Below are 53,462 nucleotides of genomic sequence, written 5' to 3'. Positions count from 1 at the left end.
CTTCTGGTACCCACTCTTTTCTGATGTTTTCATATACACCCGGTTTTTGTGTATCGCTATTTTAGGACGGGACAACTCTATAAAACGAAAAAACCACGATGTTACATCGTGGTTTTTTTATGCTTTATTTATGTCGGGGTAAAGCTTCATTGAAGGCAGCCATTTTAGCGATGGAAGTAAAAAAAATATTAAAACATTACACCTTATTTTTTACATTAAACTAACAATCACTAAACCAAAAACTCCGTCCACCAGTTAGTTATACATCGGTCTAGTTTCTATATTCTAAAAGCTACGCGATCTAACATCTTTTTCTTCGGAAACAACTAATTATAAATTAAGAAGATTTAATGTATTTCTGCGCTAATTCCCGCATCCAAAAGCTGGCTACATCGGGGTTTTAAATCATCATAATCGCCGGTTTTTACCGCACATTTTCCTTTATAATGAATGAGCATGGTACATTGTTCGGCTTGTAAAGGATCGTGATCACAAGCTGCAATGAGCATATCTATTACGTGATCGAACGTATTTACCTCATCATTAAAAACAACAATTTCATTCTGCTGATTTACTTCTTCTTTAATCTCTACTTCTTCTAAAACTTCTTCTTGTACACTCATCATATTCAAATTTTCTACTTTACAAAAATAAAGCTATTTGGCTACTTCATCAATTATTTAACAAATTTTGCTGCGGTCCAATTGTCACGCACAAAATGATTATCAAAATTTAAACCTAGGTTTTTACATTTTTTCGTGATAATTTCTAAATCTTCTTCGTAAAATCCGCTTAGATAAATTTCGCCATTTTCCGTTAAGCAATCGGCGTAAATGGGAAGGTCATTCAGTAAGATATTGCGGTTAATGTTAGCGATAATAATGTCGTAACTTCTCCCAGCAAGTAATGCTGCATCTCCTTCTTCTACTTTAATGTCTGCACAATTGTTACGCTCAATATTCTCCAAAGTATTTAGGTAACACCAATTATCGATATCAATCGCTTCTACGGGCTTCGCGCCTTTCATCGCAGCGAGAATCGCTAGAACTCCAGTTCCGCAGCCCATATCCAATACGCTTTTTTGACGCATATCATCTTTTAAAATATGCTGAATCATCATATGCGTCGTGGCATGATGTCCTGTTCCAAAAGACATTTTAGGTTCAATTACAATATCATATTCGGTTTCTTTCTTAGGGTGAAAAGGCGCCCGAACTTGGCAAATGTCATCCACTATAATGGGAGAGAAATTCTTTTCCCACTCTTCATTCCAGTTCACTTGGTCAAATTCTTTTATGGTATAGCTAATCTTAAAGTTCTCATTTTTTAAAAAATCAATCTCTTTTACCAAAGCTTCTTGATGCTTATCTTTAATGATGTAGGCTTCAAAGCCTTCTTCGGTCTCTAGAAAACTATCAAAACCGATTTCCCCCAACTCTGCGATCAATATATCTGAAGCCGGTTGAAGCGGCTCTACCTTAAAAAAATAACCAATATATACAGGTGTCATACTTAGAATGAATTAATGATTTGTGTAAAATCTTTCGCTTTTAATGCTGCTCCGCCAATAAGTCCGCCGTCCACATCTTTCATAGCGAAAATTTCTTGTGCATTATTGGGTTTTACGCTTCCACCATATAAGATGGAGATCTTTTCCGCTACAGCGGAAGAATACGTATCTGCAATCATTTTTCTAATCTCGGCGTGCATATCTTGCGCTTGCTGCGGACTAGCAGTTTCTCCCGTTCCTATCGCCCAAACCGGTTCGTAGGCAAGGATAATATTTTCCCATTCGCTGGCAGACAATCCAAAAACGCTATCGGTTAATTGTTTTTTAACCACTTCTACCTGCTTCTCACTCTTTCTAGCTTCCAACTCCTCCCCTATGCAAAAAATGATATGGAGTCCGTTCGCTAAAGCAGATTTTACTTTCGCTGCCAACAACTCATGGCTTTCTTTATAAATACTTCTACGTTCACTATGTCCTAGAATTACGGTTTTTAAACCTAAGCTCGTCAACATTTTTGCTGAAACTTCTCCGGTAAAAGCACCGCTTTCTGCTTCGTGCATATTTTGAGCTGCCACTTCAATGCGGCTGTCTTCTAATAGTTCTTTCGCAGGATAAAGATTGGTATACGATGGCGCTACCATAACTTTCACCTCTTCTTTAAAGTCTTGCTTTTTTAAATCGCTTAACAAGGTTTTCATCTCTTGCACATCACAATTCATTTTCCAGTTTCCTGCAACAATTTGATCTCTCATAATTTTTATTTTAAGTGTTGGCGATTTTTGGATCTAACCAACCATAAATAATATCTACAAAAATATTAATAAGTATAAACATAAGCGCAATAATTAATACCGCTCCCATAATTACAGGCAAGTCTAAAGTATTAAGCGCATTTACAATTTCTTTTCCTAGGCCATTCCAGCCAAAAATATATTCTACAAAAACAGCCCCTGCCAACATGGAAGCAAACCAGCCCGAAATAGCGGTAATCACAGGATTTAATGCATTCTTTAAAGCGTGTCTTCTAATGATATTAGGCATAGACAATCCTTTGGCCTTCGCCGTTCTTATGTAGTCTTGTTGTAAAACTTCTAAGAGCGAATTTCTCATCAGCTGAATCATGACTGCCAACGGACGAATCCCCAAAACAATGGCTGGGAGAATTAAATTTTTAAGCACGAGATGATTTTTTTCTCCAAAATCGTCTAACTCATATAAGCTTCCGGTGGTGTTTAAATGGGTATATTCTCCCAATACGTAAGCAAAAAACCAAGCGAAAAGTATCGCGCTAAAAAAGGAAGGTACACTCATCCCAACGGTACTTAGAATCTGAATGCCTTTATCGAGCCATGTATCTTTTTGAAGGGCTGAAATAATTCCGAAGAAAATTCCGATAAGTAAAGCAATCGTAATCGCAGAAAATGCCAACACAAAGGTATTGGGCAAAGTTTCGGCAATTACCGAAGATACTTTCTTTCCGTTTTTCTGAAATGATTCTCTTAAATAAGGCGTTTTTAAAGCTACCGAGGTTTCCCCAAGTGTAAATAAAGTGGCCGCATTATATTTATTTTCGTCCAAATAGGTATAATCTTCTTGCTTTACGGAATGAAAAGAAAGCGGAGATAAATCATTTAAGTAATACACGTACTGAATGTGAATAGGCTGATCAAATCCATACTTGGCGCGTACTGCTTGCAATTGTTCTTCACTCTCGTTTTGCCCCAACATCATTTGCGCAGGATCACCCGGTAATACGGTAAAAAGAAAAAAGATGATGCTCACCACGCCAAACAGCGTGAGTAAAGCATAGCCTATTTTATAAACAATATATTTTAACAATCTAGTTTAAAATTAAATCTTCGGCATCGTTCCAATGTAATTTTTGCATAATCGTTCCTTTCTCTAAGGTTACCAAACCAGGATTGGAACGTACAATAGTCTTAATCGCAGTTTCATCAGCGAAATAGAAGTCGATTTCTATTCCGTAAATATCTTTAATCTCTGCAATTTCATTAGGTCCAGAAGCCGATAAACCAATCACGTGATAGCCTTTTTTATGAGCCGCATCTACTTGGTCTTTAATAGCGCTCCAACCTGCTTTTTCACTTTTAGATAAATTATAGGCAGAAACCATCAAGACTTTTGGTTCGTTTAGAATTTCTTCCGTAAAGTCTTCCCCATCTTGCTGCAAGGAGAAATCATGAATTGGCGGCACATAACCTTCCTCTACTACTTCTGTATTCACTTCAATAAATTCTCCGTCAACCGATGGATAACTCCCTTGTGTCGTAATTATTTTTTCTTCTCCATCTACCATAAATTTCCAGTTATAATCATAAACCGCTTGTTTTGCATCGTCTGGCATTTTCATTCCTTCAGAAATATTTACACCTACTTTATAGGCTCTAAAGTCTATGGCTGGTAAATGCATTAATACGTAGTATCCAAAACCTAAACAACCAATAAACGCCAAAAAGAAGATCCATTTATGGGAGCTAGGGTTAAATAGCGGCGTAATGTATTTTTGATTAAAGAAAATGATTAAAATCAAGATGGTTAAAACCACATCTTTAGAAAAAGATTCCCAAGGTGTTAACGGCAACGCATCTCCGAAGCATCCACAATCTGTTACTTTATTAAAATACGCCGAGTAAAAAGTTAGGAACGTAAAAAATAGAATCATTAAGAGTAAACTCCATCGCGTTAGGTTTTTTAAATAGCCTAAAATAAGGGTAAGTCCCAGCAGTAATTCTACAATAACTAAAAATACGGCCAAGGCCAAAGCGAAAGGAACCAAAAATGGAATATCTAACACTCCCGGACTAAAATATTCTTGTAATTTATAAGAGAAACCAACAGGATCGTTGAGTTTTACAAAGCCGCTAATGATAAATAAGATGCCGACAAAAATTCTGGCAAAGCCTACAATTACTTTCATAGTACTATAATTTAAGATTCGTGGAAGTTAAGAAGAATAAGCGCGAAAATGGCATAATTCACCATGTCTTGATAGTTGGCATCAATGCCTTCGCTTACCTTCGTTTTTCCTTGGTTATTTTCTATTTGTTTAACGCGTAAAAGTTTTTGCAAAATCAAATCGGTTAGGGAACTTACACGCATTTCACGCCAAGCTTCCCCGTAGTCATGATTTTTATTTTCCATCAACTCCTTGGTGATTTTCACATGCTTATCATAATGCTTCAAAGCTTTCTCTGCAGAAAAATCGGGTTGCTCTGCCACGCCATTTTCTTGCTGAATCAAGGCCATAATGCAATAATTGATGATGCCTATAAATTCAGGAATTTCGCCCTCCTCTACTTTCTGTTCGGCATTTTGCTGCAGCCCTCTTATGCGTTGGGCTTTGATAAAAATTTGATCGGTTAAAGAAGGCAAACGCAATATTCGCCATGCGCTACCATAATCATTCATTTTATGTTGAAATAATTCTCGGCACTTAGAAACCACCGAATCATATTGTAAAGAAGTATTTTGCATGAAAACGCCGTATTTTGCGTAAATTTCGGAGAAATATTTCAACTATTCAAAGTTATTCAATCTTTATATGACAATTAATTGCAACGGAAAGCTTATTTCGCTAGAAAGCCCTAAAATTATGGGGATTCTTAACCTTACCCCCGATTCATTTTTTGATGGCGGGAAGTATAAAAAGGAAAAAGAAATTCTTCAGCAGACGGAAAAAATGCTTCAGGAGGGTGCTTTTTGTATTGATGTGGGTGCCTATAGTTCTAAACCAAATGCTAAAAACGTTTCTACGGAAGAAGAACTGCAACGCTTGCTTCCCATAGTTCAACTTTTAACACAGGAGTTTCCAGATATTATTTTGTCTATCGATACCTTTAGAAGTGAAGTTGCTAAAAGTGCGATAGATAATGGAGCGGCGATGATTAATGATATTTCTGGCGGAAATCTTGATGAGCAGATGATGAAAACCGTAGGCGAATTAAAAGTTCCTTATATTTTAATGCATATGCGGGGCAATCCTCAAACGATGCAATCACTAACGCAATACGATGACCTTTTACAGGATCTTGTGTATTATTTTTCTGAAAAAGTAGCTCAGGCAAGAAGCTTCGGAATTAACGATATCATTCTCGATCCCGGCTTTGGATTTGCAAAAACTACTCATCAAAACTTTGAGTTGCTTAAAAACATGAAAATCTTAGAAGTATTAGAACTTCCTTTGCTGGCAGGACTTTCTAGAAAATCTATGATTTATAAAACCTTAGATATTTCAGCAAAAGAAGCCCTTAACGGAACCAGTGTTTTAAATGTCTTAGCTTTACAACAAGGTGCAAAAATTTTAAGGGTGCACGAGGTAAAAGAAGCGCGAGAATGTATACAGCTTGTTGCCCAACTTTAGGATTTAAGTTTAGTCGTGTCCGACTAAGATACAAGACCGCTTCGCTGAAAGACGTAAGATAAAAGACTTGATTCATAATAGCTTAATAACCAAGTTAATTAAATTAAGAATAGGTATTTATTTTTTAAATTTCAATTCGCAACATCATAGCAAGCTGTAACATCCTTAAAAAGTTTAAAAACCTTATTATACTTGTAATAACAGAAATCTGTAATATTTTTATCGGACACTAGTGATTTAATTTATAAATTTACAAAAAAGCAATATTTGGAAACCTTTAATTTTCTAGACTTACGTATTCTTGACTTCATCGATATTTTATTGGTGGCTATTCTTCTTTATTACATCTATAAGTTAGTAAAAGGCAGTGCTGCCATCAATATTTTTATTGGGATTGTCATTGTTTACTTGGCGTGGAAATTCACACAGGTATTACAAATGGAAATGCTAAGCAGCATTTTAGGTCAGTTTATTGGTGCAGGAATGTTTGCCTTGATTGTGGTTTTTCAGCAAGAAATAAGAAAATTCTTATTGATGGTAGGCTCCACCAATTTTGGAAGCAAACGAAGACTCATCAAACATTTGCGCTTTTTACGAGATGATGACAAAGAAGTCACTACAGATATTTCTGCAATTATTCGTGCTTGCGAAAGCATGGGAAAAACCAATACCGGAGCCTTGATTGTGATTGGAAGAAGTACCAAATTAGATTTTATAAAGAACTCTGGAGATACAATGGATATTGAATTGAACCAGCCTATTTTAGAGTCTATTTTCTATAAAAACTCTACCTTACATGATGGTGCTTTGGTGATTGAAGAAAACCGGATTACCGCTACCCGAGTGATTTTACCCGTAAGCAACGACCGCACTATTCCGCTGCGGTTTGGTTTAAGACATCGTGCTGCGGTTGGAATTACCGAAAAAACCGATGCCCTTGCCTTGGTGGTGAGTGAAGAAACGGGACAAACCTCCTACATTAAAAATGGTTCTTTTGAGATGTATGATTCCTACGAGGAATTAGGAAATAAATTAAAAGAAGATTTAGGATAAAAACAAATAGATTTTAGAAACTAGACATAAAAGAAGCAAGTTTTAAAATTTTAATTGGGTATAATTCTGGAAATTTATAGCTTACACTAAAACTTATTACTTCTCTATTGCAAGGATTATAATGCAGATAGGTTTTACCAAATCACCACTGTAAAAAAGTATAATGGAATGTAAAAACTGTACTTATCAATTAAAAACGGAAGACAAATATTGTCGGCAATGTGGGGCTCAGGTAATTAATTATCATCTGAGTCTAAAACAACTATGGAGCGAATTTCAGCTCATCTTTTTAAATTTCGACAATACTCTTATAAATACTTTTTGGTGCTTACTCCTACAACCTCAAAAAGTGATTGGCAGTTATATTGGGGGAACGCGTAAGAAATACTTAAATGTAGTTAGTTTTTTTGTGATTGCTTTGACTCTTGCAGGATTTCAGCTTTTTATCCAAAGAAAATTTTATCCCCAAAGCATGGAAGTAAGAAACATGTTTGGCTCCGATTTCTCTGAAATGCCCAGCCTCGATTGGATGTACAAATACTATTCCTTAATACAACTGATTAGTTTACCATTATATGCCTTTGTCGCAAAACTATCTTTTTTTAAGTATAAGAAGTTCAACTATACAGAGCATTTAGTCATTATGACTTACCTCACGGCTGAATACACAATTCTCTCCTCTATTTTCATGCTAATTGCCGTGAATTTTGGGGGAAATATGTATGAACTCAGTAATTACTACAACCTCTTTTTCTTTTTATATACTTGTTACGCCTATAAGAAACTTTATCCCTTGAGTTGGATCGATTTGTTTACGGCAACTGTTTTATTTATCACCATCGTAATCTTCTTAATGATATTTTTAACTATAGTTGGGGTGGGCTATGCTTTTATAACCAACTAATTTTGGACAAAACATAAAAAAAACACTCTAACCTTTAAAAGTTTAGAGCGGTTTAGCAATAGTGGTTGATTTTTTTATAGTTTAAATGACTGAAAATAGAATTAAATAGATTTACCTCATCTTTTATCGTTTTATTAATTGTTGAACATTCTCTCCTGTAGCACTTCTGACTTTCAAGAAATACACTCCTGAAGATAAATTAGAAATATCATATTCTAGTTGTGAGGTGAAGCTAGCAACTTCTTTCCCTGCTATAGAAAACACGTTCACACGTTTAATTTCTTCTGAGGTTTCTATTTGAAAAGTGTTTTGCACAGGATTAGGGTATAAAGCAACCTCTATTTTATTTACTGTATCTGCTGCCAGCATACATTCTCCTTGGTCGTAATAGGTTGCAATTCCATAAATTAACCAGGTGTTATAAGGTGCTACATCAGCCGTTGCAGCAGAAGCATTATCTACTTCGGCGCAAAAAGAACTAGGATAAGATTCTTCTGGCCCAGCAGTAAATACTTTTAAATCAAAATTAGTCATGTTATGATTGTTTCCATTTTTAAGATTAATTTTAACCCAATAAAGATTAACTGCGGTAAATTTTTGAATATTAATATTTGTACTTAAATCAACCTCATCTATCATCATTACAGCTGGCGCATCAGACACATCAGAGATACTAAGTTCTTCTAAGTGTATTAATCCTGTTACATCTAAGTTTGTGAAGCCCGCAAACTCCCAAATATCAATTTTTTCTAAATTACTATTATTTGTTAAATCTATATCTAAATTAACATTAGGTTGCCCGCCATTTCTTATAGTAACTTCTTTTAAAGCTGTGAAATCTTCTAAACCTGTTAGATCACTAACACCATATAAATAAAGTGTAAGTACGGGAGCTATATCACTAGTTAACACTTGTCCATTAACAATACCATCACTATCTATACCTTCAATAATAAGATATTGCTCAAAGTTAGTGTCTGGGATACTGGTGGTTTGTGCAGTAATTCCTAAAGATAGAAAAATGCCTAAAATGCTTATATAGTTTTTCACGGTTTGTATTTTCTTCACTTTTCAATGTTATTTCTTTATCACTCGCTTTACATCCTCACCTACATTACTTTTTATCTTTACAAAATATATTCCACTAGGAAGTTGAGAAATATCATAGTTTTGTTGTGAAGCAAATCGTGCTACTTTTTTTCCCGCAACTGTAAATATGTTGACTTCATTTATTTCTTCTGAAGATTGAATTTGAAAAGTGTTTTGCACAGGGTTGGGATATAAAGCAATCTCTGTTTTATTTTTGGTTTCTACTGCTAATGTGCACACTCCTTGATCATAAAAATTAGGAATAATTCCAGACATTGCCCAACTATTATAAGGAGCATTATTATTTGTAGCCGCAGTAGCATCATCTACCTTTAAACAAATAGGTCGAGCAGCAGTATTCTCGAGATAGATCTCCATATCTAACGTATTAATGTTATTACCATTTTGCAAATTGATTTGTTCTAGATACTGCAAATATCCTGTTCGCACTACTTTGATATTTGGATTATTACTTAAATCTATCTCCTCAACATAGATAGTTTCAACATCATCCTGCCCTTCCATTACCCATAACTCCTCCAAATTGACAAGCCCTGTTAGATCTAGGTTTGTTAAGCCTTGGTATGTCCAAATTTCTACTTTCTCTAAATTTACATTAGCAGTAAGATCTAATGTAATATTATTGTTATTTTGAAATTGTGCTGCATCCCTTATTTCTAATGTCTCTAAAGCAGTAAAATCTTCTAAACCTGTCAAATCACTAACTTGATTTAAAGAAAGTGTAAGTACAGAAGCTATATCACTTGTTAAAACTTGCCCATTAATTACCCCATCGCTATCTATCCCTTGATTAATAAGATGTTGCTCAAAGTTTTGATCTGGGATACTGGTGGTTTGTGCAGTAACTCCTACACCAAGTAATAAAATAAATAGGTTTATATATGCTTTCATAACGTTTTGTTTTATTGAATGATTAAGTTTTTGGTTGCTAAAATTTCTCCATTACAAGTTAATGCAACCACATACGTACCTGTAGGATAGGCAGAAACATCTATGTTTACTGAAGCTGCATTTACATCTAGAATATAGTTATTGCTAATTGCTGTTTGGGTAGAGGTAATATTTATATAGCCCGAGTCTGCCCCAGCTGTTTGATAGTTAACAGTTACTTGGCTACTTGCTGGATTAGGACTCAAACTTTGCAATTTATATGAACTATCCGCATATATATTGGTGTAGTCTTTATACCCATCTGCCTCTGCAATAATTTCTAATTTATAAGTTTGCGCTATGGCGCTATTCACATTAAGCTGTTGTCCTGAATGCATCAAATTACCTTCTTCATCATACCAGTTGTAGATAGCAGGTTCATTGATAGCAGTAGCTTGCAAAATGGAAGTTTGATTAGTTGTATTGTTTACTTGATCAACTTGCGCCATAAACATAAGCCTATTAAATTTAGGGATGATTTCATAACTTTCTCCGCCTGTAACTATGCCACTCTCACTTTCTATTTGTTTTAGGTGATACAAATAGTTAGGTTTATTAGTGACCTCTTCTGTAAGAAAATTAAAACTTAAGTGCATAGTTCCCCACTCTTTTCCTCCAAACTTGATATTACTTATTTTTGCATCATCACTCAAAATACGTAATTTATTACCTCCTCCCTTTACTTCTCTTATAGCTGTACCTTTCTTACCACCAGCAAGCCATAAATTCCATGTATGATCATCTAAGGTAACAATTACTTCTGCCTCATTTAAAATTGGATGAGGGTCATTTTGTGGTGGAAAAAACTCAAACTCTGTAAGAACTGGGTACGTTTTTACTGGGTTACCAATAAGAACCGTAGCACCTGGGTCTTCCCCTAAGTCTTCATTTATATCTACAATACTAATGTTCTTATTAGCTATATTATTATTGTAATAAGCATTATTTTGTCCCGCTTGCTCTAGCACATTCATAGGATCTTGGGGGGATAGTATTCTCGCTAACAAGCAAAAATGCCAAGGGTCATTACTAATTGATTCAAAATCTACTGGATTGGGAGGGTACCACTCAAATTCTACAATTTCTGACTCACCTGCCGCAATATTAGGCAAATTTACAGCATTTATAGGTGCTCCTAAAGTAGGGTTACTAGTACTACCATCCCATAATGTGGGCCATCCTGAACTAGTACTTGCTTTCGCCCAATGCAATTTTAGAGTGTCGATAGGTGTTGCTACGAAATCTTGACAGCTTCTATTTCTAATTTTTACATACACATAGGCTGGATTATTAGGGTCATATTCTGGATTTTGATTTTCTTGGATCGTAAAACCATCGGCTTGGTTACGCACCCAAATATCTGGACTTCTCCAAAGTATCATGTTAGAATGAATATCTGGTTCTGCCCCAATATCATTAAGAGAATTAGCAACCATTAAATCTACGCCTTCGGTATTAGTTATAGGGTTAAATTTAGATGGTTTATCTTCTATATATTCTCGCATTCTAATGGCTTGCCCTATACTAAAGTGATCCATTTTTTTCCAGTCAGCATACGCCATTAAGTTAGTAGCATCTGCTGGGGTAATGGTATAAGGTGTTCCGTAACAATCTTCTCCATCACCAATATATGCCATGGTTATAGAGTCTAGATAAGCATTAAACTGATAATCACTATATGTAAGTGAATCTTCTGCTTGGTCAAATGTATACCCATAATTAATCATTAAAGAATCTATTTTTTCATATAGCTGTTCATACCTTAAATCGGGCACTGCATTAGTGTCTAAAACATCATCTCCTACACAAAAAGCATTAAAATCAGGGTCATTTATATCTCTAGTTACGCTCTCACAAGGCGGACCTGACCACCAAGCTGCACCTTGACCATAACCCGCTCCATGGGTATGCTTCAATGCGAACAAATGCCCTACTTCATGCCCAATAATCCCAGAGTCATCTAAAAAACTCATAATATTTATATTTGCATTAATTCCACCCGCACTGCCTCTATATTGTCCTTTATAGACATATAGATTTAATGCACTATTATTATGGTATCCATTTTGTTTTGCCCAAGTTTGGAAAGCACTTCTGCTAGGAGCATTATAACTAGAAGAATTATTTACAGTATCTATTGCTACTAAATTTAAACAAATTTTAGCTATACTAAATTGTTGCTTTAAATCGGCTAATTTTTCTTTAAATTGAGCAATAGTATAATTTCTATCATGAGTTCCATCAGTTCTATTGTTTATCCAAACTTGTAAATTGTAAGAAACTGATGGATATGCTGCTAAAACATTAGGGTCAATAGACCCTGTATAAGGAGATGATGGTACACATGGTGATGATGTAGGTCTATTTAAAATAATGTCTTCACTTACAAAACTACAAGGTTCTTCATATTCAACTTGGGCGAAAGCTGTTAAATTAAAAAACAAGAAAATAATAAAACACCATCTAACTTGGTTGGTTGGTTGGTTGGTTGGTTGGTTGGTTGGTTGGTTGGTTGGTTGGTTGGTAAAGCTGTTTCATAATATTTAGTTTAAATTAGTTAAATTTATAATATTGCATCTAATGTATTAAAAAAATATTAAAACTTTGCAATAAAAGTTAAAAATTAAACTTCTTCTTCCATAAACTGAACCTCATAGAGGTTTCTATAATATCCGTTTTCTTGCTGAAGTAATTCTTGATGCGTTCCTATTTCCACAATATTTCCCGCATCCATGACAATGATTTTATTGGCTTTTTTAATGGTAGCCAAACGGTGAGCAATCACAATAGAAGTCCGTCCTTTAGTCACCTTATCGGTGGCGTCTTGCATGAGTTGTTCGCTATAACTATCTACAGAAGAAGTGGCTTCATCTAACACTAAAATAGAAGGATTACTCACGTAAGCGCGCAAGAAAGCAATCAATTGGCGTTGACCGCTAGAGAGCATAGCTCCGCGTTCCTTTACATTGTAATGATATCCATTGGGCAGCGACGAGATAAATTCGTGTACCCCTATTTCTTTGGCGGCATCAATCACCTCTTCTTCCGTAATCTTAGGATTTCCTAAAGTGATATTTTTCATAATAGTATCAGCAAACAAAAAGACATCTTGCAATACCACCGCAATTTCATTCCGTAAAGACTTTAATGTAAAATCTTTGATGTTGGTATTATCTACAGAGATTTCACCGCTATCGGTTTCGTAAAATCTACTCAATAAATTGATGATGGTACTTTTTCCTGCTCCCGTAGCGCCAACGATTGCAACAGTTTCCCCTGCGTGTACTTCAAAAGAAATGCCTTTTACTACTTCTTCTCCTTCAATATAGCTAAAGCGGACATCTTTAAACTGAATTTCACCTGTTAGGTTTTCCGCAGTAAGCGTACCTGTATTTTCTATGATAGATTTGGTATCTAATACCGCAAATACTCTATTGGCCGCCACCATTCCCATTTGAAGGGTATTAAATTTATCTGCGATTTGCCTTAACGGACGAAACAGCATTTGAATAAGCTGAATAAACATCACGATAATACCCAAATCTAAGGTTTCTCCATTGGTAATTTGCAAGCCCCCAAACCACACCACCAAACCAATAGCGATAGAACTCGACATTTCGGCAATGGGGAAAAAGATAGAGTTATACCAAACCGTCTTGATCCAGGCTTTTTTATGTTTGTGGTTAATTTCTTTAAACCGCTCGTATTCTACATCTTCCCGACCAAAAATTTGAAGGATTTTCATCCCCGTAATTCGCTCTTGGACAAAAGAATTAAGGTTAGAAACTTGGGTTCTCACTTCTTCAAAAGCGACTTTCATTTTCTGCTGAAAAACACGAGTTGCATATAGAATAAACGGCATCACCGCCAACACTAAGAAGGTAAGTTTCCAATCTTGAAAGAACATAAAAACCAATACCACCAGCATTTTTAATAAATCGCTAATGATCATAAATAAACCTTGACTAAAAATACTGGCAATGGTTTCTATATCGCTTACGGCGCGGGTTACCAATCGCCCTACGGCAGATTGATCGTAATATTGTTTTTTAAATTGAAGCATGTGATCAAAAAGATTCACCCGAATATCCCGAATCACCTCTTGTCCCAGCCAGTTGGCAAAATAGATAAAGCAAAACTGAAAAATCACCTCTAGGATCAACACGCCCAGCATTAACGAAACATATAAAATAAGGTTGTCGTTGTCTTTGGGAACAATGCTATCGTTAATCGTAATTTTGGTCAGGTAGGGACGCAATACGGCCAATAAAGATAAAAGCACCGCAGTGAAAGCTACAAAGTAGAAAGTCACCTTGTAGGGGTTGGTGTATTTAAGCAAACGCTTAAACAAACTAAAATCAAATGCATTCCCTGTTTTACTCGCCATGGTTTACTTCTATTCTTTTGGGGTATTCTACTTGTGTTAAAAACAAGCCTTTGGCTGCTACAGATTTTCCTGCGGCAGACCTGTCTTTACTTTCTATCACTTGATGCAGCTCGTTTAGCGTTCGTTTTCCTACACCTATTTCTAATAAGGTACCTACAATGGCACGCACCATATTTCGCAAAAACCGATCGGCTTTAATCGTAAACACCAATTGATGTTCTTTTTGCTCCCAATGGGCGTACATAATCGTACAATTATACGTAAACACATCGGTCTTTACCTTAGAGAAACATTGAAAATCTTTATAGTCTAATAAGATTTTCGCCGCCTCATTCATCGCCTTAACATCAATCGTTTTCTTTATATAACAAGCCGTCTCATGGGTAAAAGGATTTTTTTGAGTGTCTACATAATAGGTGTATTCCCTTGCCGTAGCATCAAATCTTGCGTGGGCATCGGGGGGCACTTCAAACACATCATTTACGGCAATATCGGGCGGCAACATCGTATTCAGCTTAAAAATAAAAGCGGTGATGTCACTTATCTTTTGCGTATCAAAATGAGCGAAAATTTGTTGAGCGTGTACTCCTGCATCGGTTCTACCGGCACCTACAACTTCTATGTTTTCTTGTAAAGCGACACTCAATTTATCTTCTACGACTTCTTGCACACTAATCACATCGGGTTGACGCTGCCAGCCAAAAAAGTCTTTGCCGTTAAAAGATAAATCAATAAAATACCTCAATCTTAATTCTTATTTTTGCCCTGCAAAGATACTCAAACAAATTTTTCTAAGCTTCAAGAAACCCACATAATCATTTTGAAAAAGATTTTACTACTCAGCGATAATCACAGCTATATAGATGACCGGATTTTAACTTATGCCCGTCAAGCGGATGAAATTTGGCATGCTGGCGATATTGGCGATTTAAAAGTCACCGATGAACTTAAAAAGATAAAACCCCTAAGAGCTGTTTTTGGAAACATTGACGGTCACGAGGCACGAAAAGAATTTCCGCTTCATAATCGTTTTAAGTGCGAAGAAGTAGACGTATGGATTACGCATATTGGTGGTTATCCCGGTAAATATTCCCCTGCAACACGAGAAGAAATAAGAGAAAATCCGCCTCAGCTTTTTATTTGCGGACATTCGCACATTTTAAAAGTCATGCCCGATAAGAAACTCAACCTGCTTCATATGAATCCCGGAGCTTGTGGCAAACACGGCTTTCACCAAGTAAGAACCATGCTAAGGTTTGAAATTGAAGGCAAAGAAATTAAAAACTTGGAGGTGATTGAGTTGGGAACACGTTAAGACTTTTGCAAAAGGGATAGTAGCGGCAGCTTTTTATGACGCTTTAGCGGAATAAAAACTATAGCGGATAGCCCGACCCGCAGGGATTTGCCCAAAATATTAACCTTGATTCTACTCTAAATTTAGTATAAAAAAAGCCGTCTGATAAATCGGACGGCTTTAAACTTGTTGTTATTAATAAAAGCTTTTGCTTAGTCTTTTATCAATCTAAACGTTTTTTGACTTCCTTGAATGTTCACTTTCATTAAGTAAACTCCTGCTGGAAGAGAATCCATATTTAATTGCACCTCTAAAGAACTAGGCTTCGTGTTAAGCACCTGTTGACCTAATAGGTTGTAAAGGTTTACCTGCTCTATTTGAGTAGTTGACTTTAAGGTTAATTCGCTACGTACCGGATTTGGATAGTAAGTAAAAGAAGCAAACAATTGGTTCGCTACACTTAAATCTTGTGTAGTAAATTCAACTGGAGCTGTCCAATCACTCATATTATCTTCTCCGCAAATGGCACGAACATAAACCTCATAAGTAGTTTCTGAAGTAAGGTCATTAAGTGTTTCTCCAATAGCATCTATATCTATAATAGAAGTTCCTTCAGTTAAAGGATCAAAACCTGGTGCTCCGTAAAGGATTTCCCATTCAGTAGCGTCGCCATTTTCTGTCCAAGAAATATCGGCAGAAGTATCATCTACATTATCGAAAGTAATATCGGTAGGGATTTCGCAAGGCACCGCTTCGGTAGTAAAGCTAGCCGGTCCTGCAAGTACGCTTTCGCCATCATCGCAAAGTGCACGAACATAAACATCATATCCGGTCTCTGGAATTAACCCGCTTAGCGTTTCACCAAGAGTTCCATCATTATCAGAAATTGTAGTAGATTCATCCCCGGTCATCGGTTCGAATCCTGTCATTCCGTAAATGATTTCCCATTCGGTAGCATCGCCGTTTTCGGTCCAAGTGACTTCAGTAGAAGTATCGTTGGTATTTGCAAAAGTGATATCGGTTGGAGCAAGACAATTTATACTATCATCGTTCACTTCTATACAGAAGTCACCTTCGGAACCTCCATAACCGCTAACCTGAACATAATAGGTTTCACCAGCTGTTAAACCAGTCATTGTAGCAACAGAGGTATAACCAGATCCAACAATATCGCCCCCATCTTCATCACAACCAACTTCTGTTCCTAACGTGCTCAAATCTGCACAGTCTGTTGCGGCTTCATAAATCGCAATATGAGTATCGGTCAAAGTTGCACCTGCTATGTCTGTCGTTACGGTTACATTACCACCTACAGGAGCTTCGAAGTTGAACCATACGGTTTTCCCATTGGTTGCACTATACCAACATGAACCCTCTGGTTCATCTGTTTGAGCAGTTGCGCCCGTATTAGTATAGGTCGTCCCCCCAGCACAAGCTTCATCAACCGTCAAAACCATTGCGTCGCATAAATCATCATTTGCCGGAGGTACTGGTAATGTAATGAATGTCATTACATTACTAAAATCACTATTACCATCCGTTCCGCAGATTGCACGAACATATACGTCATACTCAGTTTCTGGATCAAGATTAGTAATAGTTTCTCCTAAATCATCACTATCAGTGATACTCGTTCCATCAGTAGTAGGATCAAAGTCAGGTTCGCCATAAACAATTTCCCATTCGGTGGCAGCGCCATTTTCAGTCCAGCTAATTTCGGCACTAGCTTCTGAAATATTATTAGCAACAATATTTGTTGGTGTTGCACAAGAAGGCGAAACGATTAGCTCAATATCATCTACATAAAGATAAAATTGATTGCTCTCTGAATACGCATGAAAGCCAAAATAATAAACACCCGAGGTCGTCACGGAAAAGCTTAGAACATCGGTTTGAGCGGTCGCTGAATTAACATCTGGATGATTAGCTAATTCAATGGTCATATCCGCAGCCACTGGAGAAGTTCCATAGCTCACCTTTAATTTTTCTGTATAATTTGTACTATTATTTCCATATTTATAACTTATTTGGTAATCTGTACCGGCATCTAAGGTAATTCCCTGGGTATAGTACCAAGCATCGGCAGGACCAGAAGCATATTTATAGCGTAAAACATTACTGTCAAAGCCATTACTGCTTTGATTATATGTTTCCCAATTATTTCCACTAAGATTCTCTGACGTTCCACAATTAGGTAAGTCGGGAGCGGTCACCTCTTCAAAATCTTGTGTAAATGGGACCGTAGTCGCTTCACACAATGTTGAAAAAGTTATTGGAAGGGTATAGATACTCTCATCGTTAGTATCACAAATTGATTTTACATAAGCTTCATATTCTGTATCTGCTATAAGTCCCGTAAGCGTTGTATTTGGAGAATCATCGACTGTAACTGCCGTTCCTTCTGTCATTGGATCAAAGCCAGGTTCCCCGTATTTCACTTCCCATTGTGTCTCAGACCCCTCTGCTGTCCAACTAAGGTCTGCCGTAGTTGTAGTTGCCTCATCAAAGCTGAAATCTGAAGGTTTCATGCAACTAGGAATAGGCTCCCAACTGACATTATCAACATAAACATTGTAGTAAGTAGCAGTATAAGTAGCTTTAAATGCTACGTATTGATCTGTAGTAGCCGCATCAAAGTTGACGCTGTATTCTTCATAATCATTCGTGGCATCTATTGTTTGAATTGAAGTATAAGTAGAAGCATCTGTTGGGTCGGTCATGGTTCCCACCTCTATATTAGAACCTAAAGAGGTATGCGCATAAAATCGAATACGATGATCTGCATTTGGTAAGGTGTTCAATTCGGGTGTAATTAAATAAAGTTGTGCAGCAGCATCCACACTATTATTCATTTGTATAGCATTAGGTTCAGAAAAATTTCCGAAACTAGAAATTGCAATACTGGAAAAGTCACTTGTAGAATTTATGAGTTTAGTCCAACAATTAGGAAAATTGACAGAAGAATCAAAATTTTCAGTGAAATTATCAACAGCTGTACAAACTGTTACGAAATCAACTGGTCCAGCAAGACTACTTTCTTCATCGGTACTGCAAATTGATTTTACGTAAGCTTGATAAGTAGTTCCAGAATCTAAGCCTGAAATAGTTTCGCCCAAAGTTCCATCGTCATCGCCAATAATCGTTCCTTCATTCTCAAAATCAAAACCAGATGGCCCGTAAATAATTTCCCACTCCTCGGCGGTATCTGTCCAACTTACATCAACTGATGAAGTGGTAATATTTGTAGCAGTTAAATCTGTAGGGGCAGGACAGGATTGTGTAATTCCATTGATAACAATGTTTCCACGTAAACTTTGCACTACATTAGCTGCATCTGGATCTAATGGATCAGTGGCTGTGTTATCATTACGATAAAGAAGACTCAAATTGTCACCGTTTTGAGCTTCCGTTTGTAAAACATAATCAGATGACCCTCCATAGTCACCTTCGTTTGCATCAACAGCGATAATTAGATTATCCGTTCCGTTATAATTAAATGGAGCATTAAACTCAATATGCAACAAATCATCTGAAGCTGTTAGCGTTCCATCTGTTAATACTTGGGTTAAAGTGGAAACATCAACCCAGTCTGTGTTGTTTTCAAAATTAGTTTTCGTTGTCGTTCCAATCCAAACATCCACGTTTTCATCAGCTTCAGCAAAACTAGCACCTGGATTTAATTTAAAATCCAACGAAGTAATATCTCCGCTTGCATTAACTTCTGATGCCAAATAAATAGATTGCCCGTAAGAATACCCCCAATAATTTGTAATAGGAGAAGAAATAGATCCGCTTCCACCGCTCGAATTACCAATTGAAACTTGGGCAAAACCAAGACAACTGAATAGCATCGTTAAACATAATAATGTAATTTTTTTCATAAGTAGGTTATTTTAAGTTAAATTTGGTTCAATTCGCAATATAACAGATTTCAAAATATATTAACAATTAAATCTGGTCTTAATTCCAAAAATATTAAGACCAATCGCAGTGTTATTCTTTTTCACAACCAAACCAATAAAAAATTAACAACTAAAAAGAGATTGGATTAGAATGAGGTTCTATGTGATAAGTATATAAAAGGGACCTGCCGACAGACAGGCAATAACGGCAGCTTTTTATAACGCTTTCGCGGAATAAAAACTCGACCACCAACAGACAGCTATAACAGAAACCTAATTACCGGAAGTCAAGCTTGTTCAGCAGAAATTTATTTGTCTTAATAGAAAAAAAACCCAGAAGTAAATTACTCCTGGGTTTCACGCACTAATACTACTAAGATATAAGGTTTATCGTAAACGGTCTACAGATTTTACGAGTGCTTCGTCCTTTTTGATGGCTTTATTGGCCATCACTAGTAAAACGATAGAAATAATAGGAAGAAACATCCCAATACCATTCTCAGAAATTTGCATTTCTCCAGGTACCATTAGCGACCAGTAAACAAAAAATCCTAGTAAAATAAAGTTTAATATGATGTTCAATCTATTCACTACAAATTGAAGTTTTCTATTTTTATATAAGAAAATAGTTACCAAAGCCAATATACTACTCAGCGAAAAGGCACCGAATATATAAAGTCTATCTATCGCATAAACACTTTCTCCACTTTCATTGGTCCAAATACTCAAAAAATAGGAGCCTAGGGCCACTACAATTATGATAAGGAACAAGTAAACGCTTTGTATTCTTTGAATCATTTTTTCTATTCTCTAAAGCACAAAAATATAATATTAATTGTATTCTAAAACTTTATTTTTAAAAATAAAGTTGTATAATTGCATAAACTAGTCGTAACCACTTCAATAAAGGTTACTTATAACTTCAATTTTTTTTCAAAAAAAATCTACTTTGAAATTTTAGAAATTTTATTCTAAAGAAAAATTATCATTATACCTCATTACTAAATGTTAGAAATATCTGAATTAAAGGCAAAGAAGCTTCCTGAGCTTCAAGAAATTGCAAAAACGCTTAATGTACCTAAGTACAGAGCTTTAAAGAAATTAGACTTAGTTTATCAAATTCTAGATTATCAAGCTGCCAATCCTAATAAGGTGAAAGAAGCGCTAAAAGATGATGCTACAACAGATAAACCAGCGCCTAAAAAAGCTCCCGTAAAAAGAGAACGCAAAGCGGCTCCTAAACAGGAGAAAAAAGAAGAAACTTCTTCTGCAGAAAAAAAACCTGCACCCAAAAAGGTTGTCCATAAACCTAACAAGAGAGAAGATAAAAAAGAAGACAAAAAAGAGGATTCTAAAACCTCTACCAATAAGCCTTCTTCTAAAGCTAAAGCTCCAGAAAAGAAAAGTCCTCAGCAAAAGTCAAACAAAGACACCAGCAACACAAGAGGCAAAAAAGATCATCCAAAACCGAGCAATCAAAAAAATAACGGGAATAGAGATAACGGCAATAGAGATAAAAGAAATCGCTACCGTGACCCAGATTATGAGTTTGACGCTATTATAGAAAGTGAAGGAGTTTTAGACATCATGCAAGATGGGTATGGTTTCTTAAGATCATCTGATTATAACTACCTTTCTTCTCCTGATGATATTTATGTATCTCAATCGCAAATAAGACTTTTCGGTTTAAAAACCGGAGATACGGTTTTAGGACAAATAAGACCTCCAAAAGAAGGAGAGAAATATTTCCCTCTTATTAAAGTCAACAAAATTAACGGCCTTGATCCACAAGTGGTACGAGATCGTGTTTCTTTTGAACATTTAACTCCGCTTTTCCCTGAAGAGAGATTCCATATTGCTGAAAAGCAAAGTACCGTTTCTACGAGAATTATGGATTTATTTTCTCCTATTGGAAAAGGACAAAGAGGAATGATTGTTTCTCAGCCTAAAACTGGTAAAACAATGTTGCTGAAGGATATTGCGAATGCCATTGCAGCCAATCATCCTGAAGTATATCAAATTGTACTCTTAATAGACGAACGTCCAGAAGAAGTAACCGATATGCAGCGTAACGTACGCGGAGAGGTTGTTGCTTCTACATTTGACAAAGAGGCTCACGAACACGTTAAAGTGGCCAACATCGTTCTTGAAAAAGCGAAGCGATTGGTAGAATGCGGTCACGATGTAGTGATCTTATTAGATTCTATTACGCGTTTGGCTAGAGCTTACAATACCGTACAGCCTGCCAGCGGAAAAGTATTAAGTGGTGGTGTAGATGCAAACGCGCTACACAAACCTAAACGTTTCTTTGGTGCTGCTCGAAATATTGAAAATGGAGGTTCTCTTTCTATTATCGCAACTGCGTTAACAGATACAGGTTCTAAAATGGACGAAGTGATTTTTGAAGAATTTAAGGGAACTGGAAATATGGAACTTCAATTGGATAGAAAGATCTCTAACAGAAGAATTTTCCCTGCCATAGACCTTACTTCTTCAAGTACACGAAGAGATGACATCTTATTGGATGAAGGGACCATACAGAGAATGTGGGTGCTTAGAAAGTACTTAGCAGATATGAATCCTGTAGAAGCTATGGAGTTTATCAACGACAAAATAAAATCCACTAGAAACAACGAAGAATTTCTTGTTTCTATGAATGGTTAATCAAAAAGATCATCTATAGAAAAAGCCTCAAGTAAAAATTACTTGAGGCTTTTTTATTTCCTTATCTGTCTTATAACAAATTGATACGATCTCAACTTATTCTAAGCGATGCTATCTCCATAACAAGCTTTGCTTCTACTTCCCAGTATAAAACAATAGCGCATACAAAAAAAACGCTTTCTCACAGAAAAAGCGCTTTCTATATAATTTAAGTCAGCTTATAATTTCTTATAATGCTGCTACGTGTTTTGCTAATTTTGATTTTAAGTTAGAAGCTTTATTCGTATGTATTACATTACGCTTCGCTAACTTATCTATCATTGCCACTACAGTAGGAAACAAAGCTTCTGCTTCTTTCTTATCTGCACCTTTTAATTTCTTTATGGCATTACGTGTAGTTTTATGTTGGTAACGGTTTCTTAGACGCTTTACCTCACTGTTACGTATTCTCTTTAATGCCGACTTATGATTTGCCATAACTCTTTGTTTATTTATTTTTGATTGTAGTCCGTAGGGGAATCGAACCCCTGTTACATGGATGAAAACCATGCGTCCTAACCCCTAGACGAACGGACCATTAATTATTAATATTTCAATTGAGCATTCTGCTCAGAACTTGTAGTCCGTAGGGGAATCGAACCCCTGTTACATGGATGAAAACCATGCGTCCTAACCCCTAGACGAACGGACCGTTATTATTTCAATGCGGATGCAAAAATAATACTTATTTCCAATGTACCAAATCTTAAATTAGAAATTTTCAAAAAATTTTAATAAGCCTTTGCAAAAAGCACTCTTTGGCTAGAAGGATTCCCAGAAAACACGCATATACCCTCCTCTATATCAGCATCTAAAGGGATACATCTAATCGTTGCCTTGGTAAGCTCTTTTATTTTGGTCTCCGTCTCCGCAGTTCCGTCCCAATGTGCCAAAATAAAGCCTTCCTTAGTTTTTAGCACTTTTTTAAACTCTTCAAAGCTATCCACCTTGGTCGTGTGTTCACTTCTAAAATCTAAAGCTTTCTGAAAAAGAGTATCCTGAATTTCTATCATCAAGCCTTTTACTTTCTCTACCACCTCAGTTTGATTTACAAACTCTTTGGTTAATGTATCTCTTCTCGCTAGCTCTACGGTTCCTTTTTCTAAGTCTTTTGGCCCTATAGCAATCCTTAACGGAACGCCTTGCAACTCATATTGAGCAAACTTCCAACCTGGTTTATGTGTGTCGCGATCATCAAATTTCACCGAAATTCCTGCTTTCCTAAGTTCTGATGCTAATTCGTTGGCTTTTTTAGAGATTTCTTTCAATTGCTCTTCTCCTTTGTAAATAGGCACAATAACCACTTGATTAGGCGCTAATTTTGGAGGAAGAACCAAACCTTTATCATCGCTATGCGTCATAATTAAAGCCCCCATAAGCCTTGTAGAAACGCCCCAGCTTGTCGCCCACACATGCTCTAACTTTCCTTCTTTACTCGCATATTTTACATCAAAAGCTTTCGCGAAATTTTGTCCTAAGAAATGTGAAGTTCCTGCCTGTAAAGCTTTTCCGTCTTGCATTAAAGCTTCAATACAATAGGTTTCTTCCGCGCCAGCGAAACGTTCACTTTCAGATTTCAAACCTTTCACTACAGGAATGGCCATAAATTCTTCCGCAAATTCAGCATAAACATCATTCATTTTCTCCGCTTCAATTAAAGCTTCTTGCTTTGTAGCATGAGCGGTATGCCCTTCTTGCCATAAAAATTCTGTCGTTCTCAAAAATAAACGGGTTCGCATCTCCCAACGCACCACATTAGCCCATTGGTTGATTAATATAGGTAAGTCTCTGTAGGATTGAACCCAACCTCTATAAGTATTCCAAATAATCGCTTCGGAAGTAGGTCTAACCACCAATTCTTCTTCTAGTTTAGCTTCTGGATCTACAACAAGTTTTGTTTTATCATTGGGATCTGTTTTTAATCTGTAGTGCGTCACCACGGCGCATTCTTTAGCAAAACCTTCTGCATTTTTCTCTTCTGCTTCAAATAAACTCTTCGGAACAAATAAAGGGAAATAAGCATTTTGATGACCTGTTTCTTTAAACCTTTTATCTAGCTGCGCTTGCATCTTTTCCCAAATTGCATATCCGTATGGTTTAATCACCATACACCCCCTAACAGCAGAGTTTTCAGCAAGATCTGCTTGCACTACTAATTCGTTATACCATTTGGAATAATCCTTCTTTCTTTCCGTTAGCTTATTACTCATATATTTGATTTGGCACAAATGTTGTGTTTATGTTAATGAATTGTTAGTTCGCACAAAACTAATTAAATTTGATATGTTCAACAATTAAAACCGTAAGATATGCTATACCATCACATAAATATTAAAAAAACCACACAACTGCCTATGATTTTAGTCGCAGTTGCTACCTTAGTTTCTTGCGGGTCTTATAACAATTCTTCGCATCAGAAGGATGGGATTTACGCCAATCAAGATAGAGACTATAAAAATGAACCTTCTCAAGCAACCACGAAAGGAGATCACTATTACGAAAACTATTTTGCGGAACAGAATGAGAAAATATCACAAGCCCAGCAATATAATGATGAAACTGCGGTATTTACCGATGTAGATTCTTATTCTTCTAATGATAATAATACAAATCAACAAAATGTAAATCAAGAAGGAGACTATTATAACGAAGGAAGTTATAGAAATAATGAAGGCGGATGGGGAAGTAATTCTTCTAATGTCACCATTAATTATTATGACAACAATCCTTATTTATATGGAGGATATAGTCCATTTTCATTTGGAGGTTATGGATACAACTCGCCCTATTACAATAATTGGCACATAGGCTTCTCTCCTTGGGGATGGGGCGGCTACTATAGACCTTGGGGTTATGGAGGATATGGTGGTTATGGATACTATGGGTACGGAGGTTATTATGGATCTTACTACAATAATCCATACTATTACGGGAATCAAAGCTATGCCTACCACAATAACGGAGGAAACTATAGAGGTAGATATTCAGCTAGAAACGGTTATAGAAGAGATGCCTCTAGTGCTAGAAACTCAAATGCAAACTCTACCAGAAGAAATACTTCTAATGCTAGAGGGAATACAACAGTTAGAAATTCTAGAAATGTAAACGCTAGAAGGAACTCTAATTATCGTAATAATAGCAATACAAGAGCGGTAAGAAATAACAACTCTAGTATCCGTTCTAACTCTAATTCTAATCAAAGAAATCGCTATTATAACAACAGTTCTAGAACGAATAGATCTTCTTCTCCAACTTATAATGGGAATTCTAATACTAGATCTTCAAACACCAATACAAGATCTACAAGAAGTACGCCTACTACAAAATCTTCTTCTTCTTCCACCCGAAGTTCTGGTTCAACAAGAAGCTCAAGAAGTACAGGAAGCTCTTCTGGTGGCGGAAGAACCTCAAGAAGAAGATAATTTTACGAACTCTATTTGAAAAACTATGAAAATTAAATTATTAAGTCTTTTTTCTTTTTTTATCACAGTGGGCAGTTACGCCCAATCTAGTAATGATGCCTTGTTATTTTCTTCGGAAGAATTATCGGGTACGGCTAGATTTGTAGGGATGGGTGGAGCTTTTGGAGCCTTAGGAGGAGATATTTCTGCTCTTAAAGTGAACCCCGCAGGTTCTTCTGTTTTCTTACATAATTTTGCTTCGTTTTCATTAGCCAATGAGTCATACAATAATGAAGTTGCCTTTAGAAACGGAATTTCTGAAAGACGCAACAACAATTTTCACATTCCGCAAGCCGGAGCTGTTTTTGTATTCAATAATAGCAATCCAGAGGCTACGATTTCTAAATTTACCATTGGAGTGGCTTACAACCAAAAAAAGTCGTTAAGCAATCGCTTTACTGCTTCTGGAGATAATGAAACTTCCATTGGAGATTATTTTACAAATCTTGCCAACGGAGTTCCATTAGAGCTTTTAGACTCTAATTCACTTCAAGACAGATATATTTTTTTAGGAGAAGGTAATTTTAGTGGGGAAGGATTTTCAAATACAGATTTGCAAACCGCATATTTAGGGTACAATGCTTTTCTTTTTGATCCTGCAAGCAACAGCGACAACAATACAGCCTACACTTCTAATGTAAGCGGAAATAGTTTTTTTCAGCAATATGACTATCGTTCCACAGGTCTCAACGGAGAGTTTTCGGTTAACGGATCTATGCAACTTTTTGATAACTTCTACGCGGGTTTAAACCTAAACAGTCATTTTATCAACTATGAAAGAAGTACTAGATTTTATGAACAAATAGGAAGCCCAAGTGAGATTAACGAAATTGTTTTTGAAAACAACCTCAGCACTATAGGGATTGGATTCTCTTTTCAAGTGGGTTTGATTGCTAAAGTCAATGACTTAATTAGATTAGGAGCAAGTTACGAATCTCCTACCTGGTATTCCATTGCAGATGAAACCAATCAATATTTATACTCCTATAGCAATGACCTTGGCGGACAAGAGGTAGATCCTTTTGTAACCAACATCTTTCCTAATTACAGATTAAGAACTCCTGGGAAATTAACAGGTAGTTTGGGTCTTGTTTTTGGAAAAACGGGTGTATTAAGTTTTGACTATAGCCATAAAGATTATTCCAACATACATTTAAGTCAGGGCTATGACAACCATATGGATTACAGCACACAAAATCAAAACTTTGAAGACAACCTCAACGCTGCCTCCACCTATAGAGTTGGTGGAGAGTACAGAATAAAGCAATGGAGTTTACGCGGAGGTTATAGATACGAGGAAAGTCCTAACTCAGATACGATGAGTGAATTAAACGGTTACTCTGCTGGATTAGGATATAGTTTTGGTAAAATGCGATTGGATTTTGCTTATGATTATTCTTCTCAAGATTACAGCGCAAGTCTCTTACAAACAGGACTTCAAGATCAGGCTCAAATCAACTTTTCTAGATCTAACTATATTTTGACTTTAGCGATAGATATGTAAGTTTACATATATGCGGCTAAGCATTAGGCATAAATTATATACACAAAACCTTCAGGTAAGCACTTGAAGGTTTTTTTGTATTTTATATTCAGATAAGAAAGTCCTTCTACCCTTTTAATTGTTTGATTAGCAAGTATTCTTTTTTAATTCAAAAAAATCTAAATCTACATTATACAGTTCAAAAAAGCCATTTTTGTTAAATGGAATTCCGAGTTTTAAAAAGAAAATGAAATTTTGTTGACATCAATTTCCTACTATTATTTAAAAGCTCTCCATATGTTTTTTAAAATCAAGAAGCTCGGGGATTAATTGTTGAGCTGCTTAAAAATTATTTTAAAATCAAATAATCATGTATCTTAAAGCTTTCGTAGTGAAATTCTAAGCTCTTTCTGTTAAAGCTATTTATATTTCTCTAAACGCATCAAAAATTTAGTCTTAAATATTATGCGTGCATAATAAAAATTATTATATTTGAACAATGAGTATTATATATGAAAGAAAAAACAATAGACTATGTGTTAAGAGCCACTTGGATTGCGGTCTCTAAAATGTACAATGAGGAAGCCAGCAGAAAAGGAAGCACTATGGCTACTGGTTTTGCTTTATTAAACATAGATCCAGATGAAGGCACCCCCTCGACCTCTTTAGGTCCTAAAATGGGAATGGAAGCCACGAGTCTTTCGAGAACACTTCGAACCATGGAAGATAAAGGTCTAATCGTTAGAAAAAGAAATCCAGAAGACGGAAGAAGTGTTATCATCCAGCTCACTGAATTTGGCAATGAAATGAGGGCCTTTTCTAAAGAGGTGGTCTTTAAGTTTGATGAAGCTGTCAACGATGCGATTCCTAAAGAAGACCTTGCCACTTTTAACCGCGTAGCCCATACTATCATGGAATTAATCAACAACAAAAAAATTTATAAATCAAAAACTCCTGTAAAATAATTATGAAAAGAAACATTAAAAAAGTAGCTGTCATAGGATCAGGAATTATGGGAAGCGCTATTGCTTGCCACTTCGCCAATATTGGCGTAGAAGTCCTGTTACTAGACATTATCCCTAGAGAATTAAACGATAAAGAGAAGAAAAAAGGCTTAAGCTTAGAAGATAAGGTGGTACGAAATAGAATTGTAAATCAAGACTTACAAGCTTCGTTAAAATCTAAGCCCTCTCCTATTTATCATCAAAAATTTGCCAGTAGAATTACCACGGGGAATTTAGAAGATGATATTCATAAAGTGTCTGAAGTAGACTGGATTCTGGAAGTGGTTGTAGAACGCTTAGATATTAAAAAACAAGTTTTTGATAACCTAGAAAAGCACCGTACCCCTGGTACATTAATTACTTCTAACACTTCGGGTATTCCTATTAAATTTATGAGCGAAGGAAGAAGTGATGATTTTCAGAAGCACTTTTGCGGAACTCACTTTTTTAATCCGCCACGATATTTAAGATTATTTGAAATTATCCCGGGTCCAAAAACTTCTCCAGAAGTCTTGGACTTTCTAAATGGATACGGAGAAAAGTTCTTAGGAAAAAAATCGGTTGTCGCTAAAGACACACCTGCTTTTATAGGAAATAGAGTCGGTATTTTTAGTATTATGAGTCTTTTTCATATGGTAAAAGATATGGATATGACTATTGAAGAAGTTGATAAACTCACAGGACCTGTGATTGGACGTCAAAAATCGGCTACCTTCCGTACGGTAGATGTTGTCGGTTTAGACACCTTGGTTCACGTTGCCAATGGACTTTATGAAAATGTCCCCGATGATGAGCAGCACGACCTCTTTAAGTTGCCCGGCTTTATCGATACCATGATTGAAAACAAATGGCTGGGAAGTAAAACTGGTCAAGGTTTTTATAAAAAAGAAAAAAACAAAGATGGTTCTAGCAATATCAAATCCTTAGATTTAGATACCCTAGAATATAGAGAGCGTAAAAGCGCTTCTTTCTCCACCTTAGAATTAACCAAAACCATCGACAAGGTAGCCGATCGTTTTGAGGTTCTCATCAATGGAAAAGATAAAGCAGGTGAGTTTTATCGAAAGAATTTCTCTGCCCTTTTTGCGTATGTATCCAATCGTATTCCAGAAATATCTGATGATCTTTATAAAATAGATGATGCTATGCAAGCTGGATTTGGATGGGAACACGGACCTTTTCAAATTTGGGATGCCATTGGCGTTGAGAAAGGAATCAAGTTGATGAAAGAGCAAGGTTATGAACCTGCATCTTGGGTGAATGAAATGATTGATTCAGGAAGCAAATCTTTTTATTCCGTAAAGAATGGAAACACCTATTACTATGATATCCCTAAGAAAGAACAAGTAAAAGTTCCTGGTCAAGACGCCTTTATTATTTTAGATAATATTAGAGAATCTAAGGAAGTATTCAAAAATAGCGGAGTTGTCGTAGAGGATCTTGGTGACGGAATCTTAAACGTAGAATTCCGCAGTAAAATGAATTCTATTGGTGGTGATGTCCTTGACGGAATAAATAAAGCCATTGATCTAGCCGAAAAAGAATACCAAGGTTTGGTGGTTTGCAATGACGGACAAAATTTCTCTGTGGGTGCCAACATCGGAATGATCTTTATGATGGCTGTAGAGCAAGAATATGACGAGTTAAATATGGCCATCAAATATTTTCAAGATACGATGATGCGCATGTGTTATTCTTCTATTCCAACCGTTTCTGCACCTCACAATATGACCCTTGGTGGAGGTTGCGAACTTTCGCTTCACGCGGATAAAGTAGTAGCTCACGCCGAAACCTATATTGGTTTAGTCGAATTTGGAGTTGGTGTAATCCCTGGCGGTGGAGGTTCTAAAGAAATGACCGTAAGAGCGGCAGACACTTTCCAAAAAGATGATGTAGAATTAAACCGACTTAGAGAGCATTTCTTAACCATAGGAATGGCAAAAGTATCTACTTCAGCATACGAAGCCTACGATACCAATATCCTTCAGAAAGGAAAAGATATCGTGGTGATGAATAAAGACAGACAATTGGCAATTGCCAAACAACACGCTTTATTAATGGCTCAAAATGGCTACACTCAACCTATTCAGCGAACAGATGTCAAAGTTTTAGGAAAACAAGCGCTTGGGGCATTTTATGTAGGAACAGACCAAATGTATGCCGGAAAATACATTAGTGAACACGATAAGAAAATCGCCAATAAACTCGCTTATGTGATGGCTGGCGGGGATTTATCTGGTTCCTCATACGTGAGCGAGCAATACCTACTAGACCTAGAACGAGAAGCTTTCTTATCACTCACAGGAGAACGAAAAACCCTAGAAAGACTTCAGCATATGTTGAAGAAAGGGAAACCGTTGAGAAACTAGTGTTTAAAAAGACTTATGAAAAAATGACTTATGACATAAGACATAAAAATTAGAAAAGTAATATGGCTGCTAAACATAACTTTAGAAAGTTGACGATATGGAAGGAAGGAATTGAATTAGTAAAAGAAACTTATTCTGCCACTAAAAAATTTCCGAAATCAGAAATATATTCATTGACAAGTCAAATTCAACGTTCTGCCATATCTATACCTTCTAATATCGCTGAAGGAACGAGCAAAAGCACTAATAAGCATTTTTTACAGTATTTAGAAACTGCTTTAGGTTCAGCTTTTGAGTGGGAAACACAATTAATTATTGCATTCGAAATCAATTATATTTCAGAAGAGTCATTTAAGCATTTAGAAAATAAAATTCAAATAATCCAAGGGATGATTACAAGATTTATGGAAAAGATAGAAATTTTATAATAAAGGCATCTTACGTCATAAGTCCTATCATCTTAAGTCAAAATAAATAAAACAATGAGCAAAACCGCATATATAGTAAAAGCATATAGAACCGCCGTAGGTAAATCTTCTCGCGGAGTTTTCAGGTTCAAAAGACCCGATGAATTAGCTTCTGAAACCATCCAGTACATGTTGGAGCAGTTGCCAGATTTTGATACCTCAAGAATCGACGATGTAATTGTAGGAAATGCGATGCCTGAAGCCGAGCAAGGCTTAAACATGGGACGTTTAATTTCTCTTATGGCATTAAAAACGGTAGATGTAGCAGGAGTCACCGTAAACCGCTATTGTGCTTCTGGATTGGAAACCATTGCCATCGCCAGCGCAAAAATACAAAGCGGACAAGCCGAATGTATTATTGCAGGAGGCGTAGAAAGCATGAGTTACATCCCTATGGGAGGTTACAAGCCCGTACCCGATTATAAATTGGCCAAAGAAGGACACGAAGATTATTACTGGGGAATGGGACTTACGGCAGAAGCTGTAGCCAACAAATACAATGTTTCTCGAGAAGACCAAGATGAATTTGCTTTCAACTCTCATCAGAAATCTTTAAAAGCATTAGCAGAAGATCGTTTCCAAGATCAGATTGTGCCTATCAAAATTGATGAAACTTATGTTGAAGATGGGAAAAAGAAAACCAGATCTTACACGGTTAACAAAGACGAAGGTCCGCGTGCCAATACTTCCTTAGAAGCTTTAGCCGGATTACGTCCTGTATTTGCAGAAGGAGGAAGCGTAACTGCCGGTAACTCTTCTCAAACGAGTGACGGTGCTGCATTTACCTTGGTGATGAGCGAAGCGATGGTGAAAGAACTTAAATTAGAACCTATCGCAAGACTGGTAAGCTTTACCGCCGTTGGGGTAGAACCTCGCATTATGGGAATTGGCCCTGTAAAAGCAATTCCGAAAGCCTTAAAACAAGCCGGATTAAAACTAGAAGATATGGAGCTTATCGAATTGAACGAAGCTTTTGCTTCTCAATCTTTAGCTGTTATTCGGGAGTTAGGAATAAATAAAGACATCCTAAATGTAAACGGAGGAGCTATTTCTATGGGACACCCACTAGGATGTACGGGAGCAAAATTATCGGTTCAAATCTTTGATGAAATGCGTAAGCGCAATCTTCAAAATAAACACGCTATGGTAACTATGTGTGTAGGAACAGGTCAAGGTGCAGCCGGAGTTTATGAGTTCCTTTCGTAAGAAAAAACAGAAACAAGAGACAAGAAACTAGACGTAAGAAAATCACTCGAGAGGACAGGCGAGAATAGAAAATATATTAATCAGATACAATTAGAAAAATTGGAAGAGAAAGTGGATGAATTTCAAAAGATGACTAGGGGTTTTCAAAATGCCTTGTAAAGTATAACATCTCTTATCTATTTTCTTATTCCTTAAAAAATCAACATAGTAAAATGAAGACAACAGAAAATAAAAAAGATATCCTTCGCGGCGGACAGTTTCTCGTAAAAGAAACCAAATGTGAAGATGTTTTTACTCCGGAGGATTTTAACGAGGAGCAAAACATGATGAAAGCATCGGTGAAAGAATTTGTAGACCGCGAAATCTGGCCGAACAAAGAAGAATTTGAAAACAAAAACTACGACCTCACCGAAGAGGTAATGCGTAAAGCAGGAGAACTCGGTTTCTTAGGCGTAGCGGTTCCAGAAGAATATGACGGACTAGGAATGGGATTCGTTTCTACCATGTTGGTGTGTGATTATATTTCGGGTGCAACCGGTTCTATCGCTACTGCTTTTGGAGCGCATACTGGGATTGGAACGATGCCTATTACGCTTTACGGAAACGAGGAGCAAAAGAAAAAGTACGTTCCTAAATTAGCTACGGGAGAATGGTTTGGCGCCTATTGCTTAACCGAACCTGGTGCTGGTAGTGATGCTAACTCTGGAAAAACCAAAGCCGTTCTTTCTGAAGATGGAAAACAGTATAGTATTTCTGGTCAGAAGATGTGGATTTCTAATGCAGGTTTTGCGAATGTATTTATTGTATTTGCAAGAATTGAAGACGACAAGAACATCACGGGGTTCATCGTAGAAAACAATAAAGAAAACGGAATCTCTTTTGGAGATGAAGAAAAGAAATTAGGGATTCACTCCTCCTCTACCCGTCAGGTATTTTTTAGCGAGACGAAAGTGCCGGTAGAAAATATGCTTTCAGAAAGAGGAAACGGTTTCAAAATTGCGATGAATGCACTTAATATTGGTCGTATAAAATTAGCAGCAGCTACTTTAGATGCGCAACGTCGTGTTACTGATATCGCAGTAAAATATGCGACAGATCGGGTTCAATTTGATACCGCCATCGCCAATTTTGGAGCGATTAAGTATAAATTGGCAGAAATGGCAACCTCAGCTTATGCCGGAGAATCTGCTTCGTATAGAGCAGCAAAAAATATTGAAGATCGTATTGCTATCCGTCAAGCGGATGGAAGTTCTCACGCTGACGCGGAATTAAAAGGAGTAGAAGAATATGCTATCGAATGTTCTATTTTAAAAGTAGCTTGTTCTGAAGATGTTCAAAACTGTAGTGACGAAGGAATCCAGGTTTTTGGAGGAATGGGATTCTCTGCAGATACGCCTATGGAATCTGCTTGGAGAGATGCTCGTATTTCTAGAATCTACGAAGGAACCAACGAAATTAATAGAATGTTAACCGTTGGAATGTTGGTTAAAAAAGCGATGAAAGGTCATGTAGACTTATTAGGCCCAGCTCAAGCGGTAGCCGATGAATTAACAGGAATCCCTTCTTTTGACAAACCCGATTATACGGAATTGTTTGCCGAAGAAAAGGAAATGATTGCCAACCTAAAGAAAGTATTCTTAATGGTAGCAGGAAGTGCCGTTCAAAAATTTGGACCCGATTTGGAAGAGCACCAACAGCTTTTATTAGCAGCTTCAGATATTCTTATCGAGATTTATATGGCAGAGTCTACTTTGTTAAGAACCGAAAAGAATGCGAAGAAAAACGGGGAAGATGCTCAAAAAGAACAAATCGCGATGACGCAATTGTACCTATACAACGCGGTAGATATCGTGATTAAAAATGCAAAAGAAGGAATCGTATCTTTTGCTGAAGGAGATGAACAACGCATGATGCTCATGGGACTTAAGCGTTTCACTAAATATCAAAATATGCCTAATGTGGTAGCACTAAGAAATACCATTGCAGAAAAGTTAACTGCAGAAAATAAATACTGTTTTTAAAAAGTTAGGTTAATACCAATTTAATTTTGTAATGTCGTACATAAAACGAAGTTGCTTTTTTATTCTATGACGCTGCGATTAGTTTGCATAGCCATAGCTATGGAAATTATGAGCAAGGAAATAGAACGGAAAATGAACGAGTTTAAATACGATATTACATTGTTAATTTGGTATAAGTTAAGTTAGTTGAATGAAAGCCGTGTCTCGTCATAAGGATACGGCTTTTCTTAGTTAAATATAGCAGAGTCTGATTAAGATGCTAGACCGCTTCTCGCCAGAATGATTTCTTTAGGGCTGGCCCGCCCGAATGGGACGGGCGGGCGCTATAAGATAATAGACGTAAGATTAAATCGAAAATTACTCATCATCTACTTCTTTAAAATTATACATCTATGATAAATTTTAAAACAGAGCTCAATATAAAAGCAATGCAACCAAAAAATAGCTTTATTACTTGCTATAATTGACTTAAACAGATTCGAAAATATTTCAATATAGTTCGACTAAGATGCTAGGCTTAAAACACATCAAAAATATAGAGGGATTAAACTTTCCAAGAGAGTTAAAAAATAATTTCGCTTACTTCCGTAAAGGTGATTTCATTTTCTACAATGCCTAATTCATATTGTGACAAGCGCTCTTCGCCAATCACAAAAAGTTCATCTTCTCGTATAATCAAATCAAATCCGCTAACGGGAATGGAAGAAACAAAATTGGGGTATTGAGGGTCAGATACATCTAGAATTCTAACCACATTCAAGTCGGCTACCAATAAATAATTTTCGTAAAGCCCTAATCCTATAGGTCGGTTCATTTGCACAGTAGTCAATAATTGTGGATATAAAGGATTCTCTGTATTGTAGACTTCTAGTTGATTTACTTCCCCTTCGCAGGTAATATTGGTGTGCAACGTAACATATGTAAAATCTCCTGAAGAAACCACAGGATCACAACTTCTCATATGAAGTACTTCGGCCAATTGAAGCGGATTTTCGGGCGCCGAAATATCATAAATATACATCCCCAATCTACTTCCTACGAAAAGTTTATCCTCAAACCCATATAAGGTTTCAATATCAAAACCTATATACGTATTTCCTTTAAAAACAGGTTGAGAAGGATTAGTAACCTCAAAAACACTTAAGGATTCTTCGCCTACGGTGTATAAATAATTTCCGACAAGAGCAAAGCGAGCTAGGCTTCCTCCCATGCCATCACCTCCAACATCGTTAGGACTTGCAGATTCACTACTGTCTGAACTACAAGCAGACACGATAATAACTAAACAAAGTAGTATAAATTTTTTCATGGATTTAATTTTTGAGTTGGTAACCAATAATGACGTGATCTGCTGGCACATCGAAATAATCTGCCCTAAAACCATCTGGAGAATTTAACCTAGGAAAAACATTAGAGGATCTTGTCATTCCCTGTATAGTTTGCGTATAAAAATTGAAATCTATCGCTACCAAATCTACCAAGTGATGTACAAAAATGATATTTCCTCTAATGGCTAAATCTGTCGCGCCAGGTACCTTAAGATAAGCGATGGCTTCAGGAGTTTCGGGGTTGATATTGTTGTAGATATGAAAGCCTTCTTCACTTTCATTAATCAAGATATACTGTTCTTTTACATACACTTTCCCCGCATGACTTGTAGGTCGAGTGGATTGGAGTTCGATCTCCTCCTCAAAGGCTGCTCTCGCTTGTGTAATGGGTTCATATTGACTTTCGTAAACATAAATATCATCATCTCCTCCCCAATTAAAGCAGGATTGTAAGCTAATAATGACTAAGCTAAATAGCAGGTATTTTATGACTCTCATAACTAGATTGATTTTCAAGTAGATGAGAAAATTTAAAAAGGGTTGCTTCATTTTTGAAAAATATCTTAAGTTCTTCTCTTAAAAAATCATTTTTAACAGATCCCTAAGAGGATACTTTTTAAAATCGGTGTAAATTTCAAGTTATGAAGTATTCTTACCCACACACGTTGTTTATAGCTCTATTTTTTAGCTTTTTACTTTCCTCCCAAGCTCAAACTGTAAAAGATACAACCCAAGTGGATACCGCCACGAGTATGCCTTCTAAAGAAAGTATTGTTGACGCAAAAAAGGATAGACTCCAAACCAATCCTATTCAAGAATACAATGATGCTTATTATATATTAGGAAGACTTAATGAAGGCATAGGATTACCTTCGAGTCAATATAACTTACAAACTCCTCAAGCCGCTTTAGAACATTTTATCGCTTATGCTCGAAACGAAGAATATGAGGAAGCTGCATATGCGTTAAATTTAAATTTACTTCCCAGCTCTATCAGCAAAGAGGAAGCAGGGATTTTAGCAGAGAAATTCTATTTCGTGCTCAATCAACGTATAAAAATTGACTGGGGCGATTTGCCAGATCGACCAGACGGCCAAGTAGATATCAGTACTACGACCAATCAAGCGGTAGCGGGAAAACCTAGACGAAGCATAGTTTTTGGGGAGGTTAACTTAGAGAATAGAACTGTAGTATTGAGACTACAACGCATAAAATATAAAGATTATGGTGCTTTTTGGATGATTTCTTCCAATACCGTAGAGAATATAGAGGATCTCTACAAAATTTACGGACCTAGAAAATTAGATCGCGCCATGCCTTCTTGGGCAAGAATTAAAATATGGGATACTCCCATTTGGAAACCTGTAGGAACCCTTCTACTAATGGTGTTATCCTACTTTCTTGGAAAAGGGCTTCTCTTATTATCTAGAAAACTCTTTTTAAAATCAGATAAAGTATGGGTCAACAATATCTCTAAGCGTTTATCTAAACCCGCAGGGATCACCTTCGGAATCCTTATTTTTTACATTCTTCTTAACGAACTTATTTCCTTTACTGGACCTTCTGCCACTACCTTATATGCTATTCTCCTTATCATTGTTATTAGCTCCATTACTTGGTTAATTATGAGATTGATTGATTACCTCATGGTTTATGTAGCCGAAAATAAAATAGGCGATACCAACCCTGAGGAAAATTCTGAAGCTAGAATGATGCTTACCTACATTTCTGTCGCTAGAAGACTTATCACTTTTGTGGTAATCATTATTGGCGCCAGCATCATTTTATCACAATTTAGATCCTTAGAAAAGTTAGGGATTTCTTTATTGGCTTCTGCTGGAGTCGCCACCGTGATTTTAGGTATTGCTGCTCAAAGTACCTTAGGAAATATTATTGCCGGAATTCAAATTGCCATTACCAAGCCCGCTAGAATTGGGGATACTGTTATTATTAATGACGACTGGGGTTATGTAGAAGACATAAGGTTTACGTATATGGTAGTAAGAACTTGGGATTTAAGAAGACTGGTTGTTCCGCTTCGATTTATTGTTTCCAACACTTTCGAAAACTGGTCTATGACTAGTGCCAGCCAAATAAGATCTATTACCTTATATGCAGATTACCGTATTGATGTAAGTAAAGTGAGAAAGAAATTTAAAGAATTATTAGAGCAAGAAGAAGATTGGGATAAAAATCACCCTCCAACAGTGCAAGTGGTAGATGTGACTGAGAAAGCTATAGAAATAAGAGCGCTTTGTAGCTCTAAAGACGCGAGTCATACTTGGGACTTACATTGTGAGCTAAGAGAGAAACTAGTGAAGTATATAAGTGAACTAGAAGATGGAGCGCACCTTTCTAAGTCTAGAGTAAAACTTCAAAACAATACTAGAGATAAAGAAAACTAATTAGCGCCTAGATTGTTAAATATTTAAGTTTTTAAGTAAAAGTTTATCAATAGCTTAACTAGCATTTTGATTGTTCAGCACAGTTTGTATGTATCTTTACATCAAGTAAAAAACGCTACAAACATAAAAACCAAAAAAATTATGAAACTAGGAAGATTATTATTAGGCTTAGCCTCTGGAGCGGCTGCAGGAGTAGCAGCAGGATTATTATTCGCACCTAAAAAAGGATCTGAAACCAGAAAGCAAATCGCAGATACAACCAACGACTATGTGAGTGATGCTAAAGGTAAAGTAGAGAGTGCTAAAAACTCTTTAGAACATAAATTAGATTCTTTAAAAGCGAAGAAAAACTCGATGACCGCAGATAATAAAGTAGAAGAAGCGGCTTATGACGCTAAAGCTAAAGTACACAAAGCAATTAGCTAAGTCAACAGCACGTATAGAATAATGAAAATCGCCTATTTATATGGGCGATTTTTTTTAGTTTAATTCATTCTTGCTATGTTCCATCGCAGTGCTGCTGTGTTTGAAATAACATGTTTTAACCCCTAGTTCATTCATTTCTGAAAGCATCGATTTCACTTTCTTTCTTTTCTTTCTTTTCGTTTGTCGTATATAAATAGTACTAATGTTTTTAGGGAAAATTTTAGAAATATCTCTATAGATATACGGGTCCTGTTGTGAGTCGTCGCCCAATAATATAAAATGAAGTTCTGGATAAAACTCTACAAGATGCCTAATCTTATAAAACTTATGATTGTGATCTCCCCCACCCGAGCCTAAAAAATCTCGTAATCCAGATTTGATATCTTTTAGCTTTAAAACCGCTTTGGGAAACTGATGTATTTCAGTAAACTGAATGATAAAATTATATAAGTTCCACTCGCTACTACTCACATAAAAGAATGCATTGTTTTTGCTATGGTCCTTTCTACCTATCTGATTCAAGAGTCGGTAATGTTCTACTACCTTTTCAAAAACCTTCCGCTTGTTGACATTTCGCGTTAGCATCACATAGAGTTTTTTAAAGATATTTCCTGAATGAGAAACCAAAAAGGTGTCGTCAATATCTGATATTACGCCATATTCTCCCGGAAAAGGTTTTACAAACTCCCCCTCTTCTTCGTGAGATTCATGAGAATTTTCTTCTTCTAAAACTTCCATAGTGAATTTATGCCATCCAGGTTCTATATCGCCTTCATAAGGAATCATCATCCTAAAATGTCCATCATCCAAGGTTTTCGTTTTTACCTCTAGATTTTTATATTTAAAAACAACGCTGGCATTGCTTTCGGTTTTAATCCTAAACATGCGTAACACCTGCCAAGCGTGCTGGTACCATTTTTTATTTAGCTTGAATACATCGGGCGTGTCTTTTTCAAATACATGGCCAAAAACCATGATTTTCCGCTCATTTGCATAACCTCTATAAACTTTTAATCCAAGTGCCATAAATTATAATAAGGATAACAGATAATCTCTTTATATTAGATAAATTAGCTTGTCATAAATAAGTAGGTATGAAAATTTTATTAGTGATCAACCCCATAAGTGGCGACTCTGATAAAGAGTCTTTAATACATTCCATAAAACAGCGTACCTCTAGCAAGATAGAGATTTTTAGAACTACAGGAAAAGATGATATAAAAAAAATAGAAAATCTCATCGCTACACATGATTTTGAAAGAGTTTTGGTAGCTGGAGGTGATGGCACTATCAAATTAGTAGCCGAAGCCATGGAAGACCAATCCTTGCCCGTTGGTATATTACCTGCAGGATCTGCCAACGGCCTAGCCTACGATCTTGAGCTACCTATAGAGCAAGAAGCTTTTATTAATGTGGCTTTGGGCGATAAAAAGAAGGAGATTGATGCGATCAAAATTAACGATCAGCTCTGTTTGCACATAAGTGATTTAGGGCTTAATGCGGAATTGATTCGGGAATATGAGCAAGGTGCTTTTAGAGGTAAATTTGGGTACGCGCTACAAACCATTCCCACACTTTTTAACACAGAAGGCCCTCATGATTTTACCATTCATGCGAATGAAAAAAACATCCACCGAAGAGGAATTATGCTTGCTATAGCCAACTCCAAAAAATTTGGAACTGGAGCGATGGTCAATGCCAGCGGAAAAATTGATGATGGCGTTTTTGAGCTATTGTTATTTAAGAAGTTGGACGTTTTTGAAGTCCTCAAAACTTTAACCAAAGACGCTCAACTCTCCCCTGAATTTTTGGAGGTTATTCCCACTAAAAAAGCCAGCATCCAAACGCTTAAAAAAGTAGATTTTCAAATAGACGGAGAATATTGCAAAGCTCTGCAACATGTGGAAGCCGAAATTTTACCTAAAAAAATAAGTGTTTTTGTTAGGTAAGCTTACTCTACCAGCTGCTTCTTAAAACCTTCTGTCATATACTCTTTGGCTTTATTCTGCTCGTCTAAATACGTATAATAAACTTCAATATCTTTTACTCGCTTCAGGAATTCAATCGTTTTCTCGTGTCCCATCGCCATAATGGTCGTCGCATATGCATCTGCCTCCGCACAAGTTTTAGCAATCACCGAAGTACTCGTGATATTGGTTTGTTCTGCTTTTCCGGTTAACGGATTTATAGTGTGCACGTATTTATTTCCGCTAAGGCTATCCATTCTAAATTTTCTATAATTACCACTAGAAGCCAAGGATTGATTTTCTAGTTTCAGCGTATGCGTATAGCTGCGGTCTTTCAACTCAGAGTCGATTCCTTCAACGCCCACCATCCAGCTTTTATTTTTCTCAGTATTTTTTCCTTGAGTTCTAATCTCTCCTCCCAATTCAATAAGATAGTTTTCAATGCCTTTAGATTCTAAAAACTCCCCAATCAAATCGATACCGTACCCCTTAGCTATGGCGTTAAAATCTAAATAAGTGTTGCTGTTTTCTTTACGGATTTGATTCGTTTCCGTTAAACGGATTTTAGACAAACCAACCATGTGTCGCAAAGAGTCCAGAACAGTGCTGTCCATACGTTTTAATGGCTCATCATCCCCAAACCCATAAGCGTTACGCAATACGCCTACTGTAGGATCAAAATAACCCTCACTTTCTTGATGAATACGCTGGGAAAGCTTTAAAACATGAACAAAAATGACATCTACGACAATCGTAGAATCTCCTTCGTTGACTTTTGTAATAGCACTCGTGGGCAAATAAGTACTCACCGATTGGTTAACTTCTTCTACAATAGCATCTATTTCGTTTCCATAATCTTCTTCCTCGAAATATTTGATATGGTATTCGGTACCAAAGGCATTTCCGTTAAGGTAAGTTCCACTTTCTTTAGTTTCTTGACAAGAGATTAAGAAGAGAAGCGCAAATAGGATTAATAGGTAGTATTTCATTATACTTGTTTTATTCCGGGATACAATTGGGCAAAATCTTCGTCTTTAAGTACAGGCTTTTCAAAATCGTCTGCATGCCCTAAACCTACCGCTGCGTAAAAAGTAGTGGCATCAAACTTTTCGCCATGATCTTTTACTTTCTGCACTAGGATTTTATCCATATCAGATACTTTTTGCGGATGACAAATCGCTCTCACCACCACAAAACTCATTTGCTTTCCTTTTTGAATCACAAATTGAGGGTTTCGCTGTAGTTTTGAGTTCACGGCTAGAAATTCATAGCCTTGATTTTCCAAATCTTTTCCTACGATATTCATCGCAAGGTTATGCAACTCTTGCGCAGTTAACTTTTCATTCATCCTGCAAATATAAGAAGCATTTTTCCATTAAAATACTCTACGGAAAAGAAGTTTCTTACAACTACATTTACCTAACACACTGTTAATTAAAATTTTAAATAGAGTTTTTTAAATTTTATGAATTAACTTTAAGTGTAAATTATTAATTATGAAGCTCCCTAAACGAACAGAAGATGCCCTTGAGAAGCTATATACTGCTTTTCATAAAGGCAAGTTAATCCCAGAATGTCACTCGCAATGCGCGGTAGGAAATATATGTAATAACACTACGGCTTGGCAACATTTAACCGAACATCACGGATCTGGAAAACTGAGTTATGTAGGAATAGTTCATGAAAGATTGGGCCGAAAGTTCTTTGGTTTTAGTCCGTTGGAGTTATTACACATAGAGCAAGAATTTCTTTCAGGCTGTGGGTATGCGCTTCCTTTACATTATTTGAGAAGAAAGAATCAACTCCATCAAGATAATTTATTTGAGGGGTTGACTAAAGTGGTCGCTTATCTATGCCAATTAGAAAACATCGATAATGTGATGGATTGTTCTCTGCTTTTCGATTATAAAATAGGAGAATCACAAGTTGATGAGAGTTTGCAGGAAGCTTAAAAAATTATAAATGTAAAAGTGAAAGGTAAATGATTGAAAAGAATCAATTTTCTGATTACTTCCTCAACACTTATCTCGCATTACTTGTTTATTTTCGATTTCAAATTCAATTAACTTCGCCTTCGAACTACGCTTTTACAGACCCTGATTTTCTTCGGAATAGTTTCCTCGTAAAGTCTTCCCCTTACTTCGACGGGGCTCAGCACATGCTTTTTAAAGGAGAAACCTCATGATAAATATGTAAAAATGAAAGATTGGATCGACACTTCGAAGTAGCTCAGGGTGAAATTTAAGAGTATCAATCTAAATAGTATAGAAATTCAGTTGACAAAAAAGAGCAAAAAAAAGCCGCTTTTAAAAAAGCGGCTTTTGCATTTTATCCTCCGAAATCATCGAATCGGATATTTTCATCTGGCATTCCAAAATCTTCACCCATTTTCTGAACCGCTTGATTCATTAATGGAGGTCCACAGAAGTATAATTCAATTTCTTCTGGTTCGTCATGCTTAGATAGGTATTGGTCGATTACCACTTGGTGAATAAATCCAACAAAACCATCTCCTTCAGAATGAATATCATCTTTCACTTTCCAGTTATCTTCTTCCGCAGGTTCCGATAAGGCCAAGTGGAATTTGAAGTTCGGAAAATCTCTTTCTAATTCTCTAAAGTGCTCCATGTAGAACAACTCTCTTTTGGAACGTCCTCCATACCAATACGTAACTGTTCTTCCCGTTTTCAGGGTTTTGAACAAGTGATATAGGTGAGAACGCATAGGTGCCATTCCTGCTCCTCCTCCAACGTAAAGCATTTCAGCCTCTGATTCATTGATAAAGAATTCCCCGAAAGGTCCAGAGATTGTTACTTTATCCCCTTTTTTACAGTTAAAGATATAACTAGAAGCAATACCAGGATTTACGTTCATCCACCCCCCTTTAGCACGATCAAAAGGAGGTGTGGCGATACGTACGTTCAACATAATCTCTCTTCCTTCTGCAGGATAAGAGGCCATGGAATAAGCACGCTCTACAGTCTCGGCGTTTTTCATCACCAACGGCCATAATTTAAATTTCTCCCACTCATCTTTAAATTTGTCTGGAGTTTCATGCTCCTCTGGGTGAGCTGTAATATCCATGTCTTCAAACTTAACCTCACAAGGTGGAATCTCAATCTGGATGTATCCTCCAGCTTTGTAATTCATATCTTCAGGAATCTGCACTACAAACTCCTTAATAAAAGAAGCTACGTTATAGTTACGCACTACGGTTGCTTCCCATTTCTTAATTCCAAATACTTCTTCTGGAATATGAATATTCATATCTTGTTTCACTTTTACCTGACAAGATAAACGTGCCCCATCTTTTAATTCTTTCCGTGAAAAGTGAGGAGTCTCTGTAGGAAGAGCTTCTCCTCCTCCTTCTAATACGTGACATTCACATTGAATACACGTACCCCCACCCCCACAAGCAGATGGTAAAAATATTTTTTGATTTCCTAAGGTAGATAAAAGAGTCCCCCCTGAATCTACTTCAATTTTCTTCTCATCATTAATCGTGATGGTTACAGGTCCTGATGGAGAAAGCTTTTGCTTGGTAAATAAAAGTAAGCCAACCAATAATAAAGTAAGAACCAAAAAGGCCAACACGGTTGCAATTATTACTCCTAAAGTGCTTGCTGCTAAAAACATACTATTGTTTTGTATTAGGTTCTGAAACTACAAAAGTAGTTTCAGGAGATTCTACATTACTATCTTCTAGGGTATCTTCGTTAAACCCAACATTTTCTGGATTACCATCTAAAGAAGGTTTTTCTTCGTCTCCTCCTGTCAACATCCCTCCAAAGCTCATAAAGCCAATAGCCATTAAACCTGTGATGATAAAGGTAATTCCTAATCCTCTTAATGCAGGTGGGACATTGCTATAACGTATTTTCTCTCTAATTGCGGCAATAGCTACAATGGCTAAAAACCATCCAATTCCCGAACCAAAACCATAGTTAAGCGCTAGGCCTAAGGTAGCAATATCTCTAGACTGCATAAATAAAGACCCTCCTAAAATCGCACAGTTTACAGCAATAAGAGGTAAGAAAATACCTAAAGAGTTATATAGAGACGGTGAAAACTTTTCTACAACAATCTCTACCAATTGAACCATCGTTGCAATGGTTGCAATAAATAAGATAAAAGAAAGGAAGCTTAGGTCATACTCGGCATATTCGGCTCCAAGCCAAGACAATGCTCCTTCTCTTAAAATATATTGATCTAATAACCAGTTTAAGGGAACGGTAACGGTTAGTACAAAAATTACAGCGGCTCCTAAACCTACAGCGGTACTTACTTTTTTAGATACAGCCAAGTAAGAACACATTCCTAAGAAATATGCAAATACCATGTTATCTACAAAAATGGACTTAAAAAACAATTCTATATGTTCCATGTGATTTTATTTTATAGCTAGTGTGCTATTAATTTTCTTCAATTAATTCTTTATTTCTGGTTCTTTGAACCCAGATGATAATTCCCACCACGATTAAGGCCATTGGAGGCAATACCATAAATCCGTTATTTTCATAACCGTAAGCATACAATCCTGTTTTTTCTACAGAATCTCCTAATACTTTAAATCCGAATAAGGTACCTGAACCAAAAAGCTCTCTAAAGAAACCTACAATAATTAATATTAAACCGTAACCTGCTGCATTTCCAATTCCGTCAAGGAAAGACCTCCAAGGTCCGTTTCCTAAAGCAAAAGCTTCAAAACGTCCCATAATAATACAGTTGGTAATAATTAATCCAATAAAGACCGATAGCTCTTTACTCAACTCGTAAGCGAAGGCTTTTAAAACTTGATCTACAATAATCACCAAGGTGGCTACCACTACTAATTGAACAATAATTCTAATTTTAGAAGGTATGATGTTTCTCATTAGAGAAATCACAACGTTACCTACTCCTAATACAAATATTACTGAAACCGCCATTACAATAGAAGGCTTTAACTGCGCCGTAATTGCTAGTGCAGAACAGATTCCTAATACCTGAATGGTAATTGGGTTATCATCTGCTAATGGGTCTGTAATTAATTTTGCATCTTTTTTTGATAATAGTCCCATGGCTTATTTATTTAATGTTTTAAAATAGGGTACATACAATTTAATATCCTTCTTTAACATCGCTGCAACTCCGTCACCTGTAATGGTGGCTCCTGCAATCGCATCTACCGCATTGTCTGAAGTATCTTCGTTCTTTGGATCATTGTTCCCTTTAGCAACTTCAATTCCTTTAAAGGCATCTCCGTTTAAGAACTGCTCTCCAGTAAAGTCATCCATAAAGTAGCGCTGCTTGATCTCTGCACCCAGTCCCGGAGTTTCCCCCTTATGGTCATAATAGACACCTTGCACTGTCATGGATTTATCTACCGCAACAAAACCCCAGATAGCATCCCAAAGTCCTTTTCCTCTTACTGGAATCACGTAAATCTCTTTACCCTCTTTTTCTCCCACAAATAAAGGAAGTCTTCTCTCGTAAGAATCATCTTTGGCTTTGGTCTCTTCTTTCTTTAAGTCGATAAGGTACGCTTTGTCATCTTTAGTGACTTTATCCCCTTGAATCACCAATTGTTTGGTGATGTAAGTATTAAACTCTTCTTCTACTTCTTGGGTAGAAATAAAAGCTACATCATTTGCACCTTCATTATTATTTACGCCCATAGCGTAAAGAATATTTTGTTGCTTCTCGTATTTTTCGTTAGCCTTAATCATAGGTTTTAATCCGCTAGCAAAACCTGCTAGTAGACTTCCTACAACCACCACCATAATAATAGCAAAAATGATGGTATAGCTATTTTTATCTGTATTTACTGCCATGGTTATGCTGTTTTAACTTTTAAACGTTTTTGTCTTCTCTTAATATTCCCTTGAAGAACGTAATGATCTATAGTTGGAGCAAAAACATTCATTAATAAAATTGCTAAGAAAACTCCTTCTGGATAAGCGGGGTTAAACACGCGAATCATAATAGAAATAAATCCGATAAGGAAACCATAAATCCACTTTCCTTTATTGGTTTGTGCAGCACTCACTGGATCTGTTGCCATATATACTGCCCCAAATAAAATACTTCCTATAATTAAGTGTTGCCAGAAAGGAACATTCATTAAGCCATAGAATTTAGAAGATTCTTCTATCCACCCTGCACTTATAACTCCGTTGAAAATAAGTCCCATTATCAAAGCCCCAACTAGGGTACTTAAAATAATTCTCCAGCTTCCCACTTTCGTAAAGATTAAAAATAAAGCTCCTATGATAATCAATAATTTTGACGTCTCTCCAACAGATCCTGGTATAAACCCAAGAAACATATCTTGCAAACTATACATGATATCTTGGTTTTGGGCGTAACTACCTAAGATGGTTTCTCCCGAAATAGCATCTAGATTTGCTCCACCAGCGATTTCTTTAGAACGCTCTACAGCACCGTGAACCCATACTTTATCTCCACTCATCCAGGTTGGATAAGCGAAAAACAAGAAAGCACGAATCGTTAATGCGGGGTTAAGGATATTCATCCCTGTTCCTCCAAACACTTCTTTTCCTATTACTACACCAAAAATTATCGCTACGGTAAGCATCCATAATGGAATATCTACTGGTACGATAAGTGGCACTAACATTCCTGTTACCAAGTATCCTTCTTCTACCTCGTGACCTTTAACCACGGCGAATAAAAATTCGACTGCAAGACCAACTCCGTAAGAAACAATCACCAAAGGTAAAATGGTGATACATCCCATAAGGAAGTTATCCATGGTAAAAAAGTTTGCCAAGGGCGCTGCTCTTAAGGTTTCATCTATAGCGGCATAATGTTGGTATCCTGCATTAAACATCCCAAATAACAAACAAGGAACCAAAGCTAAGATCACCGTATTCATGGTTCTCTTTAAATCATCTGCAGCACGTATGTGCGATCCAGAGTGCGTGGTTTCGTTTGGCAGGTATAGAAAAGTATGCAATGCATTAAATGCAGGAGCCATTTTTTTGCCCTCATACTTTTTCTTTAGCTTATGTAAATTCTCTTTCAATCCCATAATACTATCCTATTTCTTTATACATTAAATCTAATCCTTTTCTAATAATCTCTTGATGCGGCTGTTTAGACACACATACAAATTCGGTAAGAGCAAAATCTTCAGGAGCTACTTCGTACATTCCCATAGCTTCCATTTCATCTAAATCTTGAATCATACAAGCTTTAAGAATTTGTAACGGATATATATCTAAAGGAAAAACCTCCTCATACTTCCCGGTAAGCACAAAAGCTCTATGCTCTCCGTTGGTATTGGTATTTAATTCATACTTTTTATTAGGCTGCATCCAAGAGAATGTCAATGCTCTAGAAGTAGAGATTTTATTAAAAATAGGTTTATTCCATCCAAAAAATTCATAATCATCTCCTTCAGGAATCACGCTAATCATATTTGCATAGTAGCTTAAAAAGCCGTCCATTGGCTCTTTAACTCCGGTAAGTACATTTCCATTAATGACACGTACATTATCTTCGTTAAGACCTGCATCTTTTATAATTCCGTTAAGACTCATTCCTAAGGCTGCACGATAATACTTTGGTGTTTTCACACTAGAACCAGCTACAGCGATAATTCTTTCGGGATTAAATCTTCCTGTAAGTAATAACTCTCCAATAATGACCAAGTTTTGAGCCTCTAAAGTCCAAATCGTTTCACCTTTATTTACGGGAGCCAACATTCCTATTTGCGTTCCCACATTCCCTGCTGGGTGCGGACCTGCAACAGAGTGCAACTCTATATTTCTCATAGAAGAAAATACCGAAGACTTTTTATCTCTAACTCCTACATGAACCTTTCCTGCTGTCATTTTTGACAAGGCAGTTAAAGCAGCTTGAAGTTCTTTTTCTTTTCCTTTTAACACAAAATCATAATCTGGTGCTAAAGGCGCTGAAGAAAATCCTGAAATAAAGATATCTCTCGGAGCCGTTTCTGGATCAGCGACAACGTCATAAGGACGCTGCTTGATAAATGGCCAAACCCCACCTTCTAAAAGCCTAGATTTAATCGTATCTCCATCAGAAGACTCTACACTTAAAGAACCAAAATCGGTTACTTCTTGCTGAGCATCTGCTTCAATAACAATCTTTAAAATCACTCTCTTTGCTCCACGTTCAATCGCAGTTAAAGTACCGCTTACGGGAGAGACAATTTTAACCTCTTTATTAGCCTTAGAATAAAAAATAGGATCCCCCACTTTTACTTTTGCTCCTTCTTTGACCAACAATTTAGGAGTAACTAGATGAAACTCTGATGGTTTTATTGCAAAAGTCTTCGATTTTGGAGCGTTAGAGATGGCTTTCTCAGCCTCCCCTTTTAGCCGCAAATCTAGACCTTTCCTAACTTTAATGTCTTTTGACATAATCCTGTATAAGTTAATATTCGCGGTTGCAAATTTAATAATTAAATCCTCTTCTTGCTTCAAAGTTAATTACAAGTTACCTATTTATACGCATTCTAAATAACTTATTTTTAAGGTATTTTTTTACTTCCGTGAAAACGGTGCATTTTATGTATATTTAACCCCAATTATTTTATGAGTTTATGAGACATTATTCGCTAGTCATCTTATTTCTACTTTTTTACCCTTTATTACAAGGACAAGAATTAGAAACTACCCCGCCAGAATTTATTAGAACGATTCAGTTTAAGGGAGAGCAGGAGTTTACGGGAACCCCCATTATTGCATTAGGGCAACCTATGAGCCTAGAATTTGATGACCTGATAGGGGATGAAGCCGATTATTTCTACACTATAGAACATTTTAATTTCGATTGGACGCCTTCAGATTTATCTAAGAACGAATTTATGAGCGGCTTTGATGATGTTCGCATCTTAAATTACGAAAACTCGTTCAATACGCTTCAAATTTACTCTCATTACAAATTGAACATTCCCAATAAAAACACCCGAAGACTTAAAGTAAGTGGAAATTACATGGTTAAGGTGTGGGATGAAAACAGGGATTTGGTTTTTTCTAGAAAATTTATGGTCTATGAAGATATCGCATTGATTAAAGTAGAGATTAAACGCTCTAGAAAACTAAAATATATCAACACTAAGCAAGTGGTTAATTTTTCGGTTGACGGAAGTGATAATATCTTATTTAGAAATCCCAATCAGAATTTAAAAACCCTGATTATCCCCAACAATAATTTACAAAAATCTATTTACAACCTGAAACCTCAATATTCTGTAGGAAACGAACAGATCTATAAATACGACCAAGAAGCTTCCTTTTGGGGCGGAAACGAATATTTATTTTTCGACAATAAAGATGTGCGTGGTTCTACCATGAATATTCGTTCTATAGAATTGCTAGACATTTACAACACCTATTTATTTGCAGATAAGGTTAGAAAATTTGATCCTTATACCTATAATCCAGACATTAACGGAAACTTTGTGGTCAACACTTTGCAAGGTGACAATGCCAACATCCAAGCCGAATATACCTGGGTTCATTTTTACTTAAACAACTACGAGCGTTTAAATGGAGGAGAAGTTCATATCTACGGAAACTTTAATAATTACAGCTTAGACGATTCTACCAAGCTTACCTACAATTCAAAAAAAGACGTTTATGAAACCAAGCGACTTTTTAAACAAGGTTTTTACAACTATAAATATGTTTTGCTAGAAAAGGACGGTACGATTAACGAAGGCTATTTCTCTGGTGATTTTGATAAAACCGAAAACCAATACACCGTTCTTGCTTATTACAAGGAACTTGGCGGAAGATATGATAGAATCATAGGCGTAGGAAGTGGCAGCAGTAGAAATATCACCAATTAAAATCACAGCAAGACACTTATAGACCTCTTATACTTTACGGAAAAGAGGTAAGGTGTAATTTTTGACTGAAATTTCCTACTAAAGAGATACAATGAAATCAAAAACTTAGAAAACAATTCTTCGTTTATGATTTTAAATACTATATTTATTTTTTTAGAAAGGCTAACAAAAATAATTTCATTTTTTTGGACCAATAGATTATGATTCAACAAGTAACACGCGGCATAAAGATTTCTGTAAGAACCAATTTTCAAGGTACTTACCTAAAGAACTATAAAAAACATTTTGCCTTTTCTTACCGAATTATCATCGAAAATCAAAGCAATGATTCGGTACAACTCACCTCGCGTTTCTGGAGAATCAAAGATGCTCTAAGCAAGAATGAAGTCATTGAAGGCGAAGGCGTTATCGGCAAAAAACCGGTGATTAAACCTGGAGAATCACATACCTACAGCAGCGGGTGTCTAATCACTTCTCCGTTTGGATCTATGAGCGGATATTACAATATGGTCAATTTTACTTCTACCAGAAAATTTAAAGTATTAATCCCTTCGTTTAAGCTAAGCGCTCCCTTTGCGATTAACTAATAGTCGTTTTCGATTAAGATCTTAGATGCTAGATTACGAGAGCATCAATCAAGATTACGGCAACGAATTTGTACTCTTTCTCCCAAGAAAATTCAATTTTTAACTTTCGATACAATTATCTTTACGGACTTTGCGATAGCCTTTGCGTGAAATTTTGGGTTAAACTCGCTGAATTTCCATTTAAAACTGATAATTATTTAACTTCTAACAAGCTGATTTCCTTAGTACTCAACTCTTCAAACTGAAGTGTTTTTTTATACGTTTTAACCACAGCCTGAGTGACACTTGTCGTTTTCAACTCACCGCGGTCGATTATCAAATCTCCTTTTTTCTGATGATGAAAACTCCAAATCTCTTTTTCAGTGATATGCTGATGCTTCTTTAAGAACTCTTTCCAATGCTGTTCTCTTTCTTTCCGCTGCAGCGGATTATAAGTCATTGCCGCCGACCAGATTTGTGGCTTTACCTCTTCCGCAAACAAATGTTTCTCTTTCCCATCCCAAACCCAGCGCCAAAGTTGAAGCTTCTCTTTATACTCCATACTAATCAGCGTAAAAGGCTCTACCCCCTCTAAATTAAAAGAATCAAAAAATTCTTGAAGATCATTGGTTTTTAGTGCTTCTTTTACCACCACGCCCCTACTCATCGTATACGTAGACTTTCGTTGATGCGATTCAAAACCTCCGTTCATCAAACACACCAATCGCTGTTGAGAACTTAAACCCACCCAAGTTCCTCCTGCAGTTTTATCTTTAGGATAATAGAGATCCACCTTATCTTCTAGATAATGCTGGGGAACCAACGTGGGTCTATGAATAGATTCGTCTCTATTGGAGGTGAAAACGAACGAATTCTCTTCCGCTTTAAGCGGAAAAAAAGTTAGGGTACACATAAATAATAGTTTGCTAAATTAACTTAACACAACTTAAGAAAACCTTAGGCTTAAACCAAAATCAATTTGGTTTATTTTCCCTATATTTATGGCCGAAAATAATTTACAAAACAATAAAAAATAAAAATATTATGGGGAAAGGATTTTTTCAAGTTCCACCAGCGGTAAACGAACCTATTAAAAGTTACGCACCAGGAACACCGGAAAGAGAAGAAGTATTACTTATGTATAAAGATATGTACAATACGAAAGTAGATGTACCTCTTTATATTGGTTCTGAAGAAGTAAGAACTAAAAATACAGCGACGATACATCCTCCGCACGATCATAAACACAATTTGGGAGTATATCATTTAGCCGAAAAGAAACACATCAACAAAGCGATTGATGCTGCTATGGATGCTCGTCACAAATGGGCAAAACTTCCTTGGGAGCAACGCGCGGCAGTATTTTTAAAAGCAGCCGATTTAATTGCCGGTCCTTACCGTCAAAAGATGAATGCTTCAACCATGATTGGACAGTCTAAAAACGTATTTCAAGCAGAGATTGATTCGGCTTGTGAGATTGTTGACTTTTTGCGTTTTAACGTAGAATACATGACTCAAATTTATGAAGAGCAACCAGAATCTGATGAAAAAGCCTGGAACCGCGTAGAGCATAGACCTCTAGAAGGTTTTGTATATGCGATTACTCCGTTTAACTTTACGGCCATTGCAGGGAATTTACCTTCTGCACCTGCATTAATGGGGAATGTAACGATTTGGAAGCCTAGTGCTTCACAAATGTTTTCTGCGAAAGTATTGATGGATGTATTCCAAGAAGCTGGTGTTCCAGACGGGGTAATTAATATGGTGATGGGAGATCCTGCCATGATTACCGATACCATCTTGGACAGCCCAGATTTTGCTGGAGTTCACTTTACAGGAAGTACCGATGTATTTAAAGGTTTATGGTCTAAAATTGGTCAAAACATCGATAAATATAAAACGTATCCTAGAATTGTAGGAGAAACTGGAGGGAAAGACTTTATTATGGCTCACCCTTCTGCGAACGCAAAAGAAGTATCTACTTCTATCGCAAGAGGAGCTTTTGAATTTCAAGGTCAAAAATGTAGTGCTGCTTCTAGATGCTACGTTCCTAAAAGTATGTGGGACGAAGTAAGAAGTGATCTAGAAGAAGATCTTGGTTCGTTTAAAATGGGTTCTCCAGAAGATATGGGTAACTTCATTAATGCGGTAATCCACGAAAAATCTTTTGATAAATTAGCGAAGTATATCGACCAAGCTAAAAAAGACAAAGACGCCGAAGTAATTATTGGAGGAGGTTATGATAAATCTAAAGGCTACTTTATTGAGCCAACGGTTATCTTAACTACCAATCCTAATTATACTACCATGGAAACCGAGCTTTTTGGACCTGTAGTAACGATTTACGTTTACGAAGATGCGAAGTTTGAGGAAACCTTGCATTTAGTAGATGAAACGAGTCCGTATGCCTTAACCGGAGCTATTTTCTCTAAAGATCGTTATGCAGCAAGCTTAGCGACAGACATTTTACAAAATGCCGCTGGTAACTTCTACATTAATGATAAATGTACAGGAGCTGTAGTAGGAAAACAACCTTTTGGTGGTGCTAGAGCTAGTGGGACCAATGATAAAGCAGGATCTAAACTGAACTTATTACGTTGGTCTTCTCCGCGTTTGATTAAAGAAACTTTTGTACCTGCAACAGATTACAGGTACCCATTTATGGGTGAATAATTTTCACTTATATTGTCTAGTCCTAAATAATCGATACAGATTAATAAAGGATTAAATTTAATATTTAAAGCTGAACAATGACTTCATTG

General features: G+C 36.5%; 47 protein-coding genes and 2 tRNA genes. 20 read left to right on the top strand and 29 right to left on the bottom strand.

The window, feature by feature from the left end; translation table 11 throughout:
* Window positions 1–347: 347 nt before the first annotated feature.
* From RBU60_RS09115 to RBU60_RS09090, 6 genes are read right to left on the bottom strand one after another with little or no spacing between them, the layout of a single operon-like run.
* A complete protein-coding gene (locus tag RBU60_RS09115; protein WP_308864566.1) occupies window positions 348–623 on the bottom strand; it encodes an ATP-dependent Clp protease adaptor ClpS in 276 nt (91 codons plus the stop codon).
* 53 nt (window positions 624–676) lie between these two features.
* On the bottom strand, window positions 677–1,510 hold the full coding sequence (prmA, locus tag RBU60_RS09110; RefSeq protein ID WP_308864565.1) for a 50S ribosomal protein L11 methyltransferase: 834 nt from the start codon (window positions 1,508–1,510) through the stop codon (window positions 677–679).
* Between the two features lie 2 nt (window positions 1,511–1,512).
* Window positions 1,513–2,262: a triose-phosphate isomerase gene (gene tpiA / locus RBU60_RS09105; RefSeq protein ID WP_308864564.1), complete on the bottom strand. Its 750-nt coding sequence runs from the start codon at window positions 2,260–2,262 to the stop codon at window positions 1,513–1,515.
* Window positions 2,263–2,272: 10 nt separating this feature from the next.
* Window positions 2,273–3,349, bottom strand: coding sequence for an ABC transporter permease (locus RBU60_RS09100; protein WP_308864562.1), 1,077 nt, complete (start codon window positions 3,347–3,349; stop codon window positions 2,273–2,275).
* Window position 3,350: 1 nt separating this feature from the next.
* Window positions 3,351–4,448: a BT_3928 family protein gene (locus RBU60_RS09095; RefSeq protein WP_308864561.1), complete on the bottom strand. Its 1,098-nt coding sequence runs from the start codon at window positions 4,446–4,448 to the stop codon at window positions 3,351–3,353.
* A gap of 11 nt (window positions 4,449–4,459) precedes the next feature.
* Window positions 4,460–5,005 carry a DUF1599 domain-containing protein gene (locus tag RBU60_RS09090; RefSeq protein WP_308864560.1) on the bottom strand — a complete coding sequence of 182 codons (546 nt, stop codon included), beginning with the start codon at window positions 5,003–5,005 and terminating at the stop codon, window positions 4,460–4,462.
* 67 nt (window positions 5,006–5,072) lie between these two features.
* Here RBU60_RS09090 and folP point away from each other — a divergent pair, with 67 nt between their 5' ends.
* From folP to RBU60_RS09075, 3 genes are all read left to right on the top strand, one after another.
* Entirely contained in the window at window positions 5,073–5,891 is an 819-nt protein-coding gene (folP, locus tag RBU60_RS09085; protein ID WP_308864559.1) for a dihydropteroate synthase, read from the top strand.
* 267 nt (window positions 5,892–6,158) lie between these two features.
* The gene (cdaA, locus tag RBU60_RS09080) at window positions 6,159–6,944 is read left to right on the top strand and encodes a diadenylate cyclase CdaA (RefSeq protein ID WP_308864557.1); all 786 of its coding nucleotides are present in this window, start codon (window positions 6,159–6,161) and stop codon (window positions 6,942–6,944) included.
* Between the two features lie 163 nt (window positions 6,945–7,107).
* Window positions 7,108–7,848: a DUF3667 domain-containing protein gene (locus RBU60_RS09075; protein WP_308864556.1), complete on the top strand. Its 741-nt coding sequence runs from the start codon at window positions 7,108–7,110 to the stop codon at window positions 7,846–7,848.
* Between the two features lie 123 nt (window positions 7,849–7,971).
* Here the strand turns inward: RBU60_RS09075 and RBU60_RS09070 are convergent, their stop codons facing one another.
* The 3 genes from RBU60_RS09070 to RBU60_RS09060 are packed head-to-tail and all read right to left on the bottom strand — an operon-like array spanning window position 7,972 to window position 11,861.
* The gene (locus RBU60_RS09070) at window positions 7,972–8,916 is read right to left on the bottom strand and encodes a T9SS type A sorting domain-containing protein (RefSeq protein WP_308864555.1); all 945 of its coding nucleotides are present in this window, start codon (window positions 8,914–8,916) and stop codon (window positions 7,972–7,974) included.
* Window positions 8,917–8,925: 9 nt separating this feature from the next.
* Complete coding sequence (locus tag RBU60_RS09065) at window positions 8,926–9,849, bottom strand: T9SS type A sorting domain-containing protein (RefSeq protein WP_308864554.1); 924 nt, start codon at window positions 9,847–9,849, stop codon at window positions 8,926–8,928.
* A gap of 11 nt (window positions 9,850–9,860) precedes the next feature.
* Window positions 9,861–11,861, bottom strand: a complete 2,001-nt coding sequence (locus RBU60_RS09060) for a T9SS type A sorting domain-containing protein (protein ID WP_308864553.1) — start codon at window positions 11,859–11,861, stop codon at window positions 9,861–9,863.
* Between the two features lie 400 nt (window positions 11,862–12,261).
* On the opposite strand from RBU60_RS09060, the gene RBU60_RS09055 reads away from it, so the two are divergent.
* Window positions 12,262–12,435: a hypothetical protein gene (locus tag RBU60_RS09055; RefSeq protein WP_308864552.1), complete on the top strand. Its 174-nt coding sequence runs from the start codon at window positions 12,262–12,264 to the stop codon at window positions 12,433–12,435.
* A gap of 76 nt (window positions 12,436–12,511) precedes the next feature.
* On the opposite strand, the gene RBU60_RS09050 is transcribed toward RBU60_RS09055, so the two are convergent.
* Together RBU60_RS09050 and truA are read right to left on the bottom strand one after the other, a co-directional pair.
* Window positions 12,512–14,275, bottom strand: coding sequence for an ABC transporter ATP-binding protein (locus tag RBU60_RS09050; RefSeq protein WP_308864550.1), 1,764 nt, complete (start codon window positions 14,273–14,275; stop codon window positions 12,512–12,514).
* A complete protein-coding gene (gene truA, locus RBU60_RS09045; protein ID WP_308864549.1) occupies window positions 14,265–15,020 on the bottom strand; it encodes a tRNA pseudouridine(38-40) synthase TruA in 756 nt (251 codons plus the stop codon). Before truA ends, RBU60_RS09050 begins: the two co-directional genes overlap by 11 nt.
* A 75-nt stretch (window positions 15,021–15,095) precedes the next feature.
* On the opposite strand from truA, the gene RBU60_RS09040 reads away from it, so the two are divergent.
* Window positions 15,096–15,590 carry a metallophosphoesterase family protein gene (locus tag RBU60_RS09040; protein WP_308864548.1) on the top strand — a complete coding sequence of 165 codons (495 nt, stop codon included), beginning with the start codon at window positions 15,096–15,098 and terminating at the stop codon, window positions 15,588–15,590.
* A gap of 191 nt (window positions 15,591–15,781) precedes the next feature.
* On the opposite strand, the gene RBU60_RS09035 is transcribed toward RBU60_RS09040, so the two are convergent.
* Complete coding sequence (locus RBU60_RS09035; protein ID WP_308864547.1) at window positions 15,782–19,450, bottom strand: fibronectin type III domain-containing protein; 3,669 nt, start codon at window positions 19,448–19,450, stop codon at window positions 15,782–15,784.
* A 408-nt stretch (window positions 19,451–19,858) separates the two neighbouring features.
* A complete protein-coding gene (locus RBU60_RS09030) occupies window positions 19,859–20,269 on the bottom strand; it encodes a DUF4293 domain-containing protein (protein WP_308864545.1) in 411 nt (136 codons plus the stop codon).
* Between the two features lie 207 nt (window positions 20,270–20,476).
* Here RBU60_RS09030 and rho point away from each other — a divergent pair, with 207 nt between their 5' ends.
* The gene (gene rho, locus RBU60_RS09025; protein WP_308864543.1) at window positions 20,477–22,135 is read left to right on the top strand and encodes a transcription termination factor Rho; all 1,659 of its coding nucleotides are present in this window, start codon (window positions 20,477–20,479) and stop codon (window positions 22,133–22,135) included.
* A gap of 228 nt (window positions 22,136–22,363) precedes the next feature.
* On the opposite strand, the gene rpsT is transcribed toward rho, so the two are convergent.
* The 4 genes from rpsT to proS all read right to left on the bottom strand — a co-directional run bounded on the left by rpsT (window position 22,364) and on the right by proS (window position 24,384).
* On the bottom strand, window positions 22,364–22,612 hold the full coding sequence (gene rpsT, locus RBU60_RS09020; RefSeq protein WP_308864542.1) for a 30S ribosomal protein S20: 249 nt from the start codon (window positions 22,610–22,612) through the stop codon (window positions 22,364–22,366).
* Window positions 22,613–22,639: 27 nt separating this feature from the next.
* A tRNA-Glu gene (locus RBU60_RS09015) sits at window positions 22,640–22,711 on the bottom strand.
* Between the two features lie 43 nt (window positions 22,712–22,754).
* Window positions 22,755–22,826: transfer RNA gene (locus RBU60_RS09010), tRNA-Glu, on the bottom strand.
* 79 nt (window positions 22,827–22,905) lie between these two features.
* Window positions 22,906–24,384 carry a proline--tRNA ligase gene (gene proS / locus RBU60_RS09005; protein WP_308864541.1) on the bottom strand — a complete coding sequence of 493 codons (1,479 nt, stop codon included), beginning with the start codon at window positions 24,382–24,384 and terminating at the stop codon, window positions 22,906–22,908.
* Between the two features lie 99 nt (window positions 24,385–24,483).
* Between proS and RBU60_RS09000 the strand changes: the two genes are divergently transcribed.
* The 7 genes from RBU60_RS09000 (at window position 24,484) to RBU60_RS08970 (ending at window position 34,185) form a co-directional block, all read left to right on the top strand.
* On the top strand, window positions 24,484–25,596 hold the full coding sequence (locus tag RBU60_RS09000) for a hypothetical protein (protein WP_308864540.1): 1,113 nt from the start codon (window positions 24,484–24,486) through the stop codon (window positions 25,594–25,596).
* Window positions 25,597–25,621: 25 nt separating this feature from the next.
* Window positions 25,622–27,139: an OmpP1/FadL family transporter gene (locus RBU60_RS08995; protein WP_308864539.1), complete on the top strand. Its 1,518-nt coding sequence runs from the start codon at window positions 25,622–25,624 to the stop codon at window positions 27,137–27,139.
* A 491-nt stretch (window positions 27,140–27,630) separates the two neighbouring features.
* Window positions 27,631–28,083: a MarR family winged helix-turn-helix transcriptional regulator gene (locus tag RBU60_RS08990; RefSeq protein ID WP_308864538.1), complete on the top strand. Its 453-nt coding sequence runs from the start codon at window positions 27,631–27,633 to the stop codon at window positions 28,081–28,083.
* A gap of 2 nt (window positions 28,084–28,085) precedes the next feature.
* Window positions 28,086–30,491 carry a 3-hydroxyacyl-CoA dehydrogenase/enoyl-CoA hydratase family protein gene (locus tag RBU60_RS08985; protein WP_308864536.1) on the top strand — a complete coding sequence of 802 codons (2,406 nt, stop codon included), beginning with the start codon at window positions 28,086–28,088 and terminating at the stop codon, window positions 30,489–30,491.
* A gap of 62 nt (window positions 30,492–30,553) precedes the next feature.
* Complete coding sequence (locus RBU60_RS08980; protein ID WP_308864535.1) at window positions 30,554–30,919, top strand: four helix bundle protein; 366 nt, start codon at window positions 30,554–30,556, stop codon at window positions 30,917–30,919.
* A gap of 54 nt (window positions 30,920–30,973) precedes the next feature.
* Window positions 30,974–32,164 (top strand): acetyl-CoA C-acyltransferase, encoded by a 1,191-nt coding sequence (locus RBU60_RS08975; protein ID WP_308864534.1) that lies wholly within the window; start codon window positions 30,974–30,976, stop codon window positions 32,162–32,164.
* Between the two features lie 212 nt (window positions 32,165–32,376).
* Window positions 32,377–34,185, top strand: a complete 1,809-nt coding sequence (locus RBU60_RS08970) for an acyl-CoA dehydrogenase family protein (RefSeq protein WP_308864532.1) — start codon at window positions 32,377–32,379, stop codon at window positions 34,183–34,185.
* Window positions 34,186–34,747: 562 nt separating this feature from the next.
* Here the strand turns inward: RBU60_RS08970 and RBU60_RS08965 are convergent.
* Window positions 34,748–35,494 (bottom strand): LVIVD repeat-containing protein, encoded by a 747-nt coding sequence (locus tag RBU60_RS08965; RefSeq protein ID WP_308864530.1) that lies wholly within the window; start codon window positions 35,492–35,494, stop codon window positions 34,748–34,750.
* Window positions 35,495–35,498: 4 nt separating this feature from the next.
* Window positions 35,499–36,011, bottom strand: coding sequence for a hypothetical protein (locus tag RBU60_RS08960; protein WP_308864527.1), 513 nt, complete (start codon window positions 36,009–36,011; stop codon window positions 35,499–35,501).
* Between the two features lie 143 nt (window positions 36,012–36,154).
* Between RBU60_RS08960 and RBU60_RS08955 the strand changes: the two genes are divergently transcribed.
* Entirely contained in the window at window positions 36,155–37,918 is a 1,764-nt protein-coding gene (locus RBU60_RS08955; protein ID WP_308864525.1) for a mechanosensitive ion channel family protein, read from the top strand.
* A gap of 141 nt (window positions 37,919–38,059) precedes the next feature.
* On the top strand, window positions 38,060–38,344 hold the full coding sequence (locus tag RBU60_RS08950) for a YtxH domain-containing protein (protein ID WP_308864523.1): 285 nt from the start codon (window positions 38,060–38,062) through the stop codon (window positions 38,342–38,344).
* Window positions 38,345–38,398: 54 nt separating this feature from the next.
* Here the strand turns inward: RBU60_RS08950 and RBU60_RS08945 are convergent, their stop codons facing one another.
* Window positions 38,399–39,370 (bottom strand): App1 family protein, encoded by a 972-nt coding sequence (locus RBU60_RS08945; protein ID WP_308864522.1) that lies wholly within the window; start codon window positions 39,368–39,370, stop codon window positions 38,399–38,401.
* Window positions 39,371–39,438: 68 nt separating this feature from the next.
* On the opposite strand from RBU60_RS08945, the gene RBU60_RS08940 reads away from it, so the two are divergent.
* Complete coding sequence (locus RBU60_RS08940; protein WP_308864521.1) at window positions 39,439–40,293, top strand: diacylglycerol/lipid kinase family protein; 855 nt, start codon at window positions 39,439–39,441, stop codon at window positions 40,291–40,293.
* Between the two features lie 2 nt (window positions 40,294–40,295).
* Here the strand turns inward: RBU60_RS08940 and RBU60_RS08935 are convergent, their stop codons facing one another.
* A complete protein-coding gene (locus tag RBU60_RS08935) occupies window positions 40,296–41,300 on the bottom strand; it encodes an FAD:protein FMN transferase (protein ID WP_308864520.1) in 1,005 nt (334 codons plus the stop codon).
* A complete protein-coding gene (locus RBU60_RS08930) occupies window positions 41,300–41,659 on the bottom strand; it encodes a Na(+)-translocating NADH-quinone reductase subunit F (RefSeq protein ID WP_308864518.1) in 360 nt (119 codons plus the stop codon). Before RBU60_RS08930 ends, RBU60_RS08935 begins: the two co-directional genes overlap by 1 nt.
* Before the next feature lie 148 nt (window positions 41,660–41,807).
* Here RBU60_RS08930 and RBU60_RS08925 point away from each other — a divergent pair, with 148 nt between their 5' ends.
* Window positions 41,808–42,263 (top strand): Na(+)-translocating NADH-quinone reductase subunit F, encoded by a 456-nt coding sequence (locus tag RBU60_RS08925; RefSeq protein WP_308864517.1) that lies wholly within the window; start codon window positions 41,808–41,810, stop codon window positions 42,261–42,263.
* 376 nt (window positions 42,264–42,639) lie between these two features.
* Here the strand turns inward: RBU60_RS08925 and nqrF are convergent, their stop codons facing one another.
* The 6 genes from nqrF to RBU60_RS08895 are packed head-to-tail and all read right to left on the bottom strand — an operon-like array spanning window position 42,640 to window position 48,701.
* Window positions 42,640–43,947 carry an NADH:ubiquinone reductase (Na(+)-transporting) subunit F gene (nqrF, locus tag RBU60_RS08920; protein WP_308864516.1) on the bottom strand — a complete coding sequence of 436 codons (1,308 nt, stop codon included), beginning with the start codon at window positions 43,945–43,947 and terminating at the stop codon, window positions 42,640–42,642.
* Between the two features lies 1 nt (window position 43,948).
* Window positions 43,949–44,695, bottom strand: a complete 747-nt coding sequence (nqrE, locus tag RBU60_RS08915) for an NADH:ubiquinone reductase (Na(+)-transporting) subunit E (RefSeq protein ID WP_308864515.1) — start codon at window positions 44,693–44,695, stop codon at window positions 43,949–43,951.
* A gap of 28 nt (window positions 44,696–44,723) precedes the next feature.
* Window positions 44,724–45,371 carry an NADH:ubiquinone reductase (Na(+)-transporting) subunit D gene (locus RBU60_RS08910; RefSeq protein WP_308864513.1) on the bottom strand — a complete coding sequence of 216 codons (648 nt, stop codon included), beginning with the start codon at window positions 45,369–45,371 and terminating at the stop codon, window positions 44,724–44,726.
* A gap of 3 nt (window positions 45,372–45,374) precedes the next feature.
* Window positions 45,375–46,124: a Na(+)-translocating NADH-quinone reductase subunit C gene (locus RBU60_RS08905; protein WP_308864512.1), complete on the bottom strand. Its 750-nt coding sequence runs from the start codon at window positions 46,122–46,124 to the stop codon at window positions 45,375–45,377.
* Window positions 46,125–46,126: 2 nt separating this feature from the next.
* Window positions 46,127–47,344, bottom strand: a complete 1,218-nt coding sequence (locus tag RBU60_RS08900) for an NADH:ubiquinone reductase (Na(+)-transporting) subunit B (RefSeq protein WP_308864511.1) — start codon at window positions 47,342–47,344, stop codon at window positions 46,127–46,129.
* Between the two features lie 4 nt (window positions 47,345–47,348).
* A complete protein-coding gene (locus RBU60_RS08895) occupies window positions 47,349–48,701 on the bottom strand; it encodes a Na(+)-translocating NADH-quinone reductase subunit A (protein ID WP_308864509.1) in 1,353 nt (450 codons plus the stop codon).
* Window positions 48,702–48,883: 182 nt separating this feature from the next.
* Between RBU60_RS08895 and RBU60_RS08890 the strand changes: the two genes are divergently transcribed.
* Together RBU60_RS08890 and apaG are read left to right on the top strand one after the other, a co-directional pair.
* Complete coding sequence (locus tag RBU60_RS08890) at window positions 48,884–50,134, top strand: type IX secretion system plug protein (protein ID WP_308864507.1); 1,251 nt, start codon at window positions 48,884–48,886, stop codon at window positions 50,132–50,134.
* A gap of 200 nt (window positions 50,135–50,334) precedes the next feature.
* Window positions 50,335–50,721: a Co2+/Mg2+ efflux protein ApaG gene (gene apaG / locus RBU60_RS08885; protein WP_308864506.1), complete on the top strand. Its 387-nt coding sequence runs from the start codon at window positions 50,335–50,337 to the stop codon at window positions 50,719–50,721.
* Window positions 50,722–50,914: 193 nt separating this feature from the next.
* Here apaG and RBU60_RS08880 read toward each other — a convergent pair whose 3' ends face one another.
* Entirely contained in the window at window positions 50,915–51,613 is a 699-nt protein-coding gene (locus RBU60_RS08880; protein ID WP_308864505.1) for an NRDE family protein, read from the bottom strand.
* Window positions 51,614–51,744: 131 nt separating this feature from the next.
* Here RBU60_RS08880 and pruA point away from each other — a divergent pair, with 131 nt between their 5' ends.
* Window positions 51,745–53,373, top strand: coding sequence for an L-glutamate gamma-semialdehyde dehydrogenase (gene pruA, locus RBU60_RS08875; RefSeq protein ID WP_308864503.1), 1,629 nt, complete (start codon window positions 51,745–51,747; stop codon window positions 53,371–53,373).
* Window positions 53,374–53,462 lie beyond the last annotated feature (89 nt).

The organism is Mesonia profundi (genome assembly GCF_031085155.1).
Taxonomy (GTDB): Bacteria; Bacteroidota; Bacteroidia; order Flavobacteriales; family Flavobacteriaceae; genus Mesonia; species Mesonia profundi.
This window is presented reverse-complemented; position numbering and strand designations above follow the sequence as displayed.

What these genes read in the sequence shown, in the direction of transcription:
- RBU60_RS09115 (WP_308864566.1), bottom strand. Translation starts at nt 623, where the DNA reads ATGAGTGTACAAGAAGAAGTTTTAGAAGAAGTAGAGATTAAAGAAGAA.
- prmA (WP_308864565.1), bottom strand. Translation starts at nt 1,510, where the DNA reads ATGACACCTGTATATATTGGTTATTTTTTTAAGGTAGAGCCGCTTCAA.
- tpiA (WP_308864564.1), bottom strand. Translation starts at nt 2,262, where the DNA reads ATGAGAGATCAAATTGTTGCAGGAAACTGGAAAATGAATTGTGATGTG.
- RBU60_RS09095 (WP_308864561.1), bottom strand. Translation starts at nt 4,448, where the DNA reads ATGAAAGTAATTGTAGGCTTTGCCAGAATTTTTGTCGGCATCTTATTT.
- RBU60_RS09090 (WP_308864560.1), bottom strand. Translation starts at nt 5,005, where the DNA reads ATGCAAAATACTTCTTTACAATATGATTCGGTGGTTTCTAAGTGCCGA.
- folP (WP_308864559.1), top strand. Translation starts at nt 5,073, where the DNA reads ATGACAATTAATTGCAACGGAAAGCTTATTTCGCTAGAAAGCCCTAAA.
- RBU60_RS09075 (WP_308864556.1), top strand. Translation starts at nt 7,108, where the DNA reads ATGGAATGTAAAAACTGTACTTATCAATTAAAAACGGAAGACAAATAT.
- RBU60_RS09065 (WP_308864554.1), bottom strand. Translation starts at nt 9,849, where the DNA reads ATGAAAGCATATATAAACCTATTTATTTTATTACTTGGTGTAGGAGTT.
- RBU60_RS09060 (WP_308864553.1), bottom strand. Translation starts at nt 11,861, where the DNA reads ATGAGTTTTTTAGATGACTCTGGGATTATTGGGCATGAAGTAGGGCAT.
- RBU60_RS09055 (WP_308864552.1), top strand. Translation starts at nt 12,262, where the DNA reads ATGTCTTCACTTACAAAACTACAAGGTTCTTCATATTCAACTTGGGCG.
- RBU60_RS09050 (WP_308864550.1), bottom strand. Translation starts at nt 14,275, where the DNA reads ATGGCGAGTAAAACAGGGAATGCATTTGATTTTAGTTTGTTTAAGCGT.
- RBU60_RS09035 (WP_308864547.1), bottom strand. Translation starts at nt 19,450, where the DNA reads ATGAAAAAAATTACATTATTATGTTTAACGATGCTATTCAGTTGTCTT.
- RBU60_RS09030 (WP_308864545.1), bottom strand. Translation starts at nt 20,269, where the DNA reads ATGATTCAAAGAATACAAAGCGTTTACTTGTTCCTTATCATAATTGTA.
- rho (WP_308864543.1), top strand. Translation starts at nt 20,477, where the DNA reads ATGTTAGAAATATCTGAATTAAAGGCAAAGAAGCTTCCTGAGCTTCAA.
- rpsT (WP_308864542.1), bottom strand. Translation starts at nt 22,612, where the DNA reads ATGGCAAATCATAAGTCGGCATTAAAGAGAATACGTAACAGTGAGGTA.
- proS (WP_308864541.1), bottom strand. Translation starts at nt 24,384, where the DNA reads ATGAGTAATAAGCTAACGGAAAGAAAGAAGGATTATTCCAAATGGTAT.
- RBU60_RS09000 (WP_308864540.1), top strand. Translation starts at nt 24,484, where the DNA reads ATGCTATACCATCACATAAATATTAAAAAAACCACACAACTGCCTATG.
- RBU60_RS08995 (WP_308864539.1), top strand. Translation starts at nt 25,622, where the DNA reads ATGAAAATTAAATTATTAAGTCTTTTTTCTTTTTTTATCACAGTGGGC.
- RBU60_RS08990 (WP_308864538.1), top strand. Translation starts at nt 27,631, where the DNA reads ATGAAAGAAAAAACAATAGACTATGTGTTAAGAGCCACTTGGATTGCG.
- RBU60_RS08985 (WP_308864536.1), top strand. Translation starts at nt 28,086, where the DNA reads ATGAAAAGAAACATTAAAAAAGTAGCTGTCATAGGATCAGGAATTATG.
- RBU60_RS08980 (WP_308864535.1), top strand. Translation starts at nt 30,554, where the DNA reads ATGGCTGCTAAACATAACTTTAGAAAGTTGACGATATGGAAGGAAGGA.
- RBU60_RS08975 (WP_308864534.1), top strand. Translation starts at nt 30,974, where the DNA reads ATGAGCAAAACCGCATATATAGTAAAAGCATATAGAACCGCCGTAGGT.
- RBU60_RS08970 (WP_308864532.1), top strand. Translation starts at nt 32,377, where the DNA reads ATGAAGACAACAGAAAATAAAAAAGATATCCTTCGCGGCGGACAGTTT.
- RBU60_RS08965 (WP_308864530.1), bottom strand. Translation starts at nt 35,494, where the DNA reads ATGAAAAAATTTATACTACTTTGTTTAGTTATTATCGTGTCTGCTTGT.
- RBU60_RS08960 (WP_308864527.1), bottom strand. Translation starts at nt 36,011, where the DNA reads ATGAGAGTCATAAAATACCTGCTATTTAGCTTAGTCATTATTAGCTTA.
- RBU60_RS08955 (WP_308864525.1), top strand. Translation starts at nt 36,155, where the DNA reads ATGAAGTATTCTTACCCACACACGTTGTTTATAGCTCTATTTTTTAGC.
- RBU60_RS08950 (WP_308864523.1), top strand. Translation starts at nt 38,060, where the DNA reads ATGAAACTAGGAAGATTATTATTAGGCTTAGCCTCTGGAGCGGCTGCA.
- RBU60_RS08945 (WP_308864522.1), bottom strand. Translation starts at nt 39,370, where the DNA reads ATGGCACTTGGATTAAAAGTTTATAGAGGTTATGCAAATGAGCGGAAA.
- RBU60_RS08940 (WP_308864521.1), top strand. Translation starts at nt 39,439, where the DNA reads ATGAAAATTTTATTAGTGATCAACCCCATAAGTGGCGACTCTGATAAA.
- RBU60_RS08935 (WP_308864520.1), bottom strand. Translation starts at nt 41,300, where the DNA reads ATGAAATACTACCTATTAATCCTATTTGCGCTTCTCTTCTTAATCTCT.
- RBU60_RS08930 (WP_308864518.1), bottom strand. Translation starts at nt 41,659, where the DNA reads ATGAATGAAAAGTTAACTGCGCAAGAGTTGCATAACCTTGCGATGAAT.
- RBU60_RS08925 (WP_308864517.1), top strand. Translation starts at nt 41,808, where the DNA reads ATGAAGCTCCCTAAACGAACAGAAGATGCCCTTGAGAAGCTATATACT.
- nqrF (WP_308864516.1), bottom strand. Translation starts at nt 43,947, where the DNA reads ATGTTTTTAGCAGCAAGCACTTTAGGAGTAATAATTGCAACCGTGTTG.
- nqrE (WP_308864515.1), bottom strand. Translation starts at nt 44,695, where the DNA reads ATGGAACATATAGAATTGTTTTTTAAGTCCATTTTTGTAGATAACATG.
- RBU60_RS08910 (WP_308864513.1), bottom strand. Translation starts at nt 45,371, where the DNA reads ATGGGACTATTATCAAAAAAAGATGCAAAATTAATTACAGACCCATTA.
- RBU60_RS08905 (WP_308864512.1), bottom strand. Translation starts at nt 46,124, where the DNA reads ATGGCAGTAAATACAGATAAAAATAGCTATACCATCATTTTTGCTATT.
- RBU60_RS08900 (WP_308864511.1), bottom strand. Translation starts at nt 47,344, where the DNA reads ATGGGATTGAAAGAGAATTTACATAAGCTAAAGAAAAAGTATGAGGGC.
- RBU60_RS08895 (WP_308864509.1), bottom strand. Translation starts at nt 48,701, where the DNA reads ATGTCAAAAGACATTAAAGTTAGGAAAGGTCTAGATTTGCGGCTAAAA.
- RBU60_RS08890 (WP_308864507.1), top strand. Translation starts at nt 48,884, where the DNA reads ATGAGACATTATTCGCTAGTCATCTTATTTCTACTTTTTTACCCTTTA.
- apaG (WP_308864506.1), top strand. Translation starts at nt 50,335, where the DNA reads ATGATTCAACAAGTAACACGCGGCATAAAGATTTCTGTAAGAACCAAT.
- RBU60_RS08880 (WP_308864505.1), bottom strand. Translation starts at nt 51,613, where the DNA reads ATGTGTACCCTAACTTTTTTTCCGCTTAAAGCGGAAGAGAATTCGTTC.
- pruA (WP_308864503.1), top strand. Translation starts at nt 51,745, where the DNA reads ATGGGGAAAGGATTTTTTCAAGTTCCACCAGCGGTAAACGAACCTATT.